Annotated in this window: 50 protein-coding genes (1 of these 50 cut by a window edge); 5 read left to right on the top strand and 45 right to left on the bottom strand. The window is 73.0% G+C overall.

The annotated features are described in order from the left end of the window. Positions 1-194: the 3' portion of a hypothetical protein gene (locus tag ACFRAR_RS09555; protein ID WP_380696599.1), read on the top strand. The gene continues 958 nt to the left of window position 1, outside the view; 194 of the gene's 1152 nt are visible here — the last part of the coding sequence; its start codon lies beyond the left edge, outside the window; its stop codon occupies positions 192-194. 19 nt (positions 195-213) lie between these two features. Here ACFRAR_RS09555 and rlmN read toward each other — a convergent pair whose 3' ends face one another. The 8 genes from rlmN to rpsB form a co-directional block, all read right to left on the bottom strand. Next, on the bottom strand, positions 214-1314 hold the full coding sequence (rlmN, locus tag ACFRAR_RS09550) for a 23S rRNA (adenine(2503)-C(2))-methyltransferase RlmN (RefSeq protein WP_380696597.1): 1101 nt from the start codon (positions 1312-1314) through the stop codon (positions 214-216). A gap of 64 nt (positions 1315-1378) precedes the next feature. Further along, entirely contained in the window at positions 1379-3511 is a 2133-nt protein-coding gene (locus ACFRAR_RS09545; RefSeq protein WP_380696595.1) for a PIG-L family deacetylase, read from the bottom strand. Between the two features lie 161 nt (positions 3512-3672). Further along, entirely contained in the window at positions 3673-5667 is a 1995-nt protein-coding gene (locus ACFRAR_RS09540) for a stealth conserved region 3 domain-containing protein (RefSeq protein ID WP_380696593.1), read from the bottom strand. 526 nt (positions 5668-6193) lie between these two features. Then, the gene (locus ACFRAR_RS09535; protein ID WP_380696638.1) at positions 6194-7417 is read right to left on the bottom strand and encodes a phosphatidate cytidylyltransferase; all 1224 of its coding nucleotides are present in this window, start codon (positions 7415-7417) and stop codon (positions 6194-6196) included. Between the two features lie 275 nt (positions 7418-7692). Then, a complete protein-coding gene (gene frr, locus ACFRAR_RS09530; RefSeq protein ID WP_380696591.1) occupies positions 7693-8250 on the bottom strand; it encodes a ribosome recycling factor in 558 nt (185 codons plus the stop codon). Positions 8251-8348: 98 nt separating this feature from the next. After that, entirely contained in the window at positions 8349-9113 is a 765-nt protein-coding gene (gene pyrH, locus ACFRAR_RS09525) for a UMP kinase (protein ID WP_030056790.1), read from the bottom strand. A gap of 261 nt (positions 9114-9374) precedes the next feature. After that, positions 9375-10214, bottom strand: coding sequence for a translation elongation factor Ts (tsf, locus tag ACFRAR_RS09520; RefSeq protein ID WP_380696589.1), 840 nt, complete (start codon positions 10212-10214; stop codon positions 9375-9377). 129 nt (positions 10215-10343) lie between these two features. Further along, positions 10344-11264, bottom strand: a complete 921-nt coding sequence (rpsB, locus tag ACFRAR_RS09515) for a 30S ribosomal protein S2 (protein ID WP_380696587.1) — start codon at positions 11262-11264, stop codon at positions 10344-10346. A 627-nt stretch (positions 11265-11891) separates the two neighbouring features. On the opposite strand from rpsB, the gene ACFRAR_RS09510 reads away from it, so the two are divergent. Then, complete coding sequence (locus tag ACFRAR_RS09510; protein ID WP_380696585.1) at positions 11892-12578, top strand: peptidoglycan DD-metalloendopeptidase family protein; 687 nt, start codon at positions 11892-11894, stop codon at positions 12576-12578. A gap of 46 nt (positions 12579-12624) precedes the next feature. Here ACFRAR_RS09510 and ACFRAR_RS09505 read toward each other — a convergent pair whose 3' ends face one another. The 18 genes from ACFRAR_RS09505 to proS form a co-directional block, all read right to left on the bottom strand. After that, positions 12625-13209, bottom strand: coding sequence for a TetR/AcrR family transcriptional regulator (locus ACFRAR_RS09505; protein WP_380696636.1), 585 nt, complete (start codon positions 13207-13209; stop codon positions 12625-12627). Between the two features lie 287 nt (positions 13210-13496). Beyond that, complete coding sequence (whiG, locus tag ACFRAR_RS09500) at positions 13497-14579, bottom strand: RNA polymerase sigma factor WhiG (RefSeq protein ID WP_380696634.1); 1083 nt, start codon at positions 14577-14579, stop codon at positions 13497-13499. Positions 14580-14916: 337 nt separating this feature from the next. Next, a complete protein-coding gene (gene dprA / locus ACFRAR_RS09495) occupies positions 14917-16125 on the bottom strand; it encodes a DNA-processing protein DprA (RefSeq protein ID WP_380696583.1) in 1209 nt (402 codons plus the stop codon). Next, positions 16122-17837: a YifB family Mg chelatase-like AAA ATPase gene (locus ACFRAR_RS09490; protein ID WP_380696581.1), complete on the bottom strand. Its 1716-nt coding sequence runs from the start codon at positions 17835-17837 to the stop codon at positions 16122-16124. The genes dprA and ACFRAR_RS09490 overlap by 4 nt, the downstream gene beginning before the upstream one ends. 1 nt (position 17838) lies before the next feature. Continuing rightward, entirely contained in the window at positions 17839-18342 is a 504-nt protein-coding gene (locus ACFRAR_RS09485; RefSeq protein ID WP_380696579.1) for a YraN family protein, read from the bottom strand. 168 nt (positions 18343-18510) lie between these two features. After that, complete coding sequence (locus tag ACFRAR_RS09480; protein ID WP_030056781.1) at positions 18511-18837, bottom strand: DUF2469 domain-containing protein; 327 nt, start codon at positions 18835-18837, stop codon at positions 18511-18513. A 55-nt stretch (positions 18838-18892) separates the two neighbouring features. Continuing rightward, complete coding sequence (locus tag ACFRAR_RS09475; RefSeq protein ID WP_380696577.1) at positions 18893-19366, bottom strand: NUDIX hydrolase; 474 nt, start codon at positions 19364-19366, stop codon at positions 18893-18895. Positions 19367-19478: 112 nt separating this feature from the next. Continuing rightward, positions 19479-20231, bottom strand: coding sequence for a signal peptidase I (lepB, locus tag ACFRAR_RS09470; protein WP_380696575.1), 753 nt, complete (start codon positions 20229-20231; stop codon positions 19479-19481). A gap of 160 nt (positions 20232-20391) precedes the next feature. Beyond that, a complete protein-coding gene (gene lepB, locus ACFRAR_RS09465; RefSeq protein WP_380696573.1) occupies positions 20392-21399 on the bottom strand; it encodes a signal peptidase I in 1008 nt (335 codons plus the stop codon). A 242-nt stretch (positions 21400-21641) separates the two neighbouring features. Further along, positions 21642-22421 carry a signal peptidase I gene (lepB, locus tag ACFRAR_RS09460; protein WP_380696571.1) on the bottom strand — a complete coding sequence of 260 codons (780 nt, stop codon included), beginning with the start codon at positions 22419-22421 and terminating at the stop codon, positions 21642-21644. A gap of 193 nt (positions 22422-22614) precedes the next feature. After that, positions 22615-23607: a signal peptidase I gene (gene lepB, locus ACFRAR_RS09455; protein ID WP_380696569.1), complete on the bottom strand. Its 993-nt coding sequence runs from the start codon at positions 23605-23607 to the stop codon at positions 22615-22617. Positions 23608-23685: 78 nt separating this feature from the next. Then, positions 23686-24036, bottom strand: a complete 351-nt coding sequence (gene rplS / locus ACFRAR_RS09450; RefSeq protein WP_030243502.1) for a 50S ribosomal protein L19 — start codon at positions 24034-24036, stop codon at positions 23686-23688. 154 nt (positions 24037-24190) lie between these two features. Then, positions 24191-25009, bottom strand: coding sequence for a tRNA (guanosine(37)-N1)-methyltransferase TrmD (gene trmD, locus ACFRAR_RS09445; RefSeq protein WP_380696632.1), 819 nt, complete (start codon positions 25007-25009; stop codon positions 24191-24193). A gap of 134 nt (positions 25010-25143) precedes the next feature. Beyond that, complete coding sequence (rimM, locus tag ACFRAR_RS09440) at positions 25144-25752, bottom strand: ribosome maturation factor RimM (RefSeq protein ID WP_380696567.1); 609 nt, start codon at positions 25750-25752, stop codon at positions 25144-25146. A gap of 201 nt (positions 25753-25953) precedes the next feature. Beyond that, positions 25954-26193 (bottom strand): RNA-binding protein, encoded by a 240-nt coding sequence (locus ACFRAR_RS09435; RefSeq protein ID WP_030056773.1) that lies wholly within the window; start codon positions 26191-26193, stop codon positions 25954-25956. 2 nt (positions 26194-26195) lie between these two features. Continuing rightward, entirely contained in the window at positions 26196-26624 is a 429-nt protein-coding gene (rpsP, locus tag ACFRAR_RS09430; RefSeq protein WP_380696565.1) for a 30S ribosomal protein S16, read from the bottom strand. A 492-nt stretch (positions 26625-27116) separates the two neighbouring features. Next, on the bottom strand, positions 27117-27695 hold the full coding sequence (locus tag ACFRAR_RS09425; RefSeq protein ID WP_380696563.1) for a hypothetical protein: 579 nt from the start codon (positions 27693-27695) through the stop codon (positions 27117-27119). A 540-nt stretch (positions 27696-28235) separates the two neighbouring features. Next, positions 28236-29648 (bottom strand): proline--tRNA ligase, encoded by a 1413-nt coding sequence (gene proS / locus ACFRAR_RS09420; protein WP_380696561.1) that lies wholly within the window; start codon positions 29646-29648, stop codon positions 28236-28238. A gap of 393 nt (positions 29649-30041) precedes the next feature. On the opposite strand from proS, the gene ACFRAR_RS09415 reads away from it, so the two are divergent. Further along, complete coding sequence (locus ACFRAR_RS09415; protein ID WP_380696559.1) at positions 30042-30746, top strand: class I SAM-dependent methyltransferase; 705 nt, start codon at positions 30042-30044, stop codon at positions 30744-30746. Between the two features lie 166 nt (positions 30747-30912). Here ACFRAR_RS09415 and ftsH read toward each other — a convergent pair whose 3' ends face one another. From ftsH to ACFRAR_RS09380, 7 genes are all read right to left on the bottom strand, one after another. After that, entirely contained in the window at positions 30913-32847 is a 1935-nt protein-coding gene (gene ftsH / locus ACFRAR_RS09410; protein WP_380696557.1) for an ATP-dependent zinc metalloprotease FtsH, read from the bottom strand. Between the two features lie 92 nt (positions 32848-32939). Further along, positions 32940-33464, bottom strand: coding sequence for a GNAT family N-acetyltransferase (locus tag ACFRAR_RS09405; protein ID WP_380696555.1), 525 nt, complete (start codon positions 33462-33464; stop codon positions 32940-32942). Positions 33465-33619: 155 nt separating this feature from the next. After that, positions 33620-35185 carry a signal recognition particle protein gene (ffh, locus tag ACFRAR_RS09400; RefSeq protein ID WP_380696630.1) on the bottom strand — a complete coding sequence of 522 codons (1566 nt, stop codon included), beginning with the start codon at positions 35183-35185 and terminating at the stop codon, positions 33620-33622. Positions 35186-35396: 211 nt separating this feature from the next. After that, positions 35397-37838, bottom strand: coding sequence for a [protein-PII] uridylyltransferase (locus ACFRAR_RS09395; RefSeq protein WP_380696553.1), 2442 nt, complete (start codon positions 37836-37838; stop codon positions 35397-35399). 169 nt (positions 37839-38007) lie between these two features. Continuing rightward, positions 38008-38346 carry a P-II family nitrogen regulator gene (locus ACFRAR_RS09390; RefSeq protein WP_380696551.1) on the bottom strand — a complete coding sequence of 113 codons (339 nt, stop codon included), beginning with the start codon at positions 38344-38346 and terminating at the stop codon, positions 38008-38010. Next, the gene (locus tag ACFRAR_RS09385; protein WP_380696549.1) at positions 38343-39752 is read right to left on the bottom strand and encodes an ammonium transporter; all 1410 of its coding nucleotides are present in this window, start codon (positions 39750-39752) and stop codon (positions 38343-38345) included. The genes ACFRAR_RS09390 and ACFRAR_RS09385 overlap by 4 nt, the downstream gene beginning before the upstream one ends. Before the next feature lie 323 nt (positions 39753-40075). Beyond that, positions 40076-41530 carry a hypothetical protein gene (locus ACFRAR_RS09380; RefSeq protein WP_380696547.1) on the bottom strand — a complete coding sequence of 485 codons (1455 nt, stop codon included), beginning with the start codon at positions 41528-41530 and terminating at the stop codon, positions 40076-40078. A 635-nt stretch (positions 41531-42165) separates the two neighbouring features. Here ACFRAR_RS09380 and ACFRAR_RS09375 point away from each other — a divergent pair. Then, positions 42166-42858, top strand: a complete 693-nt coding sequence (locus ACFRAR_RS09375) for a bifunctional DNA primase/polymerase (protein WP_380696545.1) — start codon at positions 42166-42168, stop codon at positions 42856-42858. Positions 42859-43062: 204 nt separating this feature from the next. Here ACFRAR_RS09375 and ftsY read toward each other — a convergent pair whose 3' ends face one another. The 5 genes from ftsY to ACFRAR_RS09350 form a co-directional block, all read right to left on the bottom strand. Next, positions 43063-44277 carry a signal recognition particle-docking protein FtsY gene (gene ftsY / locus ACFRAR_RS09370; RefSeq protein WP_380696543.1) on the bottom strand — a complete coding sequence of 405 codons (1215 nt, stop codon included), beginning with the start codon at positions 44275-44277 and terminating at the stop codon, positions 43063-43065. Between the two features lie 47 nt (positions 44278-44324). Beyond that, complete coding sequence (gene smc / locus ACFRAR_RS09365) at positions 44325-47915, bottom strand: chromosome segregation protein SMC (RefSeq protein ID WP_380696541.1); 3591 nt, start codon at positions 47913-47915, stop codon at positions 44325-44327. Between the two features lie 155 nt (positions 47916-48070). Further along, positions 48071-48274 carry a hypothetical protein gene (locus tag ACFRAR_RS09360; protein ID WP_045702518.1) on the bottom strand — a complete coding sequence of 68 codons (204 nt, stop codon included), beginning with the start codon at positions 48272-48274 and terminating at the stop codon, positions 48071-48073. Between the two features lie 470 nt (positions 48275-48744). Beyond that, positions 48745-49044 (bottom strand): acylphosphatase, encoded by a 300-nt coding sequence (locus tag ACFRAR_RS09355; RefSeq protein WP_380696539.1) that lies wholly within the window; start codon positions 49042-49044, stop codon positions 48745-48747. A 78-nt stretch (positions 49045-49122) separates the two neighbouring features. Then, positions 49123-50469 carry a hypothetical protein gene (locus ACFRAR_RS09350; protein WP_380696537.1) on the bottom strand — a complete coding sequence of 449 codons (1347 nt, stop codon included), beginning with the start codon at positions 50467-50469 and terminating at the stop codon, positions 49123-49125. A gap of 321 nt (positions 50470-50790) precedes the next feature. On the opposite strand from ACFRAR_RS09350, the gene ACFRAR_RS09345 reads away from it, so the two are divergent. Then, complete coding sequence (locus tag ACFRAR_RS09345; RefSeq protein ID WP_380696535.1) at positions 50791-51711, top strand: hypothetical protein; 921 nt, start codon at positions 50791-50793, stop codon at positions 51709-51711. A 14-nt stretch (positions 51712-51725) separates the two neighbouring features. Here ACFRAR_RS09345 and mutM read toward each other — a convergent pair whose 3' ends face one another. From mutM to rsmD, 7 genes are all read right to left on the bottom strand, one after another. Then, the gene (mutM, locus tag ACFRAR_RS09340) at positions 51726-52619 is read right to left on the bottom strand and encodes a bifunctional DNA-formamidopyrimidine glycosylase/DNA-(apurinic or apyrimidinic site) lyase (RefSeq protein WP_380696533.1); all 894 of its coding nucleotides are present in this window, start codon (positions 52617-52619) and stop codon (positions 51726-51728) included. Between the two features lie 111 nt (positions 52620-52730). Further along, positions 52731-53519: a ribonuclease III gene (gene rnc, locus ACFRAR_RS09335; protein WP_380696531.1), complete on the bottom strand. Its 789-nt coding sequence runs from the start codon at positions 53517-53519 to the stop codon at positions 52731-52733. Between the two features lie 20 nt (positions 53520-53539). After that, positions 53540-53713, bottom strand: a complete 174-nt coding sequence (rpmF, locus tag ACFRAR_RS09330; RefSeq protein ID WP_188303282.1) for a 50S ribosomal protein L32 — start codon at positions 53711-53713, stop codon at positions 53540-53542. Positions 53714-53715: 2 nt separating this feature from the next. Further along, positions 53716-54360, bottom strand: a complete 645-nt coding sequence (locus ACFRAR_RS09325; protein WP_380696529.1) for a YceD family protein — start codon at positions 54358-54360, stop codon at positions 53716-53718. 174 nt (positions 54361-54534) lie between these two features. Then, the gene (locus tag ACFRAR_RS09320; protein WP_380696527.1) at positions 54535-55791 is read right to left on the bottom strand and encodes a cell division initiation protein; all 1257 of its coding nucleotides are present in this window, start codon (positions 55789-55791) and stop codon (positions 54535-54537) included. A 188-nt stretch (positions 55792-55979) separates the two neighbouring features. After that, positions 55980-56471, bottom strand: a complete 492-nt coding sequence (gene coaD / locus ACFRAR_RS09315) for a pantetheine-phosphate adenylyltransferase (RefSeq protein WP_380696525.1) — start codon at positions 56469-56471, stop codon at positions 55980-55982. Positions 56472-56520: 49 nt separating this feature from the next. After that, the gene (rsmD, locus tag ACFRAR_RS09310; RefSeq protein ID WP_380696523.1) at positions 56521-57102 is read right to left on the bottom strand and encodes a 16S rRNA (guanine(966)-N(2))-methyltransferase RsmD; all 582 of its coding nucleotides are present in this window, start codon (positions 57100-57102) and stop codon (positions 56521-56523) included. Between the last annotated feature and the right edge of the window lie 202 nt (positions 57103-57304).

Genomic DNA, 57304 nt, shown 5'->3' with positions numbered 1-57304 from the left:
CCGTCGCGGCGCTGCTCGCCCGGCTCGCCGAGGTCCGCACCGACCGCCGGGAGGTCACCGAAGCGCTGCTGCGCCTCGGCACCTCGCCCCGGCTGCTGTTCGGCGCGGTCGCGCTGCGCACCCTCGCCGTGGGCAGCACACTGCTGCTGACCGGTGGGGCGACCGCCGCGCTGGCGGCGGCCGGCCTCCGGTAGCGGCTCCGTACGGGCGGGCTCAGCCCGCCGCGGCGAGCTGGCCGCAGGCGCCGTCGATCTCCTGGCCACGGGTGTCGCGGACGGTCGTCGGCACGCCGTGCGACTGGAGCCGGCGGACGAACTCCCGCTCGTCCTCCGGCCGGGAGGCCGTCCACTTGGAACCCGGCGTCGGGTTCAGCGGGATCAGGTTGACGTGCACCCGGCGGTTCTTGATCAGCCGGCCGAGCAGGTCGGCCCGCCAGGCCTGGTCGTTGATGTCCTTGATCAGCGCGTACTCGATGGAGACCCGGCGGCCGGACTTCTCCGCGTAGTTCCAGGCCGCGTCCAGCACCTCGGCGACCTTCCACCGGGTGTTCACCGGCACCAGCTCGTCGCGCAGCTCGTCGTCCGGGGCGTGCAGCGACAGCGCCAGGCGGCAGCTGAGGCCCTCGTCGGCGAACCGGTGCATCGCCGGGACGAGGCCGACGGTGGAGACCGTGATGCCGCGCTGCGACAGGCCGAAGCCGTCCGGCGCCGGGTCGGTCAGCCGGCGGATCGCGGCCAGCACCCGGTTGTAGTTGGCCAGCGGCTCGCCCATGCCCATGAAGACCACGTTGGACAGCCGCGTCTCACCACCGGGGACCTCACCGGTCCTGAGCGCGCGCATCCCCGCGGCGATCTGCTCGACGATCTCGGCGGTGGAGAGGTTGCGGGTCAGCCCGGCCTGACCGGTGGCGCAGAACGGGCAGTTCATGCCGCAGCCGGCCTGCGAGCTGATGCACATGGTGACCCGGTCCGGGTAGCGCATCAGCACGGACTCCACGAGGGTGCCGTCGAAGAGCTTCCAGAGCGTCTTGCGGGTGGCGTCGTCGTCGCAGGAGACGTGCCGGACCACCGACATCAGCTCGGGCAGCAGGCCCTCGGTGAGCTTCTCCCGGCTGGCGGCGGGGATGTCCGTCCAGCTCGCCGGGTCGTTCGACATCCGGCCGAAGTAGTGGTTGGAGAGCTGCTTGGCGCGGAACGGCTGCTCGCCCAGCTCGGCGACGGCCTCCTTGCGCTCGGCGGGGCTCAGGTCGGCGAGGTGTCGCGGGGGCTTGGCGCCGCGCGGCGCGACAAACGTGAGTTCTCCGGGCTTAGGCATGGTTCCTCAAGTGTCGCAGACGCCGGAAGTCCGCCGGGCCCGCGCGGGCGGGCGCGGGCACCGGTCACCTGCGGAGGGTCCGGAGGTCCGGGCCCCCGACGATGCTCCAGCCGCCGAACGAGCCGTCCGGCCGCTGCCGGGTCTGGCGCAGCCGGCCGTCCGGGCCGAGTGCCACCAGGTCCGTCAGGCCGTCGCGGTCGACACCGGCGGCGGGTGCCCCGACGACGAAGCCGTCCAGGTCGCTCCAGTCGCCGAACTGCCCGTCGGCGCCCTGGCGGTTGACGCTGATGCCGCCGTCCCGGTTGCGGACGGCCACCACCATCCGCTGCCGGGAGGAGCCGCCGCCCGACGCCACGGCCGGCTCGCCGCTGCCGCCGTGGTCGGGGCCGCCGCCGACCGGGACGGCCTCCGGTGTCCACGGGCCGCCGGGCTCGCTCTGGACGAGGCGCATCGTGTACGAGCGGGTGGCCGAGCCGGGCGCCGGATCGCCGGAGAGCTGCCGGTAGAACAGCACCAGGCGGCCGTCGGGGTCGCTTCCCACGCCGACGTCGCCGACCGGGGCGACGGCCGGGAAGCCGGGGTCCGGCACCAGGGGCGCGGCGGGCGCGGGCTGGGACCAGTGCAGGACGGTCGGGCGGGTGTTCGCCGACGCGGCGACGGCGAACAGCTCGATCCGGCCGTCCGGGCCGGTGGCGGCCGAGGGCGCGTCCTGGACACCCGCGCCCCCGAGGTCGGTCCACTCCCCCCACGGCCCGTCGGGCCCGGTCTGCGCCTTGCCGCTGATGCCGCCGCGTCGGTTGCGGACGAACAGGTGCAGCCGGCCCTCGCCGTCGGCGGCGGTGGCGGGCAGGCTCACCTGGAGCGCGGGGTTGTCGAGCTTGGAGGCCTCGGCAGGGGCGACGGGGTCGGGGCTGCCCAGGCCGGACCAGGTCCACCCGCCGGCCGGGTCCTGGGCGCGGGAGACGGTCTCGCCGGTGTCGGCCCGCTGTCCGAGGACCACGAGCCCCCCGTCCCGGCGGCGGGCGACCGTCACGCCGTCCGCCAGCGGCCCGCCCGGGCCGCCGTGCGCGACCGGGCCGCGCCACACCTTGTCCCGGTCCTCGGCCCATTCGAACAGCGACCCGCTCTCCACGGCGAAGGCGTGCAGCAGACCGGCCCGGTCGGCGGCCACCACCTGGCTGGACCGGGGGTGGCGCAGGTACTGCCGGGACAGCCAGGACGAGTACGCGCTCTCGGCGAAGGCGGCTCCGGTGGGCAGTCTGGCGTCCTGCCCGGCGTACCGCCCGAAGGTGGCCTGCTTGTCGGCGGTCTCCGCGGAGGAGAGGGCGGCCGGCGAGGACCAGGTGTTGTAGTCGCGATAGTGCTCGACCAGCGTCCGGCGCCCGGTCGCCGTGTAGGCGTCGACGGCCGCGTCCGCGAACCACGCGGTGGAGATGTGGTCCGGGTGGTCGTGCTCCGCGTGGGAGGACCAGAGCATCGGGTCCGGTGCCGGGTCCTGCAGCCTGATCAGGGTGGGGCCCTGGTCCGCGAGCACGGCGCGCAGCACGGCGACGAGCCGCCTGCCGTCGTAGGCCTGCGGCCAGACGGTGCCGGGGCCGTCCATGTCCAGCGTCATGGTCCGGGCGGGCGTGGCGGTGTTCCGGGTCTCCCAGAGCCGGCGCAGGGCGTTGCCGCCGAGGTAGGCCGAGTCGGCGTATTCGGGGAGGTCGAGGAAGATCAGCCGGATCGAGCGGTTCGTCTTGAGGGTGAACCGCTCGGCGACCGGGCCGTCCGGGGCGGGGCGGTAGTCCTCCCGGTCCCAGCAGGCCGGGCCGGGGTCGTCGGTGCACTCGCCGGCCCCGGTGCCGGCCGCCTGGCCGGCCATGCGGGCGTAGGCGAGCCGGGCGCCGTCCTGCCGGTGGGCGGAGTAGGCCGCCCCGGTGCCGGCCGCGCCGCCGGTCACGTAGACGGTGGTCACCTTCAGGCCTGCCCGGATGCTGTTGGACAGGTCCGGGTTCATGAACAGCAGGTCGTCGTCCTGGTGGGCGACGATCTGGACGACGGCCGCGGGCCGGGCGACCGCCCGCGCGGACAGCGGTGGCGGGGGCTTCGGCCCGGCTCTCAGTGCCGACAGCGGGTTCACCCCCGTCGCCAGGGCCACCGGACCCACCCATGTCTGCGACAGCGTCAAGGCCAACGCCGCCACGGCGGTCGTCACCCGCCCCACCCCGCACCCGCCCCTTCGTCCACCCCGCCCGCACCCGTCCCCCGAGGGCGTTTGAAGGATTATCACACCTAGTCAGCGCGGGGTTGACACCGGCGGCCGTGCACGGGACGCGGGCGGCCCCGGGCGGTGGCCCGGCGAGCGGGGTGGGCCGCTCACTTCCCTTCGGCGGCGGCGGATCCGTGGGCCTCCGGGCCGGCGGGGCCGGCCGTTCCGCTCTCCGCGGTCTCGGCGGCCCTCGCGGCGGCCTCGGCTGCTGCCGCAGCGGCCTCGGCGGCCTCGGCGGCCGCGATGGACTCGGCGCTCTCGAACGGGGACGGGACCGGGAAGTAGGCCCGCAGGAATCCGGTGACGGCTTCCTCCTGCTCCTGCGGGGACAACTGGTCCTGGGTCCCGTCGGCGAGGCAGAAGCAGTCCGCCCAGCGCTCCTCCCGCAGCTCCGCGAGCCGGGCCAGGTCCTCGGTGCTGTCGGTGACGAAGTAACCGTCGGAGAGCTGCCCCTCCACGGAACGGGCGGTCGCGTGGGCGTAGTGGACGGCCAGGGTGACCGGCGCCAGGTCGGTGGCGGCCCGGAAGGCCGAACCGACCGTGCCCTTCAGCTCGTCCGCGAACTTCTCCGCGCTCTCGGCCAGCACACTGCGCCGCAGCGGGTGCGGGGTGTGCTTGAGGGTGCGGGGGTAGGTCTTGCCGACGGAGGCGGCCAGGGTGGCTCGGGTGTTCTTCAGCGCGGCGACGTAGACCGAGTCGTCGGCCACGGCGGCGCCGGGCGGGACGACCCGGCCGTCGGGGAAGTAGCGGGGCAGGCCGTTGCCGAGGAAGAAGTCCTCCGGCACGAGGGTGCGGCCGAGGAAGACGTCGTCGTTCAGGTACAGGAAGTGCTCGGCGAGTCCGGGGACCAGGTGCAGCCGGCTCTCGATGGCGTGGGAGTTGAACACCGGCCCCACACCGGCCCCGGCGAACAGGTCGCGGTGCGGGACGACGGTCAGGCCCGGCGCCTCGGTGTCCAGCCAGTGCGGCACCTGGTCGTCGGTGACCAGGTACACGTGGCGGATCCAGGGCGCGTGGGCGGAGATCGCGCGCAGGCAGTAGCGGAGCTCGTCGCGATTGCGGAAGCGCTGGTCGGCGTCGCCCGCGATGCCGCTGTCGGCGACGCCGTCCTCCGCGGCGATCGGGGCCGCGGTGTGGGCGAGCCGGGCCCGGGCGGCGGCCCGGCGCTCCTGCCAGGCCGGATCGGCGTCGTCGACCCAGGTGATCACGGCGTCGACGGGGAACGTGACCTGGTCCGGCAGGTCGGTGGCGAAGACGTCGAGCAGCGGGTAGGCCCGCCCGTCGACGGTCTTCGTCGCGGTGGCCTCCAGCGAGGGCACCCACCAGCCGAGCGGGGTCTCGTCGATCGAGGCGATCGCGCCCGGGGACGGCGCGGCGGAGTCCCAGAACTCGATGTCGCAGCCGGTCTCGGCGCCGTACAGCAGGGCTCCGATCGCCGCGGGCCGGTAGATCCGCACGCCCTTGACCCGGTCCGCGGGCCAGGGCTCCTCCTCCGGGGAACCGTCCTCGTCCGACGCGTCGCTCCGCTCCGGTGCGGCGTCCCCGGCCGGCTCGTCGATCGGTTCGCCGGCCGGCTCGTCGTCCGGAGTGCTCTCGGGGACCTCCATCAGAGCCACCGCGGCGGGCAGCTGCTCGGCCAGGACGGTGCCGAGGGTGCGCCCGTGCTCCAGCAGGTCCGCGTACACGGCCTGCCCGGCGAACGTGGCGGACAGCGCCTCCAGCACGGCCGCCCGGTCACCGGGGGATATCGCGAGCCGGTGGCGCGGGTGCCGGTCGGGCACGATGCCGTGTGCGAGGCCCGCCGCGTCCAGCACCTCGGCCACCTCGGCCAGGTTGCCGTCCCGGCGCTGCCCCGGCAGGAGCTGGCGATGCGGCTCCGCCAGGACGTCACCGCAGCGGGTCACCCCGGTGAGGGCCTCGATCAGCTCGTCCTCGCGGGCCGAACGCGCCAGGGTCAGCCGCTCGATCGGGGTCGGCGGCACCTCCACGACCTCCGGCGCCCTCTTGCCCCGGCCGCTCCGCCCCCCGAAGGGCCGGCGACGGCGCGCCAGTGCGGCGAGCGGGCGCATCGCGGTGGCGAGACGGGCCGGGCGGACGGGCACGGGAACTCCAGGTGGGGGTGGGGGAAAACCGTGGAATGAGGGAAAGGAAGCGCGTTGTGTCCGAAAGTCCGATTCCGCCGACTTTCCCTCGCCGCAGAGCCGCACCGCCACGGCGCGAGACCCGTCGCACTGCGGGAGATCGTATGCGACCGTGAGAATATTTAGTCGAGTTCCGGTAACGATCAGGCGTCCATTTGGGCCCGGGCGCCTTGGACCAGCGGGTATCCGCCGACCCGCGGCCCGCGCCGGTTCCCGCCGCACGCCGTCCTGGCCCGCCGGGGATTTGCGTAAGTGCCAGGCGCATTGCCGGCACCTTACCGAGCATTGACCCACCGGTTCCCGGCCGTGGACTCACCGGGGACCGCGATCGCCTCTTCCGCTCGAATCAAGTGCTCGTTTTCGGGGGACGGTGGGGCCTATTCACCCTGGAATTGCGGATTGCGGTGAATCGCCATCGGGCCCGGGGACGGTACGGGACAGGGCCCCGGACGCCTGGCGTCCGGGGCCCTGCCTGGGTACGTGCGGGTCAGCTCCCGACGAAGGCCGCCAGCAGCAGCCAGACCACCGGGGCGGTCGGCAGCAGCGAGTCCAGCCGGTCCATGATGCCGCCGTGGCCGGGCAGCAGCGTGCCCATGTCCTTGATCCCGAGATCACGCTTGATCATCGACTCGCCCAGGTCGCCCAGGGTCGCGGTGACCGCCGCGCAGCCGCCCAGGATCAGGCCCTGCCACCAGCTGCCGCCGTCGATGATCAGCTCCATCAGCAGCGCGCCCGCCAGCATCGAGAGCGCGATGCCGCCGGCCAGGCCCTCACGGGTCTTGCCCGGGCTGATCGTCGGGGCCAGCTTGGTCTTCCCGAACTTGTAGCCCACCGCGTAGGCGCCGGTGTCGCTGCAGATCGTCACGATGAGGAAGAGCACGATCCGCTGGGGACCGTCGCCGGCCGCCAGCATCATCGCCACGAAGGTGGCCAGGAACGGGACGTAGAAGGCGGTGAACACGCCCGCCGTTATGTCCCGCAGGTAGTCCTCCGGCGGCTCGGCCATCCGCCAGACCATCACCGCCAGGCCGGTCAGCGCGAGCGAGGCCGCCGCCCACTGGATGCCCGCCCAGTAGCCGGTGGCCACCATCGCGACGCCACCCACCACCAGCGGGACCAGCGGCGCCTTGATCTGCTTGCGCTCGGCGAGCCGGCTGGTCAGCTCCCAGACGCCGACCGCCACCGCGGCCATCACGACGACCAGGAACAGCGCCTTCACCACGAACAGCGAAGCGACGATCACCGCGCCGAGGCCGACGCCCACGCCTATGGCGGCCTGGAGGTTACGGCCGCCGCGCTGCTTGCGCGGCTGCGGCTGCGGGGCGGGCTGGGCGGCCACGGGTGTCTCCTGCCCTGGGTGGGACGACGGCACGAAGCGGGGCTGCCCGGCCGCCAGGTGGTTCGCCGGCGGCGCGGGATGCACCGGTGCCCCCGGGTGCGGCATGGCGCCGTGACCGGGGGCGGGGGTGGCGTCGTCGGATATCGCGCGCAGCACGACGGTCTCCGTCACGCCCGGCGGCGCCGGTTGGGACTGCTCGTCCCGGAACAACGGGCCGCTCAGCCGGCCGGACTCCCTGGCCTGCCCCTCCGCGGGGTCGGCCGGTCCACCGGCGGCGGGCCGCCCGGGGGCCGCGCGCCTGCCGCGTGCGGCCGCCCGACCGGGATCGGGCGTGCCGGGCGGCGGGCCGGGGTCGGCCGGTACGGGAGGCATGACCTGAGTCTCCTCCGCGTCGCCGCCCCAGTACACCGGAGGCTGCTGCGACTGATCCGAACGGAGGCCCGGCGCCCCCGGGCCGACACCCGGCGTGCCCGGGGGCACGGCCTGGCCGCCACCGTGGCCGGGGTGTCCCTGGGCCTGCTGCTCGCCGTACCCCGGCACCGGATGGGCCGGGGTACGGGCGGCCTGCGGCTGCGGCGCCGGACGGTAGGGCTGGAACTGCTGGTCGGACGGGCCCCAGTAGCCGGGGGCGTCAGGGGCGTCGTTCATCAGACCTCGAGCAGCTCGGCTTCCTTGTGCTTCAGCAGCTCGTCGACCATGGCCACGTACTTGGCCGTGGTGTCGTCGAGCTCCTTCTCGCCGCGGCGGCCGTCGTCCTCGCCGACCTCGCCGTCCTTCACCAGCTTGTCGATGGCGTCCTTGGCCTTGCGGCGCACGGCGCGGATCGAGACCTTGGCGTCCTCGCCCTTGTGACGGGCGATCTTGATGAACTCCCGGCGACGCTCCTCGGTCAGCTCGGGCAGCACCACGCGGATGATCGAGCCGTCGTTGGACGGGTTGACACCCAGGTCGGAGTCGCGGATCGCCTGCTCGATGGCCTTCAGCGCGGTCTTGTCGAACGGCGAGACGACCGCCATCCGCGGCTCCGGCACCGAGAACGAGGCCAGCTGGTTGATCGGCGTGATGGCGCCGTAGTACTCGGCGACGATCTTGGCGAACATCGCCGGGTGCGCACGGCCGGTGCGGATGGCCGCGAGGTCGTCCTTGGCGACGCTGACGGCCTTCTCCATCTTCTCCTCGGCCTCGAGGAGGGTCTCTTCGATCACTGTGGTCTCCCTGTCCGGTTCATCTGCTGTTGTTCCGACCGGTCCCGGCGCGGTGGCCGGTCACGGCGTCGGCGCCGTCCGGTACGGCTGGTTGCTGCTCAGGCCCGGACAGAATCCTGGCTGATGAGTGTGCCGATCTTCTCACTCTTCACCGCACGTGCGATATTGCCCTCCGCCAGCAGTTCGAAGACCAGCATCGGAAGGTTGTTGTCCTTGCACAGCGTGATCGCGGTGAGGTCGGCCACCTTGAGGTCTCGCGCGATGACCTCGGAGTACTCCAGGGCGTCGAACTTGACCGCGTCCGGGTTGGTGCGCGGGTCGGAGTCGTAGACGCCGTCCACGCCGTTCTTGCCCATCAGCAGGACGTCGGCGTGGATCTCCAGGGCACGCTGGACGGCCGTGGTGTCGGTGGAGAAGTACGGCATGCCCATACCGGCGCCGAAGATCACCACGCGGCCCTTCTCCAGGTGCCGGACGGCCCGCAGCGGCAGGTACGGCTCGGCGACCTGGCCCATGGTGATGGCGGTCTGGACCCGGGTCTCGATGCCCTCCTTGACCAGGAAGTCCTGGAGCGCGAGGCAGTTCATGACGGTGCCGAGCATGCCCATGTAGTCGGAGCGGGCCCGGTCCATGCCGCGGACCTGCAGCTCGGCCCCCCGGAAGAAGTTGCCGCCGCCGATGACCACCGCGACCTCGGTACCGGCGCGGACGACCGTGGCGATCTCACGGGCGATCGCGTGCACGACATCCGGGTCGACGCCGAGCCCGCCGCCACCGGCGAAGGCTTCACCGGACAGCTTGAGCAGCACCCGGCGGCGCGAGCCGGCCTTGGGGTCCTGCGCGGTCTCCTGCGTCTCCTGCATGGACTTCTCCTTTTTGCACCTACTGGTCACAGGCGCGGGTTTGCGGAATCCCCGCCTGCGCGTACACGCGAGGAGGCCACTGCCGCGGGAACCGGTTCGGTGTCCTGCACGGCAATGGCCTCCTCGTCGTTCATGGTGCCGACGCGAGCCCGCCCGTTGACGGTGGGTGCGGGGTGAGCCCGTTCGGCGGTCCTCCCGCCCGGGTCAGCGGGCGGGGGCGGTTCCCAGCCTAGAGGGGCCGGGAACCCGGTGGAACGTGGCTCAGGCGCCGACGCGGAAGCGGGCGAAGCCCTTGAGGGTGACGCCGGCCTCGTCGAGGACCTTCTGGACGGTCTTCTTGTTGTCCTTCGCGAAGGCCTGCTCCAGGACGGAGTTCTCCTTCACGAAGCCGGTGACGCGACCCTCGACGATCTTCGGCAGGGCAGCCTCCGGCTTGCCCTCCTCGCGGGCGGTGGCCTCGGCGACGCGGCGCTCGTTCTCGAGGGCCTCGGCCGGGATCTGCTCGCGGGAGAGGTACTTCGGGGCGAAGGCGGCGATGTGCTGCGCGACGTCCTTGGCGACCTCGGCGTTCTCCTTGTCCAGCTCGACCAGGACACCGACGGCCGGCGGCAGGTCGGGGCTGGTCTTGTGCAGGTAGACCGCGACGAAGCCGTCACCGGCGAAGCGGGCGAAGCGACGGAAGACGATCTTCTCGCCCAGGGTCGCGTTGGCCTCGTCGACGAACTGCTGGACGGTCTTGCCGGCCTCGATCTCGGACGCCAGGGCGGCCTCCAGGTCGGCCGGGGCCGACTTGGCGACGTGGGCGGCGATCGCGTCGGCGACCTCGACGAACTTCTCGCCCTTGGCGACGAAGTCGGTCTCGCAGTTCAGCTCGACCAGGACGCCGGACTTCTTGTCTTCGGCGATCAGCGCGGCGACGGCGCCGTTGGAGGCGTCACGGCCCTCGCGCTTGGCAACGCCCTTCTGGCCCTTGATGCGCAGAAGCTCGACGGCCTTCTCGACGTTGCCCTCGGCCTCGTCCAGGGCCTTCTTGCAGTCCATCATGCCGGCGCCGGTGAGCTCACGGAGCTTCTTGACGTCCGCGGCGGTGAAGTTCGCCATGGTGTGAATCTCTTCTCGCGTCTCGCGTGTCTGCGTGGAGTAGCGCCGGGACCGGTGGTTCGGTCCCGGCGCGGGAGAGAGGGGCACCTGCCGGCTTCGTATCGGCGGGTGCCCCTCACCCTTGGTACGTCAGGCCTGCTCGGCCGGCGCCTCGGTGGCCTCGGCGGCGGGAGCCTCGGCAGCGGGAGCCTCGGCAGCGGGAGCCTCGGCGACGGGGGCCTCGGCGACGGGGGCCTCGGCAGCGGCCTCGGCGGCGGGGGCCTCCTCAGCCTTCTTCTCGCCCTCGAGGAGGTCCTTCTCCCAGGCAGCCAGCGGCTGGTCGGCACCCGGCTCGGCCTTGGCGTCGCCCTTGGCGACACCGGCGCGGGACTTCAGGCCCTCGGCCACGGCGTCGGCGATCACGCGGGTCAGCAGGGTGACGGAGCGGATCGCGTCGTCGTTGCCCGGGATCTTGTAGTCGACCTCGTCGGGGTCACAGTTGGTGTCGAGGATGGCGACGACCGGGATGTTCAGCTTCCGGGCCTCGCCGACCGCGATGTGCTCCTTCTTGGTGTCCACGATCCAGACAGCGCTGGGAACGCGCTGCATGTCGCGGATACCGCCGAGGGTCTTCTCCAGCTTGTCGTGCTCGCGCTGGAGGACCAGGAGCTCCTTCTTGGTGAGGCCGGAGCCGGCCACGTCCGAGAAGTCCAGCTCGCCGAGCTCCTTCAGGCGCTGAAGGCGCTTGTAGACGGTCGAGAAGTTGGTCAGCATGCCGCCGAGCCAGCGCTGGTTCACGTAGGGCATGCCCACGCGGGTGGCCTGCTCGGCGATGGCCTCCTGGGCCTGCTTCTTCGTGCCGACGAAGAGGACGCTGCCGCCGTGGGCAACGGTCTCCTTGATGAACTCGAAGGCGCGGTCGATGTAGTTCAGCGACTGCAGGAGGTCGATGATGTAGATGCCGTTGCGCTCGGTGATGATGAAGCGCTTCATCTTCGGGTTCCAGCGGCGGGTCTGGTGACCGAAGTGGACGCCGCTCTCCAGCAGCTCCCGCATCGTGACGACGGCCATGTGCCGTGCTCCTTGGTGTTACGGCCCGGCGGCGGCACTGCGTCGCAGCGATCGCCCACAGCCGGGTCAGGCTCGGTTTGTCCGTGGCGGCCAGGTGACAGCCACGCCTGACGCCCCGAACGTGCCGAGCCGCTTCCACCCGCCCGGCCAGGGGCCGGTCGGGCTCGGCGGACCGAGCGGCACTCGCACCTGGCGGGGCCGCGGAGGAACCGCGTCAGACCACCGGTGGCGGGGCGTGCGAAGTCGACCCGGCAGACCGGGTCGCGTGTGAAGTGTACGGGAAGCGCCGAGGGGCGGGCGACTCCACGCGTGGCCGGGGGCCCGGCGGCGACCCGGGAAGCTCCTGGGAAACGGCCAGGACGGGCGGGTCCGGCGGGGCTCCGTGGCGGAGTCGGGCGGCCTGCGGCGGAGTCGGGGCGGGGCCGGGAGGCCGGGCGACGGCCGGGGCGGGCCGGGGGCAGAGCCGGTCGGGTGCCTGCCCGGGTCCGTCGCCGGTATGCCGTTTGTACACCGGATGGCGGCGCCCGTACACCCGTCAAGGGGATGGCGATCCGGTGCGGGGGCGGTTTGTCCACAGGAATCCGGATGTGGGTGGTGCGGGGGCGGCCGGGCGGCGAGCCTTCGGGCATGACTGGTCGCGGGTGGTTCGGTGGGGTGGTCCGGGACGACGGGCGGCGGGCGCCCGGGGCGCCGTCCGTGGCGGTGGCGGGGGTGATGGTGGTGGTGATGGTGGTGATGGCGGTGATGGCGGCGGGGGTGATGGCGGTAGCGGTGCCGCTCGGAACGTCGACCGCCTCTGCGGCTTCGGGGGGCAACGGGGTGGCCGGGGTCCCGGGTCCGGGCGGGGTGTCGAGTGCGGATGGCGGGGTCGGGCGGGGTGGTGCGCGGGCCTGGCCGGTGGGCGGGCGCGGCGGAGTGCTGGGCCGCTTCGAGCCGCCGGCGAAACCCTGGGCCGCCGGGCACCGGGGCGTGGACCTCGCCGCCGACGCCGGGGCGCGGGTACGGGCGGCCGCACCGGGGCTGGTCGTGTTCTCCGGGCTCGTGGCGGGACGGCCGGTGGTGGCCGTCTCCCACCCGGGCTCGGGCTCTCCCCCGCTCCGGACCACCTACCTCCCCGTCACCGGCACCGTCCCGGTCGGCACCGCCGTGGCCGCCGGACAGGTCATCGGACAGCTCGCCCCGGACGGCCGGCACTGCCCCGGGCGGGACTGCCTGCACTGGGGACTGCTGCGCGGGAACCGCTACCTGGACCCGCTGGCCCTGTTCGGCGCAGGCACCGTACGGCTTCTGCCGCTGGACGGCCCGGGCGGGTAGGACACCCCGCCGCGCACCCCTGCCCGACGGCGGGCCGGGGTCGGGCTCAGGCCCGGCCCAGCCCGTGCAGCACCAGCGCGACGGCCGCGTCGGCGATCTCCTCGGGGCTCTCGGTCGCACAGCCGCCGCGGCCCCCGGCCGCGGCCTGCTCGGCCCGGCGGGTCGCCGCTTCGACGACGCCCTGCACCAGGGCCGCGGCGAGCCGGGGCTGCTCGTGGCCGAGGTCCTCCAGCGTCCGCCCGACCAGACCGGCCAGCCTGCCGTGCGCCGACCTGATCCGCTCGCGCGCGGCCTCGTCGAGCTCCAGCGCCGAGATCGCCACGACCGCGCGGTGCCGGGGGTCGGCGGCCAGCACCAGCTGACCCCGGACGTAGGCCTCGATCCGCTCGACCGCGGTGTCGCAGCTCTCCATCCCGGCCTCGATCTCGGCCGCCCAGAGCGGGAAGTCCACCTCGCAGAGCGCCTCGACCACGGCGGCACGGGAGCGGAAGTACTCGTAGACCGAGGAGCGCGCCAGCCCGGTGCGCGCCGCGAGCGCGGGGAAGGTCAGCGCCTCCATACCGCCCTCGGTGAGCAGGATGCGGGCAGCATCGAGGAGGGCTGCCCGCTGGAGCTGGCGATGCTCGGCCACCGTGGCCGCTCGGATCTTCGGCACGCTCCCACTGTACGGAGCCCTACTTGCGGCCGAAACGGCGCCGCGCATCAGCCGGCGGCACGGGTGTGCCCGCAGGCGTGTCCGCGGGCGTGTCCACAGGTGCGCCCACAGGCGTGTCCGCAGGTGTGCCAGCGGGTAGGCGCCGGCGCGTCCGTGGAAAGGGGTGGGCGTATCGGACGGGGGTGCAGGACGGCCGGTGGACTGGGCCCTTCGCTCCCGACCGCCGGCCCACGGCGGTCGGAGATCCCGACGCCCTGGGCGCCCTATCGGATGTCCGACAGCTTGGCGCGCAGCTGGAGGACGGACTTGGTGTGGATCTGACTCACCCGACTCTCCGTCACCCCCAGCACCTGTCCGATCTCGGCGAGGGTGAGTCCCTCGTAGTAGTAGAGCGTCACCACCGTCTTCTCCCGCTCGGGGAGGGTGTTCACCGCCTGGGCCAGCAGTCGGCGCAGCTCCCTGTCCTCGGCCACCTCGACCGGGTTGTCCGCGCCGTGGTCCTCCAGGGTGTCCATCAGGCTCAGCCGGTCGCCGCCCTCCCCCACCGGGTGGAGCAGTTCGTCCAGCGCCACCACGTTGGCGAGCGACAGCTGGCTGAAGATGGCGTGCAGGTCCTCGATCGCGATGCCCATCTCGGCCGCGACCTCGGGCTCGTGCGGTGTCCGGCGCAGCCGGGCCTCCAGCGTGGCGTACGTCCGCTCGACCGCCTTCGCCTTCTGCCGCACCGAACGCGGGATCCAGTCCAGGGCGCGCAGCTCGTCGATGATCGCGCCGCGGATGCGGCTGATCGCGTAGGTCTCGAACTTGATGGCGCGGTCGATGTCGAACTTCTCGATCGCGTCGATCAGCCCGAAGACCCCCGAGGAGACGAAGTCCGCCTGCTCGACGTTGGAGGGCAGACCGACCCCGACCCGGCCCGCCACGTACTTGACGAGCGGTGAGTAGTGCAGGATCAGCTGCTCCCGCAGCCGTTGGTCTCCGGTCACCTTGTAGGAGCGCCAGAGCTCTTCCAGCGCGGTGCGCCCCTGGACCGCGGCCTCCCGGGCGTCCTGCCCCTGGTCGTCGGCCGCTCCCCGCTCCCGGCGGAGCGGGGAGACCGACGGGCCGAACGTCGGGGAGGCGGCACCCGGGGCCCGGGGGGCGATGCCCGAGGCCGGCGTGTTTCCGGCCGGACAGGGCGCACCGGCCACGCCCACGCCGGGGGGCGCATCGGCGGGCGCGGAGGCGGGCGCCCCGACGCTGCCGGCCGGGTCGGCCCCCTGGGCCGTCTCGGCACCCCGAGCCGCCTCCGCCGGCTGGCCTGGCACCACCGTCGACCGACCGCCCTGGCGTGACAGGCCTCCCATCGTCCCCGCCGACTTGGCCGGGAAGTCGGGCGCGGGGCGCCGCTCGGTCCGCGGCACTCCCGAGGACCGAGTGCCACCGGTCACCCTGTGTCCGGGAATGTGTGTGGGCATGCGTGGGTCTGCGCCGTTCTGCCGAGTCATGTGCTGATAGGGAAGGCATGTGGAGCGTAGCGTGACCAACTCGCTGCGAAGCGCTACCGCCACTCGGTCGTCCCCCGATCCGGTGGCGATGGTGCCCCGGATCCGGGCAACGATCGGAAGAACCGGATCAGCAGGTCAGTCGAGCGGATCCGATGCGCGTTCCCTCGGCGCCAAGGTGTTCTCCGTTCCCGCGCGCTCACCTCCTCCGCACCACGCGCCAGTGCGCGCCGTGCCGCTCCACGAAGCCGAGCGAGCCCAACTCGTAGAGCCGTTGTAGGACTTCGTCCGGCGGGAGCCCGGACTGCCGGGCCAGCCGCTCGACCGGCGCACCCTCGGCCGTCGCCGGTACGGCCTCCAGCACCCGGGCCACCGCCGGTTCCAGCAGGTCGCGCGGGAGCACCGGGCCGCTGCGCTGCGGTGCCAGGTCGTCCCCGATCGCCCCGATCAGCTCGGTGATCTCGGCCGCGTCGGTGACCAGGGTGGCGCCACCGCTGCGGATCAGGGCGTGCACCCCGGCGGAGAGCTCCGAAGTCACCGGGCCCGCCACGCCCATGGTGTGGCGGTTGAGGTCCCGCGCCCGTCTGGCCGTGCTCAGGGCCCCGCTGCGCACCGCCGCCTCGACCACCACCGTTCCCCGGGTGAGTGCCGCGATGACCCGGTTGCGCAGCACGAAGCGGAAGCGGTTCGGGTGCTCCCCGGGCGGGAGTTCACTGATCAGCAGGCCCTGAACGCCGATCCGCCGGATCAGTTCGGCGTTGCCCTTGGGGTAGGCCACGTCGACGCCGCAGGCCAGCACGGCGGCGGTCATCCCGCCGACCGCGAGCGCCCCGCGGTGCGCGGCCGCGTCGATCCCGTAGGCCGCACCGGAGATCACCACCCAGCCGCGCTCGGCCAGTTGGGCCGCCAGCTCCCCCGCGACGTGGGCGCCGTAGGCCGTGCAGGCCCGGGAACCCACCATCGCGACCGAGCGGAGCGCGAGCAGCCGCAGCGAGCCGGTGCCCGTCACCCAGAGCCCGACCGGGCGCCCGTCGCCCAGGTCGTCCAGTTGGCTGGGCCATTCCGTGTCCCCCGGAATGATGAACCGCCCACCGCCGTCCCGTACCCGTTTCAGGTCCAGCCACGGATCCAGCCCCGGGAGCCGTGCCTGGTACCCCGCCAGCCGGGTGGAGTCCAGCCCGGGGTGGTCGGGCACCGTTCCGGCCCGGATCGCCTGGACCACGTCGACGGCGGGGAGTCGGGCGAGCCACCGGCCGACCACCGCGTCCCCCGGTTCGCTGAGCCGGCCGAGCAGCACCCGGGCGAGGCGCTCGGGATCGGGCTGGGCGTTGGCATCGGCAACGGTCTCGGTCTCGGTCTCGGTCTCGACCGCACCGGGGACTCGGGGCCGCCCCGACAGTCGGTTCATGCCTCACCCTCCCGGATCTCGCGCGGCTCGTGCCGGGCCTCGGTCTTCTTCGACCTGCCTACTCCCGGACCGCCGCGTTGCCCCGGGATGCCGCCGAGCCGGCCGAAGACCCGTTCGGTCAGCGGCAGTCCTTGCTCCACCCCGGTGCGCAGGACCAGAGCGGTGCGCAAGTCCCGCTGGTCCGGCCGGTCGCGCCCGGCGAGATCGGCGACCGTCCAGGCGACCCGGAGCACCCGGTCCAGGCCCCGGGCCGTCAGCAACCCCCGCTCCAACTGCCGCGCCACGTCGTTGAGCGCCCCGGACGCGAGCGGCCAGCGGGTGCGCAGCTCGTGTCCCGGCACCTCCGCGTTGGTCCGCCACGGGGTGTTCGCCAGCCGGGCCGCCGCCCGCTCCCGCGCGGCCAGCACCCGGGCCGCGACGGTCTCGGTGGTCTCCGCCGTGGTGTCCCGTTCCATGAGTTCGATCCTGGTCACCGGGGCCACCTGGACCTGGAGGTCGACCCGGTCCAGCAGCGGCCCGGAGAGCCGCCCCTGGTAGCGGCTGACCATGGTCGGGGTGCACTCGCAACCCTCGCCCCGCCGCGAGTACCGGCCGCACGGACAGGGGTTCGCCGCCAGGCAGAGCAGGAAGCGGGCCGGGAGCCGCAGCGATCCGGCCGAGCGGGCGATCACCACCTCGCCCGACTCCAGCGGCTGGCGCAGCGCGTCGAGCACCCGGACCGGGAACTCCGGTGCCTCGTCCAGGAAGAGCACGCCCCGGTGGGCCAGCGAGACCGCTCCCGGTCTCGGCAGGCCGCTGCCGCCGCCGACGATCGCCGGCATCGTCGTGGAATGGTGCGGGGAGCAGTAGGGCGCGGTGTCGATCAGCGGGCGCCCGGCCGGAAGCAGGCCCGCCACCGAGTGGACGGCGGTGACCTCCAGCGCCTCCTTCTGGGTCAGCGGCGGGAGCAGCGCGGGCAGCCGCTCGGCCAGCATCGTCTTGCCCGCACCCGGCGGGCCCTTCAGGTAGAGGTGGTGCCCTCCGGCGGCGGCGATCTCCAGGGCTCGCCGGGCCTCGTACTGGCCGGCCACGTCGGCCATGTCCAGCCGGACGGCCCTGTCGTCGGGCAGGCCGCGCACGCCCGCGGTGGGCAGCATCAGGCCCGCCATCAGCGGATCCGGCCGGCCGCCGATCGGGTCGGGCGGCTCCTCCGGCGCCCTCTCTCCGGTCAGATCGGCGACGAGCTGACGCAGACTGCGGACTCCGGTCACCGTCACCCCGGGGACGAGCGAGGCCTCGGATGCGGTCTGCTCGGCGACCACGACCCGCTCGTACCCGGCGTCGGCGGCGGCCAGCACCGACGGCAGGACCCCTCTGACCGGCCGCACCCGGCCGTCCAGCCCCAGCTCGCCGATGATCAGCAGGTCGGCGATGGCGGAGGGGTCGAGCCGCTCGGCGGCGGCGAGCACGGCGCAGGCCACCGCGAGGTCGAAGCCGCTGCCGCTCTTGGGCACCGAGGCCGGGCTCAGCCCGACCGTCAGCTTGCGCTGCGGCCAGGCCTCGCCGCTGTTCACGACGGCGGCGCGGACCCGGTCGCGGGCTTCGGTGAGCGCCTTGTCGGGCAGGCCGACCAGGGTGAACGCGGCCACCCCGGGCTCCAGATCGGCCTGGACCTCGACGATCACTCCGTCGACGCCCACCAGCGCGACGGAACAGGTACGGGCGAAGGCCATCTCAGACCACCCCCCGCAGGTGGTCGACCAGGGCCGCACCCCGCGTCCGGTTGACCACCGCGACCAGGTCGATCCGCACCCCGCCCGGTGGAGCGGGTGGCCATTGCGGATCGCTGGGCCCCGGGTCGTAGTCGGGGCCGGCCAGCCGGGCGAAGTGACCGGGCCAGCGCTCGGCCATCCAGCGCTCGGCCAGGCGCTGCAGCCGGGCGGCCTTGGTCTGGTCGATGGCCTCGGTGGGCTGCTGGAAACCCCGCTCGGAGCGGGTCTTCACCTCGCAGACCGCCACGGTGTCGCCGTCGAGGGCGACGATGTCCAGCTCGCCCTCGACGCAGCGCCAGTTGCGGTCGAGGATGCGGAGCCCGGCCTCCGTGAGTCGGCGGGCGGCGACCCGCTCCCCGTAGCGGCCGAGCCCGGCCCTGGTGCTGCGGTCCGGGATCGCCCGCGAGGCCTCCCCGGCTGCGGCCGTGTCCGGTACGGCCTGGTCCTGCACGATGGTGTGCTGCATGGTGACCACCTCCGCCGAGGAGGCTGCACCAATGTTCGCGACGAGGCCCGGGAATTCCCTTTCCCTGTGGATAACTCGGGCCTGTGGACAACTTTTGTCACCCGCAGGGGTGAGAAGACCCGTTCCCGCGAAATTCGGCTGGACAACGCGGGACGGAGTCGTCCAACGTCAGTTCCCGAAGCCGGACTCGTCCGAGGGCAGCTCCAGATCGCTCTTCGCGAGTTCCTCGATGTTCACGTCCTTGAAGGTCAGCACCCGGACCTTGCGGACGAACCGGGCCGGCCGGTACATGTCCCAGACCCACGCATCCGCCATCGACACCTCGAAGAACACCTCGCCCTGGACCGAGTGCACCTGCAACTCGTAGTCGTTGGTGAGGTAGAACCGTCGCTCGGTCTCGATCACGTACTTGAACAGGCCGACGACGTCCCGGTACTCCCGGTAGAGCTTGAGCTCCATCTCGGTCTCGTACTTCTCGAGATCTTCGGCACTCATCCAGGCGTCCCCTCAACTTGTCGCGTCCACCCATTGTGGACCACCACACCCACGGTCAGAGCCGTACCGGATCCACCGGCGGGCCCTCGGCCAACAGTCGCTCCAGGAAGTCCGCCAGACCGACCGGATAGACCGTCTCGGTGGTCCCCCTCAGTTCCTCGACCGTCCACCAGCGCGCCGCGAGCAGCTGGGCGTGCTCGTCCTCACCCATGCCCGAGTGGTCCAGCCCCGTCTCCGTGGTCCGGGCCAGGTGGAACCACTGTTCCTGTTCGTAGCGCTGTCCCCGAAAGGAGAACGACACCGTGCCGTACCCCACCAAGGGCCCCAGGTCCACACCCCGCAGGCCGGTCTCCTCGGCGAGCTCCCGCTCCGCGGCCTCGCGCACGCCCTCGCCCGCCTCCAAGCCGCCCCCGGGCGTGAACCACCACGTCTCTCCCGGGTCGGCCGGATCGGCTCCGCGGAAGAGGAGGATGCGGTCCAGCCCGTCCAGCAGCAGGATCCGCGCCGCCTTGCGGCGCTGTGCTGTCATGGCGGCGCTCCACGCTCCTTCCGTTCGCATCGGTGGCGCTACCGATCCTGCCACCCGGCGCGGCCGTCCGGGGCGATGTTCGGCAGAGCGGCCCGTCCGACGACGGTCCCGTTCAGGAACTGCGCCCCCGGAACCGGCGGGCCAGGCCGGCCACCCCGCCCACCGCCGAGGTCACGACGATCAGCGCCGCGCCCGCGACGCTGGCGTAGGCGGCCGGCTCCAGCGGACCGGGCCGCGATGCGTTCGGGCCCGCGAACCCGTCGAAGTCGGTGACCCGGTCGAGCAGGCCCATCCGGCCGAAGGGCAGCACGGTGGCCTCGACCCTGGCCTCGACGGCCTCGGCCGGGACGGTCCCGCCGTCGACCTCCAGGTGGGTGCGGGAGTCGAGCGAACCCACCCGGTTGTCGCCGAGGAGGAACAGCCGGCCCTGCGGCACGGTCACGCTGAACGAATCGCCCTGGCGGCCCTGCGTCGCGAGGTAGGGCTCGTCCACCGGCTGTCCGTCGACCGTCAGCCGGTGTTCGGGTCCGGCGGTGGTGGCGACGGTGTCCCCGCCGACCGCGACCACCCGCTTGACCATGAGCTCGCCGCCCCAGGCCTGGTCCCGGAAGACCACCACGTCACCCCGCCCGATGCCGCTGCCGTCGACCTTGCGGGCGAGCACGGTGTCCCCGGCGCGCAGCGTCGGGTGCATCGAGGCGGTCGGGATGTTGTACGGCCGGTAGTCGATCGCGATGAGGGCGAAGCCGCCGATCATCAGCACCAGTCCGAGTGCCAGCGCGACGCCCTGAAGCACCGCGGCGGGCCGGCGGCCACGGGCGGGTGCGACGGGCCGGTCGGCCGCCTGCTCCACGACACTGCTCATCGACACCGTCCACCTCTGGCCGACCGGAGAACACCACTGGCACGCCGGAGGCACGGGCGGAAAAGCCGACGGGCCGTGGCACGTCCGAGCAGATTACTCGTCGGTACCACGGCCCGCGCAAGAGCCGGCGACAACCAGGTGGAACACGATCCGGTGGGACTCAGGACTCCTGGCGGCGCTCCGCCCGACCCCGCACCCGGCGCACCAGCGGAAGAAGGGCGACAGCCCCCACCGCACCGGCCACGGGGGGCGCCAGCGGCGCGGCCGCCGCCAGGCCCTTCTGGTCGAAGGTGTCCGGCACCGGCAGCGTGGACCAGTGGTTGACCGGCCAGGCCACCACGAAGGCTCGCCCGATCACGTTGTCCACCGGGACGGTGCCGCCGCCCGGCTGGTCCATGTGGAAGCGGGAGTCCAGCGAGTTGGCGCGGTGGTCGCCCATCACCCAGATCCGGTCCTTGGGCACCTTGACCGGCCCGAAGGGGTGGTCACCGCAGGGGGTGTTGCCCTGGTAGACGTACGGCTCGTCGAGCGCGACGCCGTTGACCTTGACCGGCCCCTCGCCCTCGCACTCGACGGTGTCCCCGCCGACCGCGATGACCCGCTTGATCAGGTCCTTCTCGTTGGCGGAGGGCATCAGGCCGACGAAGCTCAGTACGTCCTGCACACCGCGGAGGAGGGAGTTGCTGCTCTGCTGGGTCGGCTCGTCGTTCAGCCAGCCGCCCGGGTCGTGGAACACCACGACCTCGCCGCGCTCGGGCTCGGCCCCGAACCACGGGGTCAGCTTGTCCACCAGGACGCGGTCGCCGACCTGCAACGTGTTCTGCATCGATTCCGACGGAATGGAGAACGCCTGGACGAAGAAGGTCTTGATCACCAGCGCGAGGACCAGCGCGATGCCGACCAGGATCGGCAGTTCCTTCCAGAACGAGCGCTGCTTGCGAGGCTTGGGCGCAGTCTCCGACTCCGTCCCGTCCGCGGGTTCGGGCCCCGCGTGCGAGGAGTCCGACGGGTCCTCCGACCCGGCGCCGCTCCGCCCGTCGGCGGTCTGGGCCGCCGCGTCCTCAGCCGAGGCCGAGGAGGCCGCGGACTCGGCGGACCGGTCCGCCCGACGGCCCGGGCCCTCGGGCTCTCCGGCGCCCGAGCGGGCGCCGATCACCAAATCCCCCACAACGTCTCCTCCCTGCTGTGCGGACGCCCGCGCGCCCGCGCTCAGAGTGCCGCACAGCGGGCACCACGCTCACCACGACCGTGAACGCCTCAGGGCTGCCCACCGCGGACTCCCCTGACACCACCACAGCCTCGGCCCGCGACCGGAACCACTCCCGGCCGCACCTGCACTTCTCTATCACTCCAAGGCATCCGGCTCGCGGTCCCACACGCGCGGCTCGACCGGGCCGCGGTCGGCGCGGCTCACTCCGGAGGCCGACCCGACCGGCGAACGACGAGCGGAAGGATGCCCAACACACCCATAACGAGCGGGGGTTCCACAGGAACCGGCCCAACGGGCACCGGCTCCACGCCAGTTCCATCGGCCTGCGACGCCCTGGCAAGAGAGGAGAGTGAACTCGGAGCATCGAGTTGATGGAAGCGGTCCAGCGGCCAGGCGATCACGAACGCCCGGCCGACCACGTCGCTCTCCGGAATCGTCCCCTGTCCAGGATTGCCCATGTGGAAGCGGGAGTCGGCGGAGACGTCCCGGTGGTCGCCCATGACCCACAACCGCCCTTGCGGCACCTGGATCTTGAAGGTCTGTCGGGAGGGCGGGTTGCCTGGCGAGAGGTAGGACTCGTCCACCGGACGGCCGTTGACGCTGAGGCGCCCCTGTGCGTCGCAGCACTCGACGGTGTCCCCACCGACGCCGATCACCCGCTTGATGAGGTCCTGCTCGTTGTCGGAGGGCAGCAGTCCGACGAAGGTCAGCACCTGCTTGGCGGCACCCAGCACCGGGCCGTCCTGGGACGGCTTGCGGTCGTGCTCCAGCCAGCCGCCCGGGTCCTTGAACACCACCACGTCGCCGCGCTGCGGCTCACTGCCGAACCAGGGGGTCAGCTTGTCCACCAGCACCCGGTCCCCGATCCGGATGGTCTGCTCCATCGACCCGGAGGGGATCACGAACACCTGGATCATGAAGGTCTTCATCACCAGTGCCACCAGCAGGGCCACCAGGATGATCAGCGGCACCTCGCGCACCAGCGAACGCCTGCGCCGACGGGCCGCCTTGCGGGCACTGCGCCGGCGCTCGGCCCGGCCGCGTCCCGACGGCCTCCCGCCGTTCCCGTCACCCGCCGGTCCGCCGCCCGCCGCCCGAGCGCCTTCCGTCCGGGTGGCGGCCGTGCCGTGGTCCTCCGGTCCCCCGACGGCCGGACGGTCGGCGAGCCGTCCCCTACCCCTGGCCCCCATGACCACCCGTCCCCGCAATCGCGGCGAAGGCCGCGGGCCGGTCCAGGCTGGTCAGGCGCGAGAACGGGTAGACCACCCAGTCCGCCCGACCGATCACCTTCTCCTCGGGCACGAAGCCGCCACCGGGCTCGCCGAGGTGGTCGCGGGAGTCCCGGGAGGCACTGCGGTGGTCACCCATCACCCACAGCTCACCGGCCGGCACGGCCACGTCGAAGGCCACGCTCGACGGGTCGTCGCCCGGGAACAGGTAGGAGGTCTCGTCGATCGGCACGCCGTTGACGGTGATCGGTGCGCCCGGGCCGGTGCTGGTCACCCGGTCCCCGCCGACACCGATCACCCGCTTGACGTAGACGGTGTCGCCGGCCGGGGCCAGCCCGAGGTCCCGGGCGAACGAGCGCAGGCCGTCCACGAAGCCCGCCGGCTTCACCGATTCCGGGAGGAAGGAGCCCGTTCCGTCGAAGACCACGACGTCGCCCCGCTGAGGGTGACCTCCGAAGGAGTAGGCGAGCTGGTTGGCGACCAGCCGGTCACCCGGATGCAGCGTGTCCTCCATCGACCCGGAGGGCACGGAGAACGGACGCGCGACGAAGGCGTTCACCAGCAGCAGGGCCGCCAGGCAGATCCCGACCAACAGCAGCAGGTCCCACGAACGCGAGCGCTCGGCGTCCTCGCCCTGGTCGTCCGGGTCTCCCTGGTCGCCCCGGTCGTCCGGGCCGTCCTGGCCGTCTTCGGCGGAACGCTCGGCCTCCTCCAGGCCCTCGCCACACTCCGAACTGCCCTGCTCCGCGCGGCCCTGTTCCGAAACGGTCCTCTCCGAGCCGGCCCGTTCCGGGGCACCGGTCCGCTCCGTCGCGGCGCCCCCGGACGCCTCGGCCACCCCGACGCCCCCGGAAACGACCGCGGACCGCGGCGGCGAGTCCGCACCGGTGGGTGCGGGACTGCCGTCGCGGTCCGCGGGTGGTTCATGCGTGCTCATCGGGGGGTGAGCTTACCTTGCGGTCGTTCGGCCCCCTCTGAGCGTTCCGATCCCCCGGCGAGGCCGGGGGCCGGTGGATCAGCGGTCGCGCTTCTCCTTGATCTTCGCGGCCTTGCCGCGGAGGTCACGCAGGTAGTACAGCTTGGCGCGGCGAACCGCACCGCGGGTCACGACCTCGATCTTCTCGACGACCGGGGTGTGCACCGGGAAGGTGCGCTCCACGCCGACGTTGAAGCTGACCTTGCGAACGGTGAAGGTCTCGCCGACACCGGCGCCGTGGCGACGGATGACGACGCCCTGGAAGACCTGGACACGGGAGCGGTTGCCCTCGATGACCCGGACGTGGACCTTCAGGGTGTCACCGGCGCGGAAGGCCGGGATGTCGGTGCGCAGCGAGGCCGCGTCGACAGCAGCGAGCTTGTTGCTCATGTTGCTCTCCATCGCAGGCGCCACGGGCCGCCCACGGAAAATCGTCACAATGGGGTCTGCTGCGGGCCGCATCGGCTGACGGCGGTCCCCCCGTGGCGGGAGCGCCGGTCCACGTGCTCCCTACGGAAGGGAACCAGCGACAGACAGCAGCCGCCTATTCTTCCACATCAACGGTCGCGGACCGAAATCGGCCGAGCTTCTCGTCCCAGACCAGGCCGAGGATGCTCAGCGCCTCCCGTTCCTTCTTGTCGAAGGCGCCGTACTGCCAGCGCTCGACCAGGTCCGGCCGGTTCGCCAGGGTCCGGGCGAAGGCCTGCTCGCGCCGCCAGCGGGCGATCTTGCCGTGGTTGCCGCTGAGCAGCACGTCCGGCACCGTCCGGCCGCGCCACTCGGCGGGCTTGGTGTAGACCGGGCCCTCCAGCAGGTCGGCCATCGCGCCCGGCGCGAAGGAGTCGTCGCGGTGGGACTCGGCGTTGCCGAGCACTCCGGGCAGCAGCCGGGCGATCGCCTCGACCATCACCAGCACCGCGACCTCGCCGCCGGCCAGCACGTAATCGCCGATCGAGGCCTCGACCACCGGCATCCGGGTGGCTGCTTCCTCGATCACCCGGCGGTCGATGCCCTCGTACCGCGCGGGGGTGAACGCCAGCCACGGGCGCCCGGCCAGTTCCTGGGCGAGCTCCTGGGTGAACGGGCGCCCGCTCGGGGTCGGCACGACCAGCGTGGGCAGCTGCCCCTCGGGCCCGCCGGCGATCACCGCGTCCAGCGCCTCGCCCCACGGCTCGGGCTTCATCACCATGCCGGGGCCGCCGCCGTACGGACTGTCGTCCACCGTGCGGTGCACGTCGTGGGTCCAGGCGCGCAGGTCGTGGACGTGCACGTCCAGCTGGCCGCGGGCTCGGGCCTTGCCGACCAGCGAGATGTCCAGCGGCTCCAGGTACTCGGGGAAGATCGTGACGACGTCGATCCTCATGCCGCTCTGCACGCCACTCGGCGCGGCGCCGCCGACCGGACCGACGCCGTCCCCGGCCCCGTCCCCAGCCCCGGCCTGCCCCTCAGCGGCGGTCTCCTCGTTCCCGAGACGGTCCTCGGCGCTCTCCTGACCGGTCACTCCGACTCCTCCGAACCCTCGGCGGGCTCAGCAGGCTCAGCAGGCTCGGCGGACTCGGCGGACTCGACCGAGGTCGTCCCCACGACCTCCGCCTGCTCCGGGTCGATCAGCCCGGGCGGCGGGGTGATCACGGCGCGCTGGTTCTCCAGGTCGATGGTCGGCACGATCTGGCTGACGAAGGGCACCAGCACCTCCGTCCCGTCGGCCTTCTCGACCGTGAGCAGGTCCTGGTACGGCAGGTGGAGCACCTCGGTCAGCTCACCGACCAGGGTGCCGTCCGACAGCACCACGTCCAGGCCGATCAGCTGGTGGTCGTAGTACTCCTCCGGGTCATCGGGGCGCTCCTCCGGGTCGACCTCGGAGATGAGCAGGGTGCCACGGAGGGCCTCGGCCGCGTTGCGGTCCTTGACGCCGGCGAAGCGCAGCAGCAGCCGACCGCTGTGCACCCGGCCGGACTCGACGGTCAGCGGTCCGGTCGACGCGGGGTCGGTGAGCAGGACGGCACCCGGGCCGAGCCGGAGTTCCGGCTCGTCGGTGCGGACCTCGACACTGACGTCCCCCCTGATGCCGTGGGCACGGCCGATCCTGCCGACGACGAGCTGCACGGTGATCGTTCTCCTGGAGTTCCTGAGCCGATACGAAAAGCGACGGGCTGCGAAGCGCCGGTGCGACGGGGCACTGGTGCGACGAAGCGGTGACGCGAGGAAGATGCGGATGGAATTGGGGGTGGAAATGCGAAAGGCCGACCGGGACGACATGCGTCCCGGTCGGCCTCACAAGCCCTGACGGCTGAACGAGCAGCAGCGTCAGCGAATGTTGTCCACGTCGACCAGGTCGACCCGGACGTTGCGACCGCCGAGGGCGCCGACCACGGTGCGCAGCGCGCGCGCCGTACGGCCGCCCCGGCCGATCACCTTGCCGAGGTCATCGGGGTGCACTCGCACCTCGATGGTGTTACCCCGACGCAGGTTGCGCGAGCGCACCTGCACCTCGTCGGGGTGCTCGACGATGCCCTTCACCAGGTGGTCGAGGGCGTCCTCGATCACGATCAGGCCTCGGCGGCGGCGTCGGCCTCAGCCTCGACCTTGTCCGACTTCTTGGCCTTCGGGGTGATGGCGACACCGGTGGTGGCGTCCTCGAAGCCGGCGACGGCCTTGGCGAACAGGTGCGAGAAGTCCTCGACCTTCGGCTCGGCGACCTTCAGCGGCTCCGGAGCCGGCAGGCCCTTGAACTTCTGCCAGTCGCCGGTCAGCTTCAGGATGGCGAGCACCGGCTCGGTCGGCTGGGCGCCGACGGACAGCCAGTACTGGGCGCGGTCGCTGTCGACCTCGATCTTCGAGGGGTTGTAGGTCGGCTGGTAGATGCCGATCTCCTCGATCGCGCGGCCGTCACGCTTGGTGCGGGCGTCGGCGACGACGATGCGGTAGTGCGGGGAGCGAATCTTGCCGAGACGCTTCAGCTTGATCTTGACTGCCACGGGAGTGGATTCTCCTGGTGTTGACGTGGGTGAGCGGGCTCGCCATCGCGTGGGGTTGCGGGGCGGACCGCTCAAGGGACACGCCAGCCGTAGGAGAGAGGGGTCCTGCTCGGCTGCCGAGTACTCAGCTGTCCATTCTGCCACACCGGCGAGAACCGCCTGCACGCGGACCCTTGGCCACTCGGCTGGCCACCAGGCCGCAGTCGACCACCCCGTCGCGGCCGACCGTCCCGCCGTGACCTTCGCACAGGGCTCGACCGGGAGCCCCCGCTCCCGGTCCGGCCCGAAGGGTCACCACTGTCCTGCTGTACCGCTCATCCTGCTGCACTGCTCACGGCGGGCTGCCGTACCGCTGCACTGCCCGTACCGCCGTACCGCTCACCGCGCGTCCTGCCGCAGCGCCCTGCTGTACTGCCGTTCTGCTGCACTGCTCACCGTTCGCGTTCGGCCGGACCGCTGCCCGCACAGCAGTCCCGCCAGGACACCGACCGCCTACGCGATCTTGAACGGCTGCTGGCACGCGCCGCAGACGATGGACGCCTGCGCGAGAACCGACGGAACGACCCGGACGTTGCGACCGCAGCCGCAGACCGCCTTCACCCGCACACCGCCCCCGGACGAGCCGTGCCGGGCCGCCGGGCCGCGGAAGGCACGCGTCGCGCCCTCACCGGCCACCGCCTCCTGGTGCGCCCCGAGGGCACGGTCCAGGCGCTCGATGGTCTCGGCGTACCGCTCCTGGGTCTCCTTGAGCATGGTCACCTGGGAGAAGCCGCTGCTCGCGTGCGGCTCGACCGGGTGCGCCAGGCCCAGCTCGGAAGCGAGCATCAGGAAACGCCGGTTGTGGTAGCGGCCGGCCCGCGAGGTGTCCCGGATGTCCCGGGCCGCGGCCAGACCGTGGGCGGCCTCGTGGAGGAGGCGCTCGAAACCGAGTCGCGTCCCGCAGGCCGAGGAGGACTCCCCGATCAGGGCCTCGGGCGAAGCGAGGTCGGGAAGGTCCTGGTGGTGGGCCTGGATGTCGCTCCAGGCGGCGGCCAGTTCGGCCGCGAGAACGAGGGGCTGTGTCGTGCTCACGCTAGACCAACGATGGAGTGCGAGCCGATGTTCCGCATGTTCTCGTTCCGGGGGAATTCACAGGGAACTCCCAGGAATGCGAGGCCGCGCTCGAATTGCGCGTTCCGGATCTGACGCAAGACCAACCCCCTGCCGGTTTCGGCCCGTCGCGACGTCGGCGGGCCTGGTGAAATTCCGTCCGGGGGCGGGCTGTCGCCACCCAGGACGTACGGCCCGTGGGGGCCTGTCGGATTGACAGGGCCACGGGCCGTACACCGTACCGCTATTCCGTTAATACCGGGAGTTGACCGGCCAGTAGGGATGTCCGCCGCCGGGACTCCCCCGGAACAGTTACCGGATTCTTACTCGTCCGCATTCCGGGCAAATGTCTCCGGTCTCACCGGTCCCGGCCATTACCGGCGCACGGCGGATGTCCGGCGGGCATCCGCGGGACATCCGCCGGACGTCGAACTCCGAACACCGGACGCTGAACACCGGATGCCAGGAGCCGGACACCGAACGTCAGACTCGAACGTCGAACATCGAACGTCGATCGGACGGTCAGTACGCGCGGGCGACCAGCGCGACGTTGCCGTCCTGGTCGTCGGTCTGCGGCACCGAGCCGTCGGCCGCGACGATGCAGCGCACCGTGACGCCCTGCTCGGCCAGCTTGGCCTCGCCCTCCACGCCGAGGTCGGCCCAGGAGATCCGGCCCCAGCCGGTCGCCGCGGCCTCGATGGCCTCGTCGATGGTCTTGACGTCCACCGTGCGGGACTCGCGGCGCTCGCGGGACTGGCGCAGCAGCAGCGCCTGGTCCTCCTCCAGGATGCCCGGCAGCAGCGCGGCCAGGGCGTCGATGGAGACCGGCTCCTTGCCGCCCGGGATGCGGCGGGCCAGCATCGCGGTGCCGTTCTCCAGGTCGCGCGGGCCGACCTCGATGCGCAGCGGAACGCCCTTGAGCTCCCAGTCGACGGCGCGGCGGCCGAACGGGGTGTCGGTGCGGTCGTCGACCACGACCCGGATGCCGGCGGCCTCCAGCGCGGCGCCGATCTCGCGGACCTTGGCGATGACGGCGTCGTCGCCCTTGATCGCGAGCACGACGGCCTGGACGGCGGCCAGGCGCGGGGGCACCCGCAGGCCGTTGTCGTCGCCGTGGGACATGATCAGGCCGCCGACCATGCGGGTCGAGACGCCCCAGGAGGTCTGCCAGACGTACTCGCGCTCGGCACCCTGGAGCTGGTAGGTGGTGTTGAACGCCTTGGCGAAGTTCTGGCCCAGCTCGTGGCTGGTGCCCATCTGCAGCGCCTTGCCGTCGCCCATCATGCCCTCCAGGGTGAGGGTGTTGATGGCCCCGGCGAAGCGCTCCTTGGCGGTCTTGCGGCCGAGCACGACGTCGATGCCGAGCACGTTCGTCATGAAGTCGCCGTAGACCTGGGTGTGGATCATCGACGCGTAGGCGCGGGCGTCCTCGTAGGTGGCGTGGGCGGTGTGGCCCTCCTGCCAGAGGAACTCGGTGGTGCGCAGGAAGACGCGCGGGCGCAGCTCCCAACGGACCACGTTGGCCCACTGGTTGATCAGCAGGGGCAGGTCGCGGTGGCTCTGCACCCACTTCGAGAAGTACTCGTTGATGATCGTCTCGGAGGTCGGCCGGACGACGACCGGCTCCTCCAGCTGCTTGCCGCCGCCGTGGGTGACCACCGCGAGCTCGGGGGCGAAGCCCTCGACGTGCTCGGCTTCCTTGGTCAGGTAGGACTGCGGGATGAACATCGGGAAGTAGGCGTTCTGCGCGCCGGCCTTCTTGATCCGCGCGTCCATCTCCTGCTGCATCCGCTCCCACAGGCCGTAGCCGTACGGTCGGATGACCATGGTGCCGCGCACCGGACCGTTGTCGGCCAGCTCGGCCTTGTTGATGAGGTCCTGGTACCAGCGCGGGAAGTCTTCCGCCTGAGGGGTGAGAACGGGTGCCTTAGCCATGGGGCGAATGGTACGGGGCCCGGGCCCCCGGTTTCGAATCGGTATCACCGAACGGGGGCGCACCACCGCGACACCCGCGCACCACCCCGCACCCCTCTGGACGCCGGGCCCGACCCGCTGTTCGCTGGTGTGGGGCGGGACTTTGGGGGAGCCGTAGCAGCACACCGAAGGACCGGATGGGAGGCCGCGATGGCTTCAGCTCGCACGACCGGCACGACCGGCACGACCGCACGACCGGCGGGCACGGGGCCGACGACCGCGCGACCGACGGGCACAGGACCGACGGGCGCACGACCGACCGGCACGGGGCCGACGGGCGCACGCCCGCACCACCCGCAGCCCGGAGCCGCCCGGCCCGCGCGGGCGCGTGACTGGGCTGAGATCCAGGAGCGCATGCTGGTGCCGCTCTACGAGGCGGTCTACGACCGTCTGGAGGTCGGCCCGGCGAGCAGCGTGCTGGGCCTGGGCTGCCGGTCCGGACTGGCCCTGCTGCTCGCGGCCGGCCGGGGCGCCCAGGTCGCCGGGCAGGAGCCGCGGGACGAGCTGCGCGAGCTGGCGCACGGCCGTCGGCTGCGGGTGTGCGACGGGGCCCGGACGACCGCCGCCGTCCCCCGGCCGGCCCATTCCCTGGTGACGGTTTTCGAGCAGCTGCCCGGCGCCGCCGAATCCCGCCCGGTGGTCGCCGAGGCCGCCCGGTTCACCCTTCCGGGCGGGCACGTGGTGCTGGCCGCCTGGGGCCCGCCGGAGCGCTGCGAGAGCGCCCCGGTGCTGGACGTGGCCCGTCGCCGGGCGGGCCGGACCACCGCGCGGGACCCGTTCGAACTGAGCTCGCCCGGGGCGCTGGAGGACCTGCTCGCCCCGGCCGGTCTCCGCCCGGCCGGCAGCGGCCGGGTGAGCTGCCCGTTCGCCTACCCGGACCTCGACAGCGCGGTGCGCGGACTGCTCTCCACCGGTCTGTTCGAACCCGCCGAGGAGTTCTCCGGCGCCTCACTGGTGGCCAAGGAACTGGAGGAGGCGCTCCAGCCGTACCTGCGCGCGGACGGCTCGGTCCGGATGGAGAACCTGTTCCGCTACCTGGTCGCCGAGCGGCCGCACTGACCGGGCCGACCGGCTGGACGACGCACAGGACGGCACACGGGACGTCGCTCGTAACAGCACACGGGGCGACGCACGGGATGGCACACGGCACACGGCTCACGGCACGGGAACAAACAAGAAAACCGGGGGCGCCCGCCACCACGGCGAGCGCCCCCGGCACCGGACTTCACGCCCGGTCGATCGACTTCCCCTCGGCCCCGTCCCGCGGCACTCCCGCCGCCCGGTACGCCGCCGCCTCGTCCAGCGTCTCCGCCTCCAGCAGCGCCGCCGCCAGCGCGTCCAGCCGGTGCCGCTGCTCGGTCAGGATCCGCACCGCGTCGTCGTAGCACTCGGAGACGATCCGCCGGGCCTCCTCGTCCACCGCGTCCAGGGTGGTCGGCGCCGCGGAGAGCCCGTACGCGCCCTGCGGGTCCGAGGGCACCGCGGTCAGCCGGCCGACCCGCTCGCTCATCCCCCAGCGCCCGGCCATCCCGCGGGCGATGTTGGTGACCTGCTCCAGGTCGCTCTCCGCACCGGTGGTGATCACCCCGTAGACCACCTGCTCGGCCGCCATCCCGCCGAGCGCGCCGATGATCCGGCCGCGCAGGTAGGGCTCGGTGTACGAGTAGCGGTCGTTCTCCGGGGTGGACAGGGTGACGCCCAGCGCCCGGCCGCGCGGCACGATGGTGATCTTGCGGACCGGGTCCGCGCCGGGCTGGAGCATGCCCAGCAGCGCGTGCCCGCTCTCGTGGTACGCCGTGCGCTCGCGCTCCTCCTGCGGCATCACCAGCGGCCGTACGGCGCCGAGCTGGACCTTCTCCAGGGCGTCCGAGAGGTCCCGCTCGTTGACCGCGTCCTGCTCGCGCTTGACGGCCAGCAGCGCGGCCTCGTTGACGAGGTTGGCGAGTTCGGCGCCGGTCATCCCCGGGGTGACCTTGGCCAGCTGGTTGAGGTCGGCGTCCCCGGCCAGCGGGACGCTGCGGCTGTGGATGCGCAGGATCGCGGCGCGGCCCTCCCGGTCGGGCGGGCTGACGGTGATCCTCCGGTCGAAACGGCCGGGGCGCAGCAGCGCCGGGTCGAGCACGTCCGCCCGGTTGGTCGCGGCGATCACGATGACGCCCTCGGAGCCGGTGAAGCCGTCCATCTCGGTGAGGATCTGGTTGAGGGTCTGCTCGCGCTCGTCGTGCCCGCCCATGCCGCCGCCCGCGCCGCGCTGGCGTCCGATGGTGTCGATCTCGTCGATGAAGATGATCGCCGGGGCGACCTTGCGGGCCTCGGCGAACAGCTCGCGGACCCGGCTGGCGCCGACACCGACGATCATCTCGATGAACTCGGACGCGGAGGCGGAGAAGAACGGCACGTCCGCCTCGCCGGCCACCGCGCGGGCCAGCAGGGTCTTGCCGGTGCCGGGCGGGCCGCTGAGCAGCACCCCGCGCGGCATCTTGGCTCCGAGCCTGCGGTACCGCTCGGGGTTCTTCAGGTAGTCGACCACCTCGGTGAGTTCGGCCTCGACCTCGTCGATGCCGGCGACGTCGGCGAAGGTGGTGCGCTTGCCCTCCTCGGCGGTGACCGGCTTGGGCGGGGCCTTGCGGCCGAGCGGTCCGCCGCCGAGTCCCCCGGCCATCCGGCGGGCCAGCAGCACCCAGATGAAGACCAGCAGCAGCATCGGGGCGAGCGAGAGCAGCAGGTTGGTGAGGAAGCTCCGCTGCTGGACCGGCGAGGTGGCGGTGACCTCGACGCCCTGCTGCTGCAGGGTGGTCCAGAGGTTGTCGCCCGCGAAGGAGGGCCGCTGGGTGTCGAACTCGGTGTAGTCGCCCTTGCCGCCGTCGGGTTTGGGCTGGGAGGTCTTGAGGGTGCCCTCGATGGCGTCGCCCTTGGCGTAGATCTTGGTGATGTTGCCCTTGTTCAGCTGGTTGTTGAACTCGGTGTACGAGATCGTGGTGGCACCGGCGGGGCCGAAGAAGGACAGCAGCAGGTCCGAGATCAGGAACACCACGAGGGCGGTGAGGGCGAGGCCCACCCAGCCGCCGGGCATCCGGCGCTTGGGCGGTGGCGGGGGCGGAGCGCCCTCCGAGCGCCAGGGCTGGTCGGGGGTCTGACGCGGCGGCACGGGTTCGGTCACCCATCGGACAATACGGACAGGTGCTCGGGCGGGCCAATCGCAACGCCGCGCCCGGGCCGCCGTACGGCCGCGCCGCCCCCTCCGACCAGCGGCTATGCCGCAGAGTCCGGCCACTCCTCGGCGGTCAGCGCGAACCGCTCGTGGTCGCGCCACTCCCCCTGGAGGAACAGCATCCGCGGGGAGAAGCCCTCGTGCCGGAAGCCCAGCCGCTTGGCCATCGCGATCGAGCGCTCGTTGTCCGGCTGGACGTTGATCTCCAGCCGGTGCAGTCCCAGCCCGTCGGCCGACTGCGGGGCGAAGCAGCGGTCCAGGACCAGCCGCATGCCCTCGGTCATCCGCCCGGTGCCGTTGAACGGGAGGTACGAGTCGTAGCCCAGCGAGGCGTTGCAGAACCGGCCCAGCACGATGTTGGCGACGTTCACCTTGCCGACCAGGCCGCCGGTCGCCCGGTCGACGATCAGGAAGGTGCGCAGCCCGGAACCCTGGCGCTTCAGGAGGTCGGGCAGCCCGTCCGGCTCGACCGGGTTCCACCGTCCGACGTGTTCGGCGGACCGCCGGACCGCCTCGGCGTACGCGGCCGTGTCCGCGGCCCTCGGGGCCCTGATCATCACTCGCATGCCCCCATCATCGGACACGCGATCGGCCCGTCGCCCGGAAATACCGGACGACGGGCCGATCAAAATCGATCAAGACCGGCCGGAGTCAATCAAAGGCCGTCAAGAAGTGAAGGCAGTGCAGGAAGTGATCGACTCCGCCGGAACCCGTTCGAGGACTACAGCAGGTCCTTGAACTCCTTGGGCAGCTCGAAGTCGGCCGGGCCCTTGCCCGCGCCGAGGCCGAACGCGCCGCCGTCCGCCGGGGCCTGGCCGGCACCCGGGCCGAGCGCGCGGCGCTCGGCGGCCGCGGCCTCCTCCTGCGCGCGCTTCAGCGGGTTGCCGCTCTTGCGCTTGCCCTTGGCCTGCGGGGCCTTCTTGGCGGACTTCTTCCCGCCGCCGCCCATGCCCGGGATCCCCGGCATGCCGGGCATGCCCTTGCCGGAGGCCATCGCCGACATCATCTTGCGGGCTTCGAAGAACCGCTCGACCAGGTTCTTCACCTCACCGACCTGGACGCCCGAGCCCTTGGCGATGCGGGCCCGGCGGGAGCCGTTGATCAGCTCCGGCTCGGCCCGCTCGGTCGGGGTCATCGACTTGATGATCGCGCCGACCCGGTTGACGTCCTTGTCGTCGATGTTGTTGATCTGGTCCCGGATCTGGCCCATGCCGGGCAGCATGCCCAGCAGCTTGGAGATCGAGCCCATCTTCTGGACCTGCTCCAGCTGGGACAGGAAGTCGTCCAGGGTGAACTGCTTCGGGCCGCCGCGCAGCTTGGCGGCGATCTTCTCGGCCTCCTCCTGCGAGAAGGTCTGCTCGGCCTTCTCGATCAGCGAGAGGACGTCACCCATGCCGAGGATGCGCGAGGCCATCCGGTCCGGGTGGAAGGCGTCGAAGTCGTCGACCTTCTCGCCGTTGGAGGCGAACATGATCTGGCGGCCGGTGACGTGCGCGACCGACAGGGCGGCACCACCGCGGGCGTCGCCGTCGAGCTTGGACAGCACCACACCGGTGAAGTCGACGCCGTCGAGGAAGGCCTGCGCGGTGGTGACCGCGTCCTGGCCGATCATCGCGTCGACGACGAACAGGACCTCGTCCGGGTTCACCGCGGCGCGGATGTCGGCGGCCTGCTGCATCAGCTCGGCGTCGATGCCCAGACGGCCGGCGGTGTCGACGACGACGACGTCGTACTGCTTCTGCTTGGCGTACTCGATCGAGTCCTTGGCCACCTGCACCGGGTCGCCGACGCCGTTGCCCGGCTGCGGGCCGTAGAAGGCCACGCCGGCGCGCTCGGCGACCACCTGGAGCTGGTTCACCGCGTTGGGGCGCTGGAGGTCGCACGCGACCAGCAGCGGGGTGTGCTTCTGCGCCTTCAGCCAGTGGCCGAGCTTGCCCGCGAGGGTGGTCTTGCCCGCACCCTGGAGACCGGCGAGCATGATCACCGTCGGGCCGTTCTTGGCGAACCGCACCCGGCGGGTCTCGCCGCCGAGGATCGCGATGAGCTCCTCGTTGACGATCTTGATGATCTGCTGCGCCGGGTTCAGCGCGCCGGAGACCTCGACACCGAGCGCCCGCTCCTTGACCTGCTTGATGAAGGCCCGGACGACCGGCAGCGCGACGTCCGCCTCCAGCAGCGCGATGCGGATCTCGCGGGCCGTGGCGTCGATGTCCGCCTCGCTCAGGCGGCCCTTGCCCCGGAGGTTCTTGAACGTCGCTGCGAGGCGATCGGAAAGGGTGTCGAACACGTCGGCGCGGGTCCTCTGCGGCATCGGTATCGGTACGGTCGTCGTCCCCAGGGTATCCGGCCACCCCGGGTACGGTCTCCACCCCGGTCGGAACCCCTGTCCTGACTTGCTCCCGACCCGCCCCCGCCCTGCCCCCGGCCTGCCCCTGACCTGCCCCGGGCCGCACCGGACCGGACCAGGCCGGACCAGGTCGGACCAGGCCGGACCGCCCTCAGCCCAGCACCGCCCGGACCGCCGCCGCCACCGCCCCGGCCCGCTCGGCGGTCAGCGGACGGCCCGCCGCGTCCGTCAGGTAGAACGAGTCGACCGCCTCCGCGCCCAGCGTGGAGACGTGCGCGGTGCGCACCCGGACGCCCGCCCCGTCCAGCGCCCGGCCGATCCGGTGCAGCAGCCCCGGGGCGTCGTGCGCCCGCACCTCCAGCACCGTCGCGGTCGCCGAGGCCGCCGCGGGCGCCACCGCGACCAGCGGCGGCGGGGTGGGGATGCCCCGGCGGCGCGGGGCGGCGGCGTCCCGCTCGGCGAGGCGGCGGGCGACGTCCAGCGATCCGTCCAGCGCCCGGCGCAGGTCGGCCCGCAGCCGGGCCGCCTCCGGCAGCTCGCCGTACTCGGCCGCCACCCGCCAGGACAGCAGCAGCACCGGCCCGCTCCCCACCGGGTCCAGCTCGCGCAGCCCGGCCGAGCGGACGGCCAGCCGGTGCAGCGCGAGCACCCCGGCGGCGGTACCGAGCAGCCCGGGACGGTCCGGGACCGCCAGGTTCAGCTCGACGCCCATCGGCTCGGTGCCCGGGTCCCCCTCGGAGCGGGCCCGCAGCGACAGCGCCGGGCCGCCGGTGCGGACGGCCTCGACGGCGAGCCGCTCCTGCTCCGCGGTCGGCGCCGTCTCCACCGGCCGGACGCCCGCCCCGGCCAACCGGTCCGCCACCCGGGCCACCAGGCCGTCCACCAGCGAGGCCCGCCAGCCGCTCCACGCGGCCGGGCCGGTGGCCAGCGCGTCCGCCTCGGTGAGCGCGTGCAGCAGTTCCAGCTCCGGCAGTGTGGTGACCACCCCGGTGATCGCCTCGACGGTGGCCGGGTCGTCCGGGTCGCGCCGGGTCGCGGTGTCCACCAGGGCGAGGTGGTGGCGGACCAGCACCGCCAGGGTCCCGGTGTCCTCGGGGCCGAAGCCCATCCGGGCGGCGAGGTCGCGGACGATCACCTCACCGGCCTTGCTGTGGTCCCCCGGCCAGCCCTTGCCGATGTCGTGCAGCAGCGCGGCGACCAGCAGCAGGTCCGGTCGCGCCACCCGGCGGGTCATCGCGGCGGCCCGCACCGCCGTCTCCACCAGGTGCCGGTCCACCGTCCAGCGGTGCACCGCGTTGCGCTGCGGGCGGCAGCGCACCCGCTCCCAGTCCGGCAGCAGCCGGCGCACCAGCCCCTCCGCCTCCAGCGCCTCCCACACCGGGACGGCCGCCTCCCCCGCGCCCAGCAGGGTGACCAGCTGCTCGCGCGCCTCGTCCGGCCAGGGCACCGGCAGCGGGCGGCACTCGGCGGCCAGCCGGCGCACCGTGGCGTACGAGACGGTCAGCCCGTTCTGCGCGGCGGCGGCCGCGGCGCGCAGCGGCAGCACCGGGTCGGTGGCCGGGCGGGCGCCCTGGGCGAGCACCGCCTCGCCGTCCTGCTCGACCACGCCCTCGGCGAGCGGACGCCGCTCGACCGTGCCCCGGGCCACCGCGCCGCGTGCGGCGCCCGCGAACCGGATGCCCGCTCGGCGCACCCGCCGGCCCCGGCCGCCGCGGGCCGCGAGCACCTGGTCCACCGCCCGCCAGGTGACGTCGCCCGCGTACGCGATGGTGCGGGCCGCCTCGTAGACCCGTCGCAGCAGGGCGTCGGCGTCCAGCACCCCGAGCCGCTGGGCGACCTGGTCCTGCTCCTGGAGGACGAGCCGGTCGGTGGCCCGGCCGGTGACCAGGTGCAGGGCGTCGCGCACGTCGGCCAGCCACCGCGCCGCGGCGTCCAGGCCGTCCCGGGGCGCGTCGGCCAGCCAGGTCGCGGCGATCGCGTCCAGCGCGACGACGTCCCGCAGGCCGCCGCGCGCCTCCTTGAGGTCGGGTTCCAGCAGGAAGGACAGCTCACCCTGCCGTTCGGCCCGCGCGCGGCCCAGCTCGCGCAGCTCGGGCAGGCGCGTGGGGGCGCTCGCGCGCCAGTCGGTGAGCACCGCGGCGCGCAGATCCTCGGTGAGCGCCGGGTCCCCGGCGAGGTGGCGGGCGTTCAGCAGACCGAGCTGGACCTTGAGGTCGGCGGCCGCCACCGAGCGGGCCCCGGCGACGGTGCGCACCGAGTGGTCGAGCTTGGTGCCCGAGTCCCAGACCGGGTACCAGATCCGCTCGGGCAGCTCCCGGGCGATCGGGCCGGCGTGCAGCAGCAGGACGTCCAGGTCGCTGCGCGGAGACAGCTCCCCGCGCCCGTAGCCGCCGACGGCGACCAGCGCGACGCCCGTCGGCGGGGCGCCGGCGGCCGCGAGCAGCCCGGCCAGCCAGTCGTCGGTCAGCCGGGCGAGCGCCTGCCGGCGGGGGCGGCCGACCGGGCCGGGGGCGGCCAGGAGCGCGGCCCGGGCGGCGGCCCGACCGGCAGCGGCGGCGGGGTCGGAGGGGTCGATCTCGGTGGCCATGCGCATGGGTCCCGTTCCTGGTGCTGGTGAACCATCCTGCTGGTGAACCGCCCTACTGGTGGATCGTCGTGCCGGTGGACCCGTCCGGGTGAGCCGTCCCGCGGTCGGGCCGTTCGGCCGTTCGGCCCAGCGGAGGACGGAGCCCAGCGGAGGACGGCGCCGGCCGCCGCGGGCCCTACAGAGCGTCCGGACCGCGCTCGCCGGTGCGGACCCGTACGGCGGTGTCGACCGGCACGCTCCACACCTTGCCGTCGCCGATCTTCCCGGTCCGGGCGGCCTTCACCAGGACGTCGATCAGGTCCTCGGCGTCCTCGTCCTCGACCAGGACCTCGATCCTGACCTTCGGCACCAGGTCCACGGTGTACTCGGCCCCCCGGTACACCTCGGTGTGGCCGCGCTGGCGGCCGTAGCCGCTGGCCTCGGTGACGGTCAGGCCCTGGACTCCGAAGGCCTGGAGGGCGGCCTTCACCTCGTCCAGTCGGTGCGGCTTGATCACGGCGGTGATGAGCTTCATCGGGCGTCGACCTCGGTCTTCTTCTCGGCGGGCTTCGGAGCCGCGGGCTCCAAGGCGGCGGGCTCCGGGGCGGCGGGCTTCGCGGCGGCCCTCTCGGCGGCCTTCTCGGCTGCCTTCGGAGCGGCCGGACCCTGCAGGGCCCGGCCCAGACCCGCCCCCACGGCGCTGAAATCGTAGGCGGACTCGGCGTGTTCGGCCTGGTCGATGCCGGCCACCTCGACCTCTGCCGCGACCCGGAAGCCGACCAGCCGGTCGACCGCCTTGGCCAGCAGCCAGGACAGCACGAAGGAGTACGCCGCGACCGCCACCACACCCATCGCCTGCTTGCCCAGCTGCCCGAACCCGCCCCCGTAGAACAGGCCCTTGACGCCCTGGCCCACCCCGCCGGTGGCGAACAGGCCGACCAGCAGCGAGCCGACCGCCCCGCCGACCGCGTGCACGCCCACCACGTCGAGCGAGTCGTCGAAGCCCCAGCGGTACTTCAGCGAGACGGCGGCGCAGCAGACCGCGCCCGCGACCAGCCCGATCGCCACCGCGCCGAGCGGGCTGACCGAGCCGCAGGCCGGGGTGATCGCGACCAGTCCGGCCACCGCGCCGGAGGCCGCGCCCAGCGTGGTGAACGCGCCGTGTCGGAACCTCTCGTAGACCAGCCAGCCGACCAGCGCCGCGCCGGTGGCGACCTGGGTGTTGACCATCGCCATGGCGGCGACGCCGTTGGCGGCCAGCGCCGAGCCCGCGTTGAAGCCGAACCAGCCGAACCAGAGCAGCCCGGAGCCGAGCATCACCAGCGGCAGGCTGTGCGGGCGCATCGGGTCCTTCTTGAAGCCGATCCGCTTGCCCAGCACCAGGCAGAGCGCGAGCCCGGCGACGCCCGCGTTGATGTGCACGGCCGTGCCGCCGGCGAAGTCGATCACACCGTTGCGGTCGCCCAGCCAGCCGCCGTGGCCACCGTCGAAGAAGAACACCCAGTGCGCGACCGGGAAGTAGACGACCGTCACCCAGAGCGCGATGAACAGGCCCCAGGCCGCGAACCTGGCCCGGTCCGCGATGGCGCCGCTGATCAGCGCCGGGGCGATGACCGCGAACATCAGCTGAAAGAGCGCGAAGGCGGTGACCGGGACGGTGCCGGTCAGCTCGTTCAGGCCGAGGCCGCGCATCCCGAGGTGGTCCAGGTCGCCGATCAGGCCGGCGAAGGAGTCGGACCCGAAACTGAGCGAGTAGCCGTAGAGAACCCACAGCACGCTGACGACGCCGAGCGAGAGGAAGCTCATCGCCAGCATGTTCAGCGTGCTCTTGGCCCTGACCATGCCCCCGTAGAAGAAGGCCAGCCCCGGGGTCATCAGCATGACCAGGGCCGCACTGATGAGCACGAAGGCGGTGTCCCCCGCGCTGAAGCCGTCCGGCATCGGCGTCTCCTCTGCGTCCAGGCCGATCCGCACCCGGGGATCCGTCCCGTGCTGCCACCCGGGGTGTCGGCGTTGGACAGGAGCGTGCCGGAGGCTGGTTTCGGCCGGTGCGGCCGGGTGTTTCGCCGCCGTGACGCGTACGACGCCCGGGTTACGACCGCGTGAACCGCGGCCCAGCGGGCCCCGCGGCCCAGCAGCCCGGCCGGGAGCACCGCCGGGGGCCGGACACGCCACAGACCGTGACGGCGGCGGCCGTCACGGTCGGTGGAGCTTCTCCGCGCAGTCCCCGGCAGGGCCGGCCGGACGGTCAGACGGTCAGACGGTCAGACCACCGAGACGTACTCCGGGATGTCCTGGACCACCCGCTCCTTGAGCCGGCTCACCGCGTCCACGCCCTTGAACCGCTCCGCCGCGGCCTCCGTGGTCTTGCGCACCCGGGAGTTCAGCCGCTCCGAGCGGACCTTGGTGGCGATGTCCACCGCCTCCTCGGCGTACCTCACCGCTTCCTCCGCCTCCTTCTGCAGCAGGTGCACGCTGGCCATGCCGACCAGGTTGAAGGCGAACGAGCGCACGTGGTCGGCGTCCTCGCGGAACAGGTCGACCGCGCGCCCCATCACCGGCGCGGACATCGAGGCGTAGAGCCCGGCGTTGTCCGAGTGGTAGGCGAGGTCGCGGAAGGAGTGCGCGTTCTCGGCGTTCAGCTCGGCCGGTGAGAAGAACTTCAGCCAGTCGGGCTCCGTGTCCCCCTCCCGGATGTCCGTGAAGGTGTCCTCGGCCAGCCGGACCGCCCGGGCGCAGCGGTTGACCTCGCCGATGGTGGCGTAGGCCCGCGCCTCCATCGCGTACAGCAGGGCCTGCTGGCGCGGGGTCGCGGCGTCGCGGCTGCCGTACTGGGCCAGGTGGATCAGCTCCAGGGCGTCCTCGCCCCGGTTGAGGTGGATCATCTGGCGGCTCATGTCGGTGAGGATCAGCGCGCCGAACGGGCGGTCGCCCGCCTCCTTGGCCGCGTGCAGGGCGAGCACGTAGTACTTCTGCGCGCTCGGGTGCATCCCCACGTCGTACGACATCCACCCGGCGAGGTGGGCGAGTTCGGCGGTGAGCCGGAACAGCCGCTTGGTGGTGGCCTCGTTGTACGTCTCCTGGAGCAGGTCGGTGACCTCGTGGAGCTGGCCGACGACGGCCTTGCGGCGCAGCCCGCCGCCGTTCTGCGCGTCCCACTGCCGGAACATGACCGTGGTCTGCTCCAGCAGTTCGAGCTCGGGTTCGGAGAGCCGGCCGGTGAACGCCTCGCCGCCGTTGGCCGCCGTGAGGATCGGGGTGGGGACACCGGTCGGGCCGGGGGCGAGCCAGCGCTGCATCGGCTCGATCAGCGCGGCGCCCGCGGTCAGCGCCAGCGAGGTGCCGAGGAAGCCCCGGCGGTTGAGCATGAGGTCGCTGCGGGAGTAGTCGCTGATCAGCTGGACGGTCTGCTGGCCGCTCCACGGCAGGTCGACGCTGCCGCCCACGGTCGAGACCGGGATCGCGGCGCGCAGGCCGAGGTCCTCGATCGAGACCACCGAGCCGAACCGCTCCGAGAAGAGTTCCGACATGATCTTGGGGATCGGTTCGCGGGGCTGTTCGCCGTCGAGCCATCGGCGCACCCGGGAGGTGTCGGTGGACACGTGGTGGGCGCCGATCTGCCGGGCCTTGCGGTTGACCTGGCGGGCCAACTCGCCCTTGGACCAGCCGCTGCGGGCGAACCACGTGGTCAGCTTCTCGTTCGGTTGCTTCTCTGCCATGGGTAAAGTCCCCATCCCGCCCGGCCCCCAACGGGGCCCCGATCGTGACCGCCCGACGGTTGCGGGCTCTTGCCAGACGTGCCGTACCTGAAGTGCTGCCGTGCCGCGGTGGCGCCGCACCACGGCACCCTCGCACTGGTGTGCCATCGTTGCGGACGATCCGTCAGATCCCCAACCCCTGTGGCCAGTCGGTCCGGGAGGGACTCCTCGACGCCATCCGCATGCCGAACGTAATGCCCCGCTGGGGGCCCACGGGAGCGGCCCTGGCGAAACGCCACCTTTCGCCACCCCCAGGAGTGAACCGCAGCCCGGGGGCGCACGCTTCACTTAGGGGGTCCCGACGGCCCGGCATATGCGGCCCGCCAAGTCACCCGGCGTTTCCCGGAGGACCCGGTGGACCCGCAATCCACTGCGGCCACAGGCGAGTTCACCGTCCACTCCGGACGGCGACAGCCCCACGGACACGACGATCCGGCATCGGTGTCGCCTCCACAAGGCGGCGCCCGAGGCACACGGACGGAACAGGCGCACACCACGCGCTGCGCGCCGCTACCGCACTACGCACCACACAGCTGACAATCGACACACAGTCACCGTCCCGTAACCATCGGCTACGAGAACCTGTTGGGGGAGGCATGGACAACCTGTTCGGCGAACTTCGCCTGGGGCACCTTCGGCTGGCACCGCTGGGCACGCGCCGCCGTACCAAGGTCACCGCGTCCCAGGCCGCCGCGGAGTACACCGGTCGCTGGGGCTGGGCGGTCGTCACCGGCGATCCGGCCGACGGCACCCCGGCGACCGGCGCCACCGCCCCGACCCGCTGTCCCTGCGGCTCCGCCCTGTGCGCCGCACCCGGCCCGCACCCGCTGCCCGGCGGCGGGGGCCGGGCCCGCACCGCCCGCGCCGGGGCCTCGGTGCTGTTCCCCACCGGCCGCGCCTTCGACGTCCTCGACGTCCCCGAGCAGGCCGGCCTCCAGGCACTGGTCCGGTTGGAACGGATGGGCACCCAGGTGGGCCCGGTGCTCGCCACCCCCACCGGCCGGCTCCAGTTCCTGGTCGCCGCCGGCACCGCCCGGCGCCTGCCCGACCTGCTGTACCGGATGGGCTGGGACGACGCCGCGCTCGACCTGGTCTGCCACGGCGAGGGCGGCTACGTCGCCGCCCCGCCCACCGTCCTCGGCGGCCTCGGCCCGGTCCGCTGGCTGCGCCGCCCCACCCGGGACAACGCGGGCTGCCCGCCCGAGGCCCGGCTGCTGCTCGGCACCCTCGCCTACGCCTGCCACCGCGGCCGCGAGCGCACCGCCGAACCCGCCTGGATGGCCTCGTGAGCCGGGCGCTCCCCTCCGGGACGCGCTGAACGGACGCCCCCGGCGCCACCGGCGCCACCGGCGACCCGAATCCCGCGACCCGAATCCCGCGACCCGGCACCGGCACCGGCGACGAAGCCCGCGACGGACGCACGGCGGACGCGCGACGGACATGCGAAAGGGCCCGCCCCCGGAAGGGAGCGGGCCCTGATTCGTGGGGAGCCTTCAGTCCCCGATCAGCGCGTCCACGAACGCCCCCGGCTCGAACGGAGCCAGGTCGTCCGCGCCCTCGCCCAGGCCGATCAGCTTGACCGGAACGCCCAGCTCGCGCTGGACCGCGACCACGATGCCGCCCTTGGCGGTGCCGTCCAGCTTGGTCAGCACGATGCCGGTGATGTCGACCACCTCGGCGAACACCCGGGCCTGGATCAGACCGTTCTGGCCGGTGGTGGCGTCCAGTACCAGCAGCACCTCGTCCACCGGGCCGTGCTTCTCGACGACCCGCTTGACCTTGCCCAGCTCGTCCATGAGACCGGTCTTGGTGTGCAGTCGGCCGGCGGTGTCGATCAGCACGGTGTCCACGCCCTCGGCGATGCCCTCCTTGACCGCGTCGAAGGCGATCGAGGCCGGGTCCCCGCCCTCCGGGCCGCGCACGGTGCGCGCCCCGACCCGCTCGCCCCAGGTCTGGAGCTGGTCCGCGGCGGCGGCCCGGAAGGTGTCGGCGGCGCCGAGCACCACCTTGCGGCCGTCGGCGACCAGGACGCGGGCCAGCTTGCCGGTGGTGGTGGTCTTGCCGACGCCGTTGACGCCGACCACCAGGACCACGGCCGGGCCCTCCTCGTGCTTGGTGGAGCGGACGGTGCGGTCGGAGTCCTTGCCGATCAGCTCGACCAGCTCCTCGCGCAGCAGCGCGCGCAGCTCGTCGGGCGTTCGGGTGCCGAGCACCTTCACCCGGGTGCGCAGCCGCTCGACCAGCTCCTGGGTGGGGGCGACGCCGACGTCCGCGGTGAGCAGGATCTCCTCGATCTCCTCCCAGGTGTCCTCGTCCAGGTGCTCCCGGGAGAGCAGCGAGAGCAGGCCCTTGCCGAGCGAGTTCTGCGAGCGGGAGAGCCGCGAGCGCAGCCGGACCAGCCGGCCCGCGGTGGGCTCGGGGACCTCGATGGCGGGTACAACCTCGACCGCCTCGGGGGCCTCGACGACCTCGGGGGCCGCCGTCTCCGCCGGGAGTTCCACCTCCTCGACGGTGCGGCGGGGCGCCTCCGTCGGCGGCGCGGCCTCCTCGCCGACCTGGGGTTCCTGCGGGGTGGGCTTCGGCGCCGTGATGACCGGCGCCTGCGACTTCGGGGGCAGCTGCTGGCGTCGTCTGCCGGAAACGACGAGGCCGGTGATCGCGCCGATGGCGACCACGGCGATGACTACGGCAAGGATCACGTATTCCATAACGGCTCCAGTATCCGCGACCGGAGCCCGGATGGACCGCAGCCGCCCTACACGGATGCGGTCCGCAGCGCCCTCGGCCGCCGTTCCCGGTGCCCTTCCCGCAGCCGCTGGCTGATCACCTGGGAGATGCCGTCGCCCTTCATGGTCACGCCGTAGAGGGCGTCGGCGCACTCCATGGTGAGTTTCTGGTGGGTGATCACGATCAGCTGGGAGCTCTCCCGCAGCTCCTCCATGATCCCGATCAGCCGGCGCAGGTTGGTCTCGTCGAGCGCCGCCTCCACCTCGTCCATCACGTAGAACGGGCTGGGCCGCGCCTTGAAGATCGCCACCAGCAGCGCCACCGCGGTCAGCGAGCGCTCGCCGCCGGACAGCAGCGACAGCCGCTTGACCTTCTTGCCCGGCGGGCGGGCCTCCACCTCGATGCCGGTGGCCAGCATGTCGTCCGGGTCGGTCAGCACCAGCCGGCCCTCCCCGCCCGGGAAGAGCCGGGCGAAGACGCCCTCGAACTGGGCCGCGGTGTCGTGGTACGCCGAGGTGAACAGCTGCTCGACCCGCTGGTCCACGTCCCGGACGATGTCCATCAGGTCGCGCCGGCTGCGCTTGAGGTCGTCCAGCTGCTCACCGAGGAACGCGTGGCGCTCCTCCAGTGCGGCGAACTCCTCCAGCGCCAGCGGGTTGACCTTGCCGAGCTGCTGGTACGCCTTCTCCGCCGCCCGCAGCCGCGTCTCCTGCTCGGCCCGGACGTACGGGTACGGTTCCCCGGGCTCGCCGCCCTCCTCCGGGAGGGACGGCGGGACGGGCCGGTCCGGCCCGTACGAGGCGAGCAGCCCGCCGCCGTCGATGCCGAACTCCTCCAGCGCGCGGGCCTCCAACTGCTCGATCCGCAGCCGCTTCTCCGCCCGCAGCACCTCGTCCCGGTGCCCGGCGTCGACCAGCTTGTCCAGTTCCTCCTTGAGGCCGCGGCCGTGCTCGCGGTGCTCGCGCAGCTCCTGCTCGCGCTCGGCGCGTTCCTGTTCGACGGCCGCCCGCCCGGCGTCCGCGCGGGCCAGTGACACCTCCAGGCAGGCCAGCAGCTGCCGGGCACCGGCCGCGACGGCGTTCGCCACCGAGGCGTCGTGCTCGGCGCGCCGGCGGCGCTCGGCGGCCCTGGCGCGTGCCTCGCGCTCGGCGCGGGCGGCCCGGTCCAGCTGGTCGGCCCGGCCGGCCAGGGCGCGCACCCGCTCCTCGTGGGTGCGCACCGCGAGTCGGGCCTCCAGCTCGGTCTGCCGGGCGGCGCTCGCGGCCCCGGCCAGCCGCTCCCGCTCGGCGGTGTCCGGCTCGTCCTCCCCGTCCTGGGCCGACTGCTCGGCGGCGGTCAGCCGCTCGGCCAGTTCCTCGGCGCCGTCGAGCAGCCCGGTCAGCGCCCGCTCGGCCCGCGCGACGGCGGCCGACAGCCGCTCGGCCTCCCCGGCGGCGGCCCGGGCCTGTCCGCCGAGCCGGCCGAGCGCTCCGGCGACCCGGGCCCGCTCCTTCTCGGCCTGGCGCCGCTGTTCGGCCAGTCGCTCCACCTCGGCGGCCGACTCCCGGCGCCGCTCGGTGAGTTCGGCCAGCAGCTCGGCCGACTCGGCGCAGCGGGCGGTGAGTTCCCCGATCGCCCGGGCCGCCTCGTCCACCGCCGCCCGGGTCTCCAACAGGCTCGGGGCGCCGGCGGACCCGCCCTGGGCGAAACCCGTGCCGAGCCGGTCCCCGTCGAGGGTGACGGCGCGGGCACCGGGCAGCGCGGCGACCAGCCGCAGCGCCCGGTCCAGGTCCTCGACCACCGCGACCCCGGACAGCAGCTGCCGGACGGCGCCGAGCAACTCGACCGGGCCGTCGACCAGTTCGGACGCCCAGCGGGCGCCGTCCGGCAACTCCCCCGGCACGTCGGGCACTTCGGCGGCACCGGCGATCAGCAGCGCGGCCCGGCCGGCGTCCTCGGCCCGCAGCAGCCGCAGCGCTGCGGCGGCGGTGGACGGCGAGTCGACGGCCACCGCGTCGGCCGCCGCACCGAGCGCCGCGGCGACGGGCACCTCGCACCCCGGCTCGATCCGCAGCAGCGCGGCCGCCGGGCCGAGCAGTCCGTCCAGCCGCTCCCCCGCGTCCAGCAGCGCACCGGTGCCGTCCTTGCGGCGCAGCCCGAGGGAGAGTGCCTCGTGCCGCGCGACCAGTCCGGCCCGCTCCCGCCCGGCGGCCCCGGAGGCCTCCCGAGCGGCAGCCAACTCGGTCTCCACGGCGGCCAGTTGCTCACGTGCCCGCTGGTACCCGGCCTCGGCCCGGTCGTCCTCCCCGGCGAGGCCGTCCACCTGCTGCCGGAGTTCGTCCAGCTCGCCCCGGGCGGCCTCGGCGCGCAGCAGCGCCTCGTCCCTGGCCTCGGTGAGCCGGCCGGTCTCGGCCTGCGCCGCGGCGGCGGCGGACCGGGCGGCGGCGGCCTGCCCCTGGAGCCGGGCCAGGCCCTCCCGGCGGTCGGCGATGGCCCGGGCGGCGTCGCGCAGCCGGCGTTCCTCGGCGGTCAGCTCCCGCTCCAGCTCGCCCCTGCGCTCGACCGCCTCGGCGAGCGCGTACCGGGCCTCCTCCAGCGCCTCGGCCAGCGCGGCCTCCTCCTCGCGGACCCGCTCGGCCTCCCGCTCCAGCTCCTCCGGGTCGCGCCCGCGCCGCTCCTCCCCGTGCGCCCCGGCGGCGGCGTGCCGGGCGCGGGCCTCGGCCAGTCCGATGGTGCCGCGGGTACGCTCGGCGAGCGCGGAGAGCCGGTACCAGGTCTGCCGGGCGGTCTCCAGGCTCGGCCCGAGCCGCTGGACCTGGGCCTCCAGGACGCGCTCGCGCTGCACCGCCCGGGCCAGTTCCTGCTCGACGGTGGTGCGGCGCAGCCGCAGCGCCAGCTCGTCCGCGACCTCGGCCTCGACGGCCCGACGCAGCGCGCACAGGTCGTCGGCGAGCAGCCGCAGCCGGGCGTCCCGCAGGTCGGCCTGGATGCCGGCTGCCCGGCGGGCGATCCGGGCCTGGCGGCCGAGCGGTCCGAGCTGCCGGCGCAGTTCGGACACCAGGTCCTGGACCCGGTTGAGGTTGGCCTGCATCGCGTCCAGCTTCCGCAGCGCCTTCTCCTTGCGCTTGCGGTGCTTGAGGACGCCGGCCGCCTCCTCGATGAGGGCGCGCCGGCCCGTCGGGTCGGCGTGCAGGACGGAGTCCAGCTGCCCCTGCCCGACGATGACGTGCATCTCGCGGCCGATGCCGGAGTCGGAGAGCAGTTCCTGGATGTCCAGCAGGCGGCAGGTCTCGCCGTTGAGCGCGTACTCGCTGCCGCCGTTGCGGAACATGGTCCGGGTGATGGTCACCTCGGAGTAGTCGATCGGCAGGGCGCCGTCACCGTTGTCGATGGTGAGGCTGACCTCGGCGCGGCCGAGCGGGGCGCGCCCGCTGGTCCCGGCGAAGATGACGTCCTCCATCTTGCCGCCGCGCAGCGTCTTGGCCCCCTGTTCGCCCATCACCCAGGAGAGCGCGTCGACCACGTTGGACTTGCCGGAGCCGTTCGGGCCGACGACGCAGGTGATGCCGGGCTCGAAGCGCAGCGTGGTGGCGGAGGCGAAGGACTTGAACCCGCGCAGCGTCAGACTCTTCAGGTGCACGCGGCCGGTCTCCTCGTTCGCTCACGACAGGGACCGACCCTATCCGGAGTGCGACACGACGAAGGGACGCCACATCAGGGCGTCCCTTGCAAGCTGCGTCCCTTTCGGGGCGGCTCAGTGCACAGCGGCGTCGATCTGCGAGGACCGGGCGGGACTCAGGTGAGAGCCGGCTCCCGCTGATCCAGATCGATGCTGTTGAGCAGCGAGTGCTCGTCAGCGACAGCGGTGAGAGCGTCGTTCTCCGCCTGCATCCGAAGGAGCTCGGCTTCAAGGTCCTGGACGCGCTGCTGGAGCCGTCGCATCTCGGAGAGCATTCGCGGGTCGGGGCCGCCGACGTACCCGAGAAGCGCCTTTGCCATGATGAATGGTCCTCCACGCTGAGTGACCGAACCGGAACGGTACAGGTCTAGGGGGAAGGGGGACGCACGCGCGGCGCGCCACCGGAAGTGCTGGCTGGGCACTACGGCACAACCACCGTGAGCTGGGCTCACGAGGGCATGCGCCTGCCGGGAGAACGCGGTCGTGTGCGCGGGCTTCCAGCGTCTCACCAAAGACGGAAAGGGTCAACACGATCACCGCACGCTACCGCGCCCCTGTCACCTGCCCGGCGGTGTCGTCACGCCTGGGGGGCCTCGGGCCGGGTCCACGACACGCTCGTGGATCATCGTTCGATGCGGAGTCAACCACGAGTCTGCCCGGATGGCAACCTCGTGACACCGCCAGTTCCGGATCTTTTCCCCGGAGCCCGCGCGGTGGCACGGCGGCGGGGCGACGGCAGGGCGGCGACGGGCCGGCAAGCGGTCGGCGGCGGTCCGGAAACCCGGACGGCTCAGCGGATCTCGAAACCCTCGTAACCAGGGCCGACGGCCGTCCAGATCTCGGTGACACCGGCGACGTTCCCCGGGGTGCCGGGGCCGCGCAGCCGGGCCAGCAGCTCCTCGCAGTCGGCCGCGAGACCCTCGGCCACCACCTGCACCCGGCCGTCTCCGAGGTTGCTCGCGTAGCCGCTGAGGCCGATCTCCAGCGCCCGTGCCCTGGTCCACCAGCGGAACCCGACCTGCTGGACCTTCCCCCGGACCCAGGCGGTCACCCGGACCGGTTCCTCACTGTGGGCGTCGCGACCGTGCATGCCCCGACCCTAACCCCCGCACACGGGAGCGGCCCCGCCGGAGAACCGGCGGGGCCGCGTCAGTGGCGGGCGGGCGGGTTACCAGTCCCCGCCGCCGAAGTCGCCACCGCCGCCGAAGTCACCGCCACCACCGAAGTCGCCACCCCCGAAGTCGGAGGCGTTGAAGTCGGCGCCGGTGAAGTCGCCGCCCTCGTACTGGTCCTGGTAGCCGCCGCCCATCATCGGCGCGGCCGCGTACGCCGGGGTGCTCATCATCGAGCCGAGCATGGTGCCGACCAGCAGGCCCGGCAGCAGGCCGCCGCCGCCGAAGCCGCTGTAGTACCCGCCCGCGTACGGGGCGTACGCCGGACCGGCGTTCCAGTACGGCTGCGGGCCCTGCTCGGTGTCGACGGTGCGGATCGCCGGGTCGAGGCCGGCCGCCATCCGGTCCGCGTCGGCCTGGCAGACCGGCACGGAGCGGGCGGAGCCACCGGCCGGGGACCAGTCGACGTCCTTGACGGACGGGCCGTGGCGCGGGTCCATGAAGCACGGGGGACGGCGCTCGGGCAGCGGCCGCTTCTCCCGCCGGGCGGCCAGGGTGGCCAGCGAGAAGCGGCCCTCCTCGATCGCCTCGGTGACCTGCTTGACGTCCTCCGGCCGCTTGGCCTCGTCCATCAGCCGCTTGGACTTGTCGTACGAGTCCAGGGCCTGGCTGTAGTCGGTGCGCTGGGTGTCGTCGGCGTCCGCGGCGGCCGGGTTGAAGTCGAGCCGCTCCAGTTCGACGCCGAAGGCGGTGATGTCCTCGTCCACCACCCGGCGCAGCTGCTCCAGCTCGGCCCGGGCCTGCGCCTCCTTGCGCTGCTTGGCCCGGCGGAACAGGAAGAAGACGCCGGCCCCGGCCAGCGCCAGCAGCACGACCGGGATGACCACCCAGGCGATCGAGGTGCTGTGGTTGACCCCGGTGCCCTTGGTCTGCGGGGCGGCCTGGTCGACGAAGGAGTTCAGGGTGGCGTCGATGTCGCCGCCGTTCGAGCGGGCGGCCGCACCGGCGATGCGCTGGGGCTGGCCGGCGCCCATCGCGCCGCGGTCGCCGCCGGCGTCGAGCGTGCCGTCGTGCCAGACCGCGTAGACGCCGTCGACGCCCACCAGGGTGCGGAGGTCCTGGAGGGTGGCCTTCCCGAACGCCTTGTCGGGGATGACCGCGACGAAAATCGGCTTGTCGGCCTTGTCGATCTTCTTGGTCAGGGCGTCCGCCTGGGACTGGCTGAAGCGGCTGGTCATGGCCGGGGCGACGTAGACCTGCCCCTTCTTCATGGCGGCGGCGGCATCGCTCAGCCCGCCCGCGGCCGAGGCCGCCGGCGCCTGCAGGAGCATCAGCAGCCCGAGCAGCGCCGCCACCAGGGCAAGCGGCCCGGCGCCCCGGGAACGTCGTGCAAGGGTTCTCATGCCCCCGACGCTACCGTGACCGGCCCCGGAGCACGCCATACCCTTCGCATACTGGTATCGACAAGAGTCCCCGTCGTCCGCCGGGGTGGCGCCCCTCCTCGGGGATGATGTTTCCCCGAGCTTCCCCTGAGACGGGCCCGGCGCGGGAACCCCGCGAGGCCCCCGGACGTACGTTCCGGCGGGCCCGGCCCGGTGCCGGGGCACTACCGGGGGGCGTGCCGACCGTACCGCGCGAGCGGGCATAGTGGTCCCGGACCGCCGGTCCCATTGCCTTTTCTTTACTCAGTCCGTTCCTGACCCAACTCCCGATCGGAGCGCTCGGTGATCATCGGCCTCGTCACCGCCGTGGCGGCATCCGCCTGCTACGGCACCGGCTCGGTCCTCCAGGCCGTCGGATCCCGCCGCTCCGCCCGGGAGGAGGCCGCCAAGGGCGCCACCACCTCGACCACCGAGCACGGCGGCCCGAGCCTGTCCTCGACCGCGAAGGCCGCCGTCACCTGGGAGTTCATCCTCGGCACGGTGCTGGACCTGATCGGGTTCGGGCTCGGCGCCCTGGCCGCGCGGCTGCTGCCGCTGTTCCTCTCCCAGACCATCATCAGCGCCAACCTGGTGATCACCGCGGTGCTCAGCATCAAGCTGCTGGGCATCCGGCTCAAGCAGCTGGAGTGGGCCTCGATCGGCGTGCTCTGCTCGGCGCTGGTGCTGCTGGCCGTCTCGGCCGGGCCGGAGGGCGGCCACCACGTGGCGATGTCCTTCCACTGGGCGCTGCTGATCGTCATCACCGTGCTGCTGGCCGGCGGCACCCTGCTGGTGCGGCGGATGGGCGCCAACGGCGCCATCGTCGCCGGTCTGCTCTCCGGCCTCGGCTTCGGCGCCCTGGGCGTCGGGGTGCGCATCCTCAACGGCATCGAGCCGTTCGCGCTCGGTCAGCTGCTCTCCGACCCGGCGCTGTACGCCGTCCTGGTCGGCGGCCTCGGCGGGATGTACATCCACACCGTGGCGCTCCAGATCGGCTCGGTGAACGGCGCGACGGCCGCGCTGGTGGTCGGCGAGACGGTGCTGCCCGGCGCGGCCGGTGTGCTCTGGCTCGGCGACTCCTCCAAGTCCGGCCTGGGCTGGCTCGGCGTGGTCGGTTTCCTGCTCGCGGTGGTCTCCGCGGTCGGGGTCGCCTACTTCGGCCAGGACACCCACGGCACGCCCGGGGAGCCGGCCCCGCAGGAGCCCGAGCTCACCCGGAAGTAGCGCTCGGCCTCAGCTCAGGGCCTGTCCCCCGGGCCCTGGCCGCGGGTGCGCGGCACGCGCTGGCAGCGGGGGCAGAAGTAGCTGGAGCGGTTCATCCAGGCCGCCCGCCGGATCGGGGTGCCGCAGCGGCGGCAGGGCTCCTGCTCGCGGCCGTAGGCGTCGAGGTCCCGGGAGAAGTAGCCGCTCTCGCCGTTCACGTTGACGTAGAGGCTGTCGAAACTGGTACCGCCGACGGCGAGCGCCGCCGTCATCACGTCCCGGGCGTCGGCCAGCAGCAGGAGGGCCTGCGGGCGGGTGAGCGTCGCGGTCGGGCGGTCGTAGTGCAGCCGGGAACGCCACAGCGCCTCGTCGGCGTAGATGTTGCCGACGCCGCTGATCAGGCTCTGGTCGAGCAGGGCGCGCTTGACGGTGGTGCGCTTGGCCCGCAGCGCGGCCACGAAGGCGGCGTCGTCGAATCGCGGGTCGAGCGGGTCGCGGGCGATGTGCGCGATGGAGACCGGGGTGCCCTCCGGATCCCCGTCCTCGGCCTCCTCGACCGCCAGGCCGCCGAAGGTCCGCTGGTCCACGAAGCGCAGTTCGCGCCCGCCGTCGTCGAAGCGCAGCCGGACCCGCAGGTGCGTCTCGTCGGGGACGGACGGGTCCTGGACGAGGAGCTGGCCGCTCATCCCGAGGTGGCCGATCAGCGAGAAACCTTCGCCGGTACCGGTCAGCGGCACCCACAGGTACTTGCCGCGCCGCTGCGCGCTGCCGAGGGTGGTGCCGGTCAGCCTGGCCGAGAAGTCGGCCGCGCCGGCCGGCTGGCGGCGCACCGCGCGCGGGTGCAGCACCTGGACGTCGGCGACGGTCCGCCCGGCCACCCAGTCGGCCAGACCACGGCGGACGACCTCGACCTCGGGAAGTTCGGGCACGGGAACACGCCTCCTGCTCGGCACGGATCGGCATCCGCACGGATCGGCATCGGTACGGATCGGCAGGAGTGAAGGTTACTGCGCGGCGGGCCCGGCGTGCCGGGCCACCGCTCAGGCCCCGGCGGGGAGCCGGTCGGCGTACTTCTCCTTGATCGCGCGCCAGGCGCTCTCGGCGGCCTTCTGCTCGGCTTCCTTCTTGGAGCGGCCGACGCCGCTGCCGAAGTCCTCGCCGGCCACCCGGGCCGCCGCGGTGAAGGTCTTCTCGTGGTCCGGACCGGACTCCATGACCACGTACTCGGGCACGCCGATGCCCACCGAGGCGGTGAGCTCCTGGAGGCTGGTCTTCCAGTCCAGGCCGGCACCCAGCTGAGAGGACTCCTCGATCAGCGGGTCGAACAGCCGGTGGACGAACTCGGTGGCCGCGTCCAGTCCCTGGTCCAGGTAGATGGCGCCGATCACGGCCTCGACGGTGTCCGCGAGGATCGACGACTTGTCGCGGCCGCCGGTGCCCTCCTCGCCCTTGCCGAGCCGGATGAACGTGCCGAGCTCCAGGCCGCGGCCGACGTCCGCGAGCGCGCGGGAGTTGACCACCGCGGCGCGCAGTTTGGCGAGCGTGCCCTCCGGGACGTCCGGGTGGACGCGGTAGAGGGTGTCGGTCACCACGAGGCCCAGCACCGAGTCGCCGAGGAACTCCAGGCGCTCGTTGGTGGGCAGCCCACCGTTCTCGTACGCGTACGAGCGGTGGGTCAGGGCACGTACCAGAAGGGCGCGCTCGAGCGTGTACCCGAGGCGCCCTTCCAGGACGTCGTATTCGGTCGAAGCCGGCCCACCGGCCTTGCCACCGCCCGAAGGACCCTTCGGGGCGGTGGACGCCTTGCGGGTGGAGTTACCGTCCGACATCGATCCGTGCACCCCGCCGATCAGACCGAGAGGACCTGGCGACGGTTGTACGTGCCGCAGCTCGGGCACGCGATGTGGCCGAGCTTCGGCTCGTGGCAGCTGTCGCACGCCACGAGGGCCGGAACGACGGCCTTCCAGTTGGACCGACGGTGGCGCGTGTTGCTGCGCGACATCTTCCGCTTCGGAACAGCCACGGCTACTTCTCCTGGTTCTCGGCGAGACCCTCACGGGTGTCGCTGGTCTTGATCCCGTCACCCTCGTCGCCGGGGGCGGCGGAGAGTCCCTGCAGAGCCGCCCACCGGGGGTCGGCGGCGTCGTGGTGGTGCGCCGGGTCGTCGCTCAGGCGCGCTCCGCACTCGGAGCACAGGCCCAGGCAGTCTTCCTGGCACACCGGCTGCAGCGGCAGTGCGAGCACCACCGCGTCACGCAGCACCGGCTGGAGGTCGAAGAAGTCGCCCTCCAGACGGTAAGTCTCTTCTTCCGAGTCCTCGTCGAGGTCCTCGGTCCCGGCCGTCGCGGCGCGATGGCGCTCGTCGGACTCCGGGTAGTAGTACAGCTCCTGGAAGTCGACGTCGATGTCGAACTCGACGGGCTCCAGGCACCGGACGCACTCGCCCTCGACCCGGGCCTCGGCGGTGCCGGTGACCAGCACGCCCTCGACCACGGACTCCAGGCGGAGCTCCAGCTCGATCGGGCTTCCCTCCGGAACCCCGACCACGTCGACGATCCCGAGGCCCTCGGGGGCCTCCAGGGTCCGGCTCACCTTGCGCATCGAGCCCGGGCGACGGCCGAGCTCGTGCGTGTCAAACACGAGGGGGTCGCGGTGGTCGAGGCGGTTCACAGTGTCCTGACTTCCATAGGAATCAACGAGGAGTCCCCATACAAGTCGGCGTTGCGAGAGGGCAAGCCGACGGCCGGACATGGGGAGGCCGGAGTGGTCAGACTACCGGAGTCTCCCGCCAGGCCCAACTTCGGTCCCGTCAGGAGACTCCCCGCACCGTCGCGCCGGGCCGGTTCAGCGGCCGCCGAGCTCCCGCAGCCTGGTCATGTCGATCATGCTGGTGTCGAAGAAGCTGGTCTCGTCCAGGCCCTGGCCCTGGCCCTGCTGCTGGCCCTGCTGCTGGCCCTGCTGCTGGCCCTGCTGCTGGCCCTGCTGCTGGCCCTGTTGTTGGCCCTGTTGTTGGCCCTGCTGCTGGTGCGGCACGGTCGGCGGCGCGGCGGGCGGCTGCGGGTAGGCGTAGGCGTCGTACGACTGCGCCGGGTAGCCCGGCTGCTGCTGGTACCCGTAGCCCTCGCCCTGCTGGGGCGGGTAGCCCGGCTGCTGCGGGTAGCCGCCCTGCTGCTGGCCCCACTGGGTGTTGTACGGGTCGCCCTGGCCGGCCGGGTCGAAGCCGCCGCCGTACACCTCGGCGTACTGCCCGCCCTGCTGCTGGGCCGCCGCATACTGGTCGGCACCGGGAGCCGGCCAGCCGGCCGCGGCCGGGGCCTGCTCCGGCCAGGTCTGCTGCTGCGGGACCTCCTCGCGGTACCAGGCGATGTCGCCGCCCTCGGCGTCCTCGGCGAAGCCCGCCGCCACCGCCTCGGCCCGCTCCTTGGCCTGCTGGGCCTGGTCGGCGGCGGCCAGGTAGGCGCCCAGGTCGTCGATCGGCCGCTTGCCGAGCAGCTTGTCGCGGCCCTTGCCGACCGCGTCGAGGGTGGCGCTGAGCACGTTCTCCAGGGTGGCGAGCTTCACGTCGACGTACTCGTCCACCTCGGGGCTCGGGCTGATCCGCTGCGGGCGGAACTCCTCGCCGTCGCTCTCGCCGCCGGACTCGGTCTCGAAGACGCCGGAGTCGCCGCGCAGCTTGGTGCGGCCGCGGCCGACCGCGCCCAGCGTCTTGGTCAGCACGACCTCGAAGTTGGCGAGCTTGCTGTCCACGTAGTCGTCGGCCTCGACGCGCTTGGCGTCGACCTCGGCGCGCGCCTCGGCGAGGATCCGGTCGGCCTCGGCCTGGGCCCGGCGGACCACCTCGGTGTCCGAGATCAGCGAGCCGCGCTCGGCGTGCGCGCCCTGGATGATCCGGTCGGCCTCGACCTGGGCGCCCGCCACCACCTGCTCGTGGTCGGCCATCACCGACTGGGCCTGGGCCAGTTCGGCGGGCAGGGCCGCCTTGAGGCCGTTGAGCAGGCCGATCAGCTCGGCCCGGTTCACCACGCAGGAGGCCGACATCGGCATCGAGCGGGCGTTCTCGACCGCCGCCACGATCTCGTCGACCTTGTTCTGCACGTCCACGGGGCTTCGTCTTTCCGTGTGCCGCCGACGCTCCGGCGGAGGCAGGCCCGACGCGGTGGACCTCACCGCAGGGCAGGGAGTACTGACTGTACGGCCACTGCCCTGCGGGTTCCCAACCCCCGAGCCGAACGGGCGCCCCGGGAAACGGACATGACGTGACGAACCGGCAGAATCGGACAACCGGCGGACTACTGCGCGGCCTTGCGCTCCGCGATCCGCTCGACCAGCCGGCTGTGCACCGCCTCCGGCAGCAGGTGCGAGACGTCGCCGCCGTACGAGGCGACCTCCTTGACCAGCGTCGAGGAGAGGAAGCTGTACGTCGGCGAGGTCGGCAGGAACAGCGTCTCCACCGCGGTCAGGCCGTTGTTCATGTGCGCCATCTGCAGCTCGTAGTCGAAGTCGCTGACCGCGCGCAGGCCCTTGACGATCGCCGGGATGCCGCGCTCGCGGCAGAAGTCCACCAGCAGGCCCTGGTGCGACTCGACCACCACGTTGCCGAAGTCCGCGGTGACCTCCTCGATCAGGCCGATCCGCTCGTCGATGGTGAACATGCCCTGCTTGTTCCGGTTGACCAGGACCGCGACGTGCACCACGTCGTACAGCTTCGAGGCGCGCTCGATGATGTCGAGGTGGCCGTTGTGGATCGGGTCGAACGAACCGGGACAGACGGCTCGGCGCATGGCGTGTGTGCTCCCTCGTGGGGTGACGGCTACTGCGGGCCGCGGCCCGCTACTCCTGATCTCCGGCCGCGGCGGCGCGACCGTACCAGAGCGTGCCCTCGCCGTAACGGCGGGAGCGCAGCCCCTCGAACCCCTCGGGCCAGCCGAACTCGCCGCCCCGGGTGCTGCGCTCCACGGTGACGAGTGCGTCCTCCACGAGCCAGCCCCCGGCCGACAGTGTGGTCAACATCTCGCGCAGCTCCTCGTCCGTCACCGCGTACGGCGGGTCGAGGAACACCAGGTCGTACGGCGTCTCCGGGGCCGGGCCGGCGATCACCTTCTCGGCCTTGGCGGCCCGCACCTCGGCGCCCGGCAGGCCCAGCGTCCGGACGTTCTCCCGGATCACCCGGGCCGCCTGGCCGTCCGCCTCCACCAGCAGGACGTGCTCGGCGCCGCGCGACAGCGCCTCCAGGCCGACCGCGCCCGAGCCGCCGAACAGGTCCAGCATCCGGGCCCCGTGCACGGTGCCGCGCAGCGCCTCCAGGGTGGAGAACATCGCCTCACGGGCCTTGTCGGAGGTCGGGCGGGTGCCCCGGCCGGGCGGTACGGCCAGTCGGCGGCCGCCGGCCGCCCCGGCGATCACGCGGGTCATGGTGGTGGGAGGTCCTTTCGTCGCTGCCCGACCACGCTATACGGCGCGGGGCCCCCCCGGGGCCACCCCCGGGGCCCGCCCGGGGGGGGGGGGCGGGGGCGGGCGCGGGGCGGGGGGGGGGGGGGGGGGGGGGGGGGGGGACGGCGAGGTCCGGGGCGCCGGTGTGCGACTGGCTGATGCTGCGGACGGCGCCGGCCAGCTG

Origin of the sequence: Kitasatospora sp. NPDC056651 (genome assembly GCF_042792155.1) — a bacterium.
Classification (GTDB): domain Bacteria; phylum Actinomycetota; class Actinomycetes; order Streptomycetales; family Streptomycetaceae; genus Kitasatospora.
The sequence above is the reverse complement of the archived record's forward strand: the minus strand, read 5'-3'. Positions and strand labels throughout refer to the sequence as shown.

Excerpts from the sequence above, each read along its gene's own strand:
- rlmN (WP_380696597.1), bottom strand. The coding sequence starts at position 1,314 with ATGCCTAAGCCCGGAGAACTCACGTTTGTCGCGCCGCGCGGCGCCAAG.
- ACFRAR_RS09535 (WP_380696638.1), bottom strand. The coding sequence starts at position 7,417 with ATGCCTCCCGTACCGGCCGACCCCGGCCCGCCGCCCGGCACGCCCGAT.
- pyrH (WP_030056790.1), bottom strand. The coding sequence starts at position 9,113 with ATGCAGGAGACGCAGGAGACCGCGCAGGACCCCAAGGCCGGCTCGCGC.
- tsf (WP_380696589.1), bottom strand. The coding sequence starts at position 10,214 with ATGGCGAACTTCACCGCCGCGGACGTCAAGAAGCTCCGTGAGCTCACC.
- rpsB (WP_380696587.1), bottom strand. The coding sequence starts at position 11,264 with ATGGCCGTCGTCACGATGCGGGAGCTGCTGGAGAGCGGCGTCCACTTC.
- ACFRAR_RS09510 (WP_380696585.1), top strand. The coding sequence starts at position 11,892 with ATGACTGGTCGCGGGTGGTTCGGTGGGGTGGTCCGGGACGACGGGCGG.
- whiG (WP_380696634.1), bottom strand. The coding sequence starts at position 14,579 with ATGGGAGGCCTGTCACGCCAGGGCGGTCGGTCGACGGTGGTGCCAGGC.
- dprA (WP_380696583.1), bottom strand. The coding sequence starts at position 16,125 with ATGAACCGACTGTCGGGGCGGCCCCGAGTCCCCGGTGCGGTCGAGACC.
- ACFRAR_RS09490 (WP_380696581.1), bottom strand. The coding sequence starts at position 17,837 with ATGGCCTTCGCCCGTACCTGTTCCGTCGCGCTGGTGGGCGTCGACGGA.
- ACFRAR_RS09485 (WP_380696579.1), bottom strand. The coding sequence starts at position 18,342 with ATGCAGCACACCATCGTGCAGGACCAGGCCGTACCGGACACGGCCGCA.
- ACFRAR_RS09480 (WP_030056781.1), bottom strand. The coding sequence starts at position 18,837 with ATGAGTGCCGAAGATCTCGAGAAGTACGAGACCGAGATGGAGCTCAAG.
- ACFRAR_RS09475 (WP_380696577.1), bottom strand. The coding sequence starts at position 19,366 with ATGACAGCACAGCGCCGCAAGGCGGCGCGGATCCTGCTGCTGGACGGG.
- lepB (WP_380696575.1), bottom strand. The coding sequence starts at position 20,231 with ATGAGCAGTGTCGTGGAGCAGGCGGCCGACCGGCCCGTCGCACCCGCC.
- lepB (WP_380696569.1), bottom strand. The coding sequence starts at position 23,607 with ATGAGCACGCATGAACCACCCGCGGACCGCGACGGCAGTCCCGCACCC.
- rplS (WP_030243502.1), bottom strand. The coding sequence starts at position 24,036 with ATGAGCAACAAGCTCGCTGCTGTCGACGCGGCCTCGCTGCGCACCGAC.
- trmD (WP_380696632.1), bottom strand. The coding sequence starts at position 25,009 with ATGAGGATCGACGTCGTCACGATCTTCCCCGAGTACCTGGAGCCGCTG.
- proS (WP_380696561.1), bottom strand. The coding sequence starts at position 29,648 with ATGGCTAAGGCACCCGTTCTCACCCCTCAGGCGGAAGACTTCCCGCGC.
- ACFRAR_RS09415 (WP_380696559.1), top strand. The coding sequence starts at position 30,042 with ATGCTGGTGCCGCTCTACGAGGCGGTCTACGACCGTCTGGAGGTCGGC.
- ACFRAR_RS09405 (WP_380696555.1), bottom strand. The coding sequence starts at position 33,464 with ATGCGAGTGATGATCAGGGCCCCGAGGGCCGCGGACACGGCCGCGTAC.
- ACFRAR_RS09395 (WP_380696553.1), bottom strand. The coding sequence starts at position 37,838 with ATGCGCATGGCCACCGAGATCGACCCCTCCGACCCCGCCGCCGCTGCC.
- ACFRAR_RS09390 (WP_380696551.1), bottom strand. The coding sequence starts at position 38,346 with ATGAAGCTCATCACCGCCGTGATCAAGCCGCACCGACTGGACGAGGTG.
- ACFRAR_RS09385 (WP_380696549.1), bottom strand. The coding sequence starts at position 39,752 with ATGCCGGACGGCTTCAGCGCGGGGGACACCGCCTTCGTGCTCATCAGT.
- ACFRAR_RS09380 (WP_380696547.1), bottom strand. The coding sequence starts at position 41,530 with ATGGCAGAGAAGCAACCGAACGAGAAGCTGACCACGTGGTTCGCCCGC.
- ACFRAR_RS09375 (WP_380696545.1), top strand. The coding sequence starts at position 42,166 with ATGGACAACCTGTTCGGCGAACTTCGCCTGGGGCACCTTCGGCTGGCA.
- ftsY (WP_380696543.1), bottom strand. The coding sequence starts at position 44,277 with ATGGAATACGTGATCCTTGCCGTAGTCATCGCCGTGGTCGCCATCGGC.
- ACFRAR_RS09360 (WP_045702518.1), bottom strand. The coding sequence starts at position 48,274 with ATGGCAAAGGCGCTTCTCGGGTACGTCGGCGGCCCCGACCCGCGAATG.
- ACFRAR_RS09355 (WP_380696539.1), bottom strand. The coding sequence starts at position 49,044 with ATGCACGGTCGCGACGCCCACAGTGAGGAACCGGTCCGGGTGACCGCC.
- ACFRAR_RS09350 (WP_380696537.1), bottom strand. The coding sequence starts at position 50,469 with ATGAGAACCCTTGCACGACGTTCCCGGGGCGCCGGGCCGCTTGCCCTG.
- rnc (WP_380696531.1), bottom strand. The coding sequence starts at position 53,519 with ATGTCGGACGGTAACTCCACCCGCAAGGCGTCCACCGCCCCGAAGGGT.
- coaD (WP_380696525.1), bottom strand. The coding sequence starts at position 56,471 with ATGCGCCGAGCCGTCTGTCCCGGTTCGTTCGACCCGATCCACAACGGC.
- rsmD (WP_380696523.1), bottom strand. The coding sequence starts at position 57,102 with ATGACCCGCGTGATCGCCGGGGCGGCCGGCGGCCGCCGACTGGCCGTA.